This window comes from Ahrensia marina (genome assembly GCF_042140245.1).
In the GTDB taxonomy this organism is placed as follows: domain Bacteria; phylum Pseudomonadota; class Alphaproteobacteria; order Rhizobiales; family MH13; genus MH13.
Genome location: NZ_CP159483.1, coordinates 2081488 through 2139158, shown reverse-complemented (window position 1 = coordinate 2139158; position 57671 = coordinate 2081488). Strand labels below are relative to the sequence as shown.

The 57671-nt window shown below is 57.0% G+C and carries 49 protein-coding genes and 1 riboswitch (2 of these 50 only partly in view); of the genes, 16 read left to right on the top strand and 33 right to left on the bottom strand.

Going from position 1 to position 57671, the window contains the following annotated elements; all coding sequences use genetic code 11:
- The 7 genes from ABWH92_RS10480 to glpD all read right to left on the bottom strand — a co-directional run.
- A protein-coding gene (locus tag ABWH92_RS10480; RefSeq protein WP_375568108.1) for an ABC transporter substrate-binding protein crosses the window boundary here: on the bottom strand, nucleotides 1-922 show its 5' portion. 803 nt of this gene lie to the left of the window's left edge; only the first 922 of its 1725 coding nucleotides appear in the window; the start codon lies at nucleotides 920-922; the stop codon falls past the left edge of the window.
- Between the two features lie 78 nt (nucleotides 923-1000).
- Nucleotides 1001-1279: a DUF2160 domain-containing protein gene (locus ABWH92_RS10475; protein ID WP_375568107.1), complete on the bottom strand. Its 279-nt coding sequence runs from the start codon at nucleotides 1277-1279 to the stop codon at nucleotides 1001-1003.
- 24 nt (nucleotides 1280-1303) lie between these two features.
- A complete protein-coding gene (locus ABWH92_RS10470) occupies nucleotides 1304-2104 on the bottom strand; it encodes a carbohydrate ABC transporter permease (protein ID WP_375568105.1) in 801 nt (266 codons plus the stop codon).
- Nucleotides 2104-2976: a carbohydrate ABC transporter permease gene (locus ABWH92_RS10465; protein WP_375568103.1), complete on the bottom strand. Its 873-nt coding sequence runs from the start codon at nucleotides 2974-2976 to the stop codon at nucleotides 2104-2106. The genes ABWH92_RS10470 and ABWH92_RS10465 overlap by 1 nt, the downstream gene beginning before the upstream one ends.
- Nucleotides 2976-4073 (bottom strand): ABC transporter ATP-binding protein, encoded by a 1098-nt coding sequence (locus tag ABWH92_RS10460; protein WP_375568102.1) that lies wholly within the window; start codon nucleotides 4071-4073, stop codon nucleotides 2976-2978. Before ABWH92_RS10460 ends, ABWH92_RS10465 begins: the two co-directional genes overlap by 1 nt.
- A gap of 2 nt (nucleotides 4074-4075) precedes the next feature.
- A complete protein-coding gene (locus ABWH92_RS10455) occupies nucleotides 4076-5164 on the bottom strand; it encodes an ABC transporter ATP-binding protein (RefSeq protein ID WP_375568100.1) in 1089 nt (362 codons plus the stop codon).
- Complete coding sequence (gene glpD / locus ABWH92_RS10450; RefSeq protein ID WP_375568099.1) at nucleotides 5164-6798, bottom strand: glycerol-3-phosphate dehydrogenase; 1635 nt, start codon at nucleotides 6796-6798, stop codon at nucleotides 5164-5166. Before glpD ends, ABWH92_RS10455 begins: the two co-directional genes overlap by 1 nt.
- A gap of 258 nt (nucleotides 6799-7056) precedes the next feature.
- On the opposite strand from glpD, the gene ABWH92_RS10445 reads away from it, so the two are divergent.
- Complete coding sequence (locus ABWH92_RS10445) at nucleotides 7057-7896, top strand: DeoR/GlpR family DNA-binding transcription regulator (RefSeq protein ID WP_375568097.1); 840 nt, start codon at nucleotides 7057-7059, stop codon at nucleotides 7894-7896.
- Here the strand turns inward: ABWH92_RS10445 and ABWH92_RS10440 are convergent.
- From ABWH92_RS10440 to ABWH92_RS10400, 9 genes are all read right to left on the bottom strand, one after another.
- On the bottom strand, nucleotides 7893-8732 hold the full coding sequence (locus tag ABWH92_RS10440) for a 3-keto-5-aminohexanoate cleavage protein (RefSeq protein WP_375568095.1): 840 nt from the start codon (nucleotides 8730-8732) through the stop codon (nucleotides 7893-7895). The genes ABWH92_RS10445 and ABWH92_RS10440 overlap by 4 nt on opposite strands.
- Nucleotides 8733-9572, bottom strand: a complete 840-nt coding sequence (locus ABWH92_RS10435; protein ID WP_375568094.1) for an intradiol ring-cleavage dioxygenase — start codon at nucleotides 9570-9572, stop codon at nucleotides 8733-8735.
- Nucleotides 9573-9583: 11 nt separating this feature from the next.
- On the bottom strand, nucleotides 9584-11344 hold the full coding sequence (locus tag ABWH92_RS10430) for an FAD-dependent monooxygenase (protein ID WP_375568092.1): 1761 nt from the start codon (nucleotides 11342-11344) through the stop codon (nucleotides 9584-9586).
- Nucleotides 11337-12440: a branched-chain amino acid ABC transporter permease gene (locus ABWH92_RS10425; RefSeq protein WP_375568090.1), complete on the bottom strand. Its 1104-nt coding sequence runs from the start codon at nucleotides 12438-12440 to the stop codon at nucleotides 11337-11339. The genes ABWH92_RS10430 and ABWH92_RS10425 overlap by 8 nt, the downstream gene beginning before the upstream one ends.
- An 11-nt stretch (nucleotides 12441-12451) precedes the next feature.
- Nucleotides 12452-13315 (bottom strand): branched-chain amino acid ABC transporter permease, encoded by an 864-nt coding sequence (locus tag ABWH92_RS10420; protein ID WP_375568088.1) that lies wholly within the window; start codon nucleotides 13313-13315, stop codon nucleotides 12452-12454.
- Complete coding sequence (locus tag ABWH92_RS10415; protein WP_375568086.1) at nucleotides 13312-14019, bottom strand: ABC transporter ATP-binding protein; 708 nt, start codon at nucleotides 14017-14019, stop codon at nucleotides 13312-13314. The genes ABWH92_RS10420 and ABWH92_RS10415 overlap by 4 nt, the downstream gene beginning before the upstream one ends.
- Nucleotides 14019-14750 (bottom strand): ABC transporter ATP-binding protein, encoded by a 732-nt coding sequence (locus ABWH92_RS10410; protein ID WP_375568084.1) that lies wholly within the window; start codon nucleotides 14748-14750, stop codon nucleotides 14019-14021. The genes ABWH92_RS10415 and ABWH92_RS10410 overlap by 1 nt, the downstream gene beginning before the upstream one ends.
- Nucleotides 14751-14819: 69 nt before the next feature.
- Nucleotides 14820-16094, bottom strand: a complete 1275-nt coding sequence (locus ABWH92_RS10405; protein WP_375568082.1) for an ABC transporter substrate-binding protein — start codon at nucleotides 16092-16094, stop codon at nucleotides 14820-14822.
- Between the two features lie 40 nt (nucleotides 16095-16134).
- Nucleotides 16135-17208, bottom strand: coding sequence for a maleylacetate reductase (locus ABWH92_RS10400; RefSeq protein WP_375568080.1), 1074 nt, complete (start codon nucleotides 17206-17208; stop codon nucleotides 16135-16137).
- A gap of 114 nt (nucleotides 17209-17322) precedes the next feature.
- Here ABWH92_RS10400 and ABWH92_RS10395 point away from each other — a divergent pair, with 114 nt between their 5' ends.
- Nucleotides 17323-18273 carry a LysR family transcriptional regulator gene (locus ABWH92_RS10395; RefSeq protein WP_375568079.1) on the top strand — a complete coding sequence of 317 codons (951 nt, stop codon included), beginning with the start codon at nucleotides 17323-17325 and terminating at the stop codon, nucleotides 18271-18273.
- A 5-nt stretch (nucleotides 18274-18278) separates the two neighbouring features.
- Here the strand turns inward: ABWH92_RS10395 and ABWH92_RS10390 are convergent, their stop codons facing one another.
- The 4 genes from ABWH92_RS10390 to ABWH92_RS10375 form a co-directional block, all read right to left on the bottom strand.
- Nucleotides 18279-19022, bottom strand: a complete 744-nt coding sequence (locus ABWH92_RS10390) for an amino acid ABC transporter ATP-binding protein (RefSeq protein WP_375568077.1) — start codon at nucleotides 19020-19022, stop codon at nucleotides 18279-18281.
- Nucleotides 19019-19876 carry an amino acid ABC transporter permease gene (locus tag ABWH92_RS10385; RefSeq protein ID WP_375568075.1) on the bottom strand — a complete coding sequence of 286 codons (858 nt, stop codon included), beginning with the start codon at nucleotides 19874-19876 and terminating at the stop codon, nucleotides 19019-19021. The genes ABWH92_RS10390 and ABWH92_RS10385 overlap by 4 nt, the downstream gene beginning before the upstream one ends.
- A gap of 15 nt (nucleotides 19877-19891) precedes the next feature.
- The gene (locus tag ABWH92_RS10380) at nucleotides 19892-20746 is read right to left on the bottom strand and encodes an ABC transporter substrate-binding protein (protein WP_375568073.1); all 855 of its coding nucleotides are present in this window, start codon (nucleotides 20744-20746) and stop codon (nucleotides 19892-19894) included.
- Nucleotides 20747-20845: 99 nt separating this feature from the next.
- Entirely contained in the window at nucleotides 20846-21313 is a 468-nt protein-coding gene (locus ABWH92_RS10375; protein WP_375568072.1) for an Lrp/AsnC family transcriptional regulator, read from the bottom strand.
- 127 nt (nucleotides 21314-21440) lie between these two features.
- On the opposite strand from ABWH92_RS10375, the gene putA reads away from it, so the two are divergent.
- Nucleotides 21441-24905: a bifunctional proline dehydrogenase/L-glutamate gamma-semialdehyde dehydrogenase PutA gene (putA, locus tag ABWH92_RS10370; protein ID WP_375568070.1), complete on the top strand. Its 3465-nt coding sequence runs from the start codon at nucleotides 21441-21443 to the stop codon at nucleotides 24903-24905.
- Nucleotides 24906-24932: 27 nt separating this feature from the next.
- Here the strand turns inward: putA and ABWH92_RS10365 are convergent, their stop codons facing one another.
- From ABWH92_RS10365 to ABWH92_RS10345, 5 genes are all read right to left on the bottom strand, one after another.
- Nucleotides 24933-25538 carry a histidine phosphatase family protein gene (locus ABWH92_RS10365; protein ID WP_375568068.1) on the bottom strand — a complete coding sequence of 202 codons (606 nt, stop codon included), beginning with the start codon at nucleotides 25536-25538 and terminating at the stop codon, nucleotides 24933-24935.
- Nucleotides 25538-26602 (bottom strand): ABC transporter ATP-binding protein, encoded by a 1065-nt coding sequence (locus tag ABWH92_RS10360; RefSeq protein WP_375568067.1) that lies wholly within the window; start codon nucleotides 26600-26602, stop codon nucleotides 25538-25540. The genes ABWH92_RS10365 and ABWH92_RS10360 overlap by 1 nt, the downstream gene beginning before the upstream one ends.
- A gap of 10 nt (nucleotides 26603-26612) precedes the next feature.
- Nucleotides 26613-28358: an ABC transporter permease gene (locus tag ABWH92_RS10355; protein ID WP_375568065.1), complete on the bottom strand. Its 1746-nt coding sequence runs from the start codon at nucleotides 28356-28358 to the stop codon at nucleotides 26613-26615.
- Nucleotides 28359-28452: 94 nt separating this feature from the next.
- Nucleotides 28453-29574, bottom strand: a complete 1122-nt coding sequence (locus ABWH92_RS10350; RefSeq protein WP_375568063.1) for an ABC transporter substrate-binding protein — start codon at nucleotides 29572-29574, stop codon at nucleotides 28453-28455.
- A gap of 28 nt (nucleotides 29575-29602) precedes the next feature.
- Nucleotides 29603-30439, bottom strand: coding sequence for a MurR/RpiR family transcriptional regulator (locus ABWH92_RS10345; RefSeq protein ID WP_375568061.1), 837 nt, complete (start codon nucleotides 30437-30439; stop codon nucleotides 29603-29605).
- A 507-nt stretch (nucleotides 30440-30946) separates the two neighbouring features.
- Between ABWH92_RS10345 and ABWH92_RS10340 the strand changes: the two genes are divergently transcribed.
- The 8 genes from ABWH92_RS10340 to ABWH92_RS10305 all read left to right on the top strand — a co-directional run bounded on the left by ABWH92_RS10340 (nucleotide 30947) and on the right by ABWH92_RS10305 (nucleotide 37815).
- Nucleotides 30947-31690, top strand: coding sequence for a glycosyltransferase family 2 protein (locus ABWH92_RS10340; RefSeq protein WP_375568059.1), 744 nt, complete (start codon nucleotides 30947-30949; stop codon nucleotides 31688-31690).
- 6 nt (nucleotides 31691-31696) lie between these two features.
- A complete protein-coding gene (locus tag ABWH92_RS10335; RefSeq protein WP_375568057.1) occupies nucleotides 31697-32290 on the top strand; it encodes a DedA family protein in 594 nt (197 codons plus the stop codon).
- Nucleotides 32291-32403: 113 nt separating this feature from the next.
- Complete coding sequence (locus ABWH92_RS10330) at nucleotides 32404-33738, top strand: ferric reductase-like transmembrane domain-containing protein (protein ID WP_375568055.1); 1335 nt, start codon at nucleotides 32404-32406, stop codon at nucleotides 33736-33738.
- The gene (locus ABWH92_RS10325) at nucleotides 33719-34396 is read left to right on the top strand and encodes a winged helix-turn-helix domain-containing protein (protein WP_375568053.1); all 678 of its coding nucleotides are present in this window, start codon (nucleotides 33719-33721) and stop codon (nucleotides 34394-34396) included. Before ABWH92_RS10330 ends, ABWH92_RS10325 begins: the two co-directional genes overlap by 20 nt.
- A complete protein-coding gene (locus tag ABWH92_RS10320) occupies nucleotides 34377-35669 on the top strand; it encodes a sensor histidine kinase (RefSeq protein WP_375568052.1) in 1293 nt (430 codons plus the stop codon). Before ABWH92_RS10325 ends, ABWH92_RS10320 begins: the two co-directional genes overlap by 20 nt.
- An 88-nt stretch (nucleotides 35670-35757) precedes the next feature.
- A complete protein-coding gene (locus ABWH92_RS10315; RefSeq protein ID WP_375568050.1) occupies nucleotides 35758-36093 on the top strand; it encodes a PepSY domain-containing protein in 336 nt (111 codons plus the stop codon).
- 41 nt (nucleotides 36094-36134) lie between these two features.
- Nucleotides 36135-36320: a hypothetical protein gene (locus ABWH92_RS10310; RefSeq protein WP_375568048.1), complete on the top strand. Its 186-nt coding sequence runs from the start codon at nucleotides 36135-36137 to the stop codon at nucleotides 36318-36320.
- A gap of 25 nt (nucleotides 36321-36345) precedes the next feature.
- The gene (locus ABWH92_RS10305) at nucleotides 36346-37815 is read left to right on the top strand and encodes a multicopper oxidase domain-containing protein (protein ID WP_375568046.1); all 1470 of its coding nucleotides are present in this window, start codon (nucleotides 36346-36348) and stop codon (nucleotides 37813-37815) included.
- Between the two features lie 97 nt (nucleotides 37816-37912).
- Here the strand turns inward: ABWH92_RS10305 and gcvP are convergent, their stop codons facing one another.
- Genes gcvP through gcvT form a run of 3 tightly spaced genes read right to left on the bottom strand, consistent with a single transcriptional unit; the run spans nucleotide 37913 to nucleotide 42215 of the window.
- Nucleotides 37913-40759: an aminomethyl-transferring glycine dehydrogenase gene (gene gcvP / locus ABWH92_RS10300; RefSeq protein WP_375568045.1), complete on the bottom strand. Its 2847-nt coding sequence runs from the start codon at nucleotides 40757-40759 to the stop codon at nucleotides 37913-37915.
- A gap of 15 nt (nucleotides 40760-40774) precedes the next feature.
- Complete coding sequence (gene gcvH, locus ABWH92_RS10295) at nucleotides 40775-41134, bottom strand: glycine cleavage system protein GcvH (RefSeq protein ID WP_375568043.1); 360 nt, start codon at nucleotides 41132-41134, stop codon at nucleotides 40775-40777.
- A gap of 16 nt (nucleotides 41135-41150) precedes the next feature.
- Nucleotides 41151-42215: a glycine cleavage system aminomethyltransferase GcvT gene (gene gcvT, locus ABWH92_RS10290; protein WP_375574233.1), complete on the bottom strand. Its 1065-nt coding sequence runs from the start codon at nucleotides 42213-42215 to the stop codon at nucleotides 41151-41153.
- A gap of 219 nt (nucleotides 42216-42434) precedes the next feature.
- Nucleotides 42435-42521, bottom strand: a riboswitch (glycine riboswitch).
- A gap of 484 nt (nucleotides 42522-43005) precedes the next feature.
- Here gcvT and ABWH92_RS10285 point away from each other — a divergent pair.
- The 5 genes from ABWH92_RS10285 (at nucleotide 43006) to ABWH92_RS10265 (ending at nucleotide 49207) form a co-directional block, all read left to right on the top strand.
- Nucleotides 43006-43485 (top strand): hypothetical protein, encoded by a 480-nt coding sequence (locus ABWH92_RS10285; RefSeq protein ID WP_375568041.1) that lies wholly within the window; start codon nucleotides 43006-43008, stop codon nucleotides 43483-43485.
- Nucleotides 43485-44741, top strand: coding sequence for a relaxase/mobilization nuclease domain-containing protein (locus ABWH92_RS10280; RefSeq protein WP_375568039.1), 1257 nt, complete (start codon nucleotides 43485-43487; stop codon nucleotides 44739-44741). Before ABWH92_RS10285 ends, ABWH92_RS10280 begins: the two co-directional genes overlap by 1 nt.
- An 11-nt stretch (nucleotides 44742-44752) precedes the next feature.
- Complete coding sequence (locus ABWH92_RS10275; protein WP_375568038.1) at nucleotides 44753-47002, top strand: type IV secretory system conjugative DNA transfer family protein; 2250 nt, start codon at nucleotides 44753-44755, stop codon at nucleotides 47000-47002.
- Nucleotides 46999-47478: a hypothetical protein gene (locus ABWH92_RS10270; protein ID WP_375568036.1), complete on the top strand. Its 480-nt coding sequence runs from the start codon at nucleotides 46999-47001 to the stop codon at nucleotides 47476-47478. Before ABWH92_RS10275 ends, ABWH92_RS10270 begins: the two co-directional genes overlap by 4 nt.
- Before the next feature lie 547 nt (nucleotides 47479-48025).
- Complete coding sequence (locus ABWH92_RS10265; protein WP_375568034.1) at nucleotides 48026-49207, top strand: restriction endonuclease; 1182 nt, start codon at nucleotides 48026-48028, stop codon at nucleotides 49205-49207.
- On the opposite strand, the gene ABWH92_RS10260 is transcribed toward ABWH92_RS10265, so the two are convergent.
- The 5 genes in view from ABWH92_RS10260 to ABWH92_RS10240 are tightly spaced (at most 3 nt apart) and all read right to left on the bottom strand, a layout consistent with a single transcriptional unit that may run on beyond the window.
- Nucleotides 49208-51280 carry an AIPR family protein gene (locus tag ABWH92_RS10260; protein ID WP_375568032.1) on the bottom strand — a complete coding sequence of 691 codons (2073 nt, stop codon included), beginning with the start codon at nucleotides 51278-51280 and terminating at the stop codon, nucleotides 49208-49210. It abuts the gene before it with no gap.
- A complete protein-coding gene (locus ABWH92_RS10255; RefSeq protein ID WP_375568030.1) occupies nucleotides 51277-52257 on the bottom strand; it encodes a PD-(D/E)XK motif protein in 981 nt (326 codons plus the stop codon). Before ABWH92_RS10255 ends, ABWH92_RS10260 begins: the two co-directional genes overlap by 4 nt.
- A complete protein-coding gene (locus tag ABWH92_RS10250; RefSeq protein ID WP_375568028.1) occupies nucleotides 52254-55016 on the bottom strand; it encodes a Z1 domain-containing protein in 2763 nt (920 codons plus the stop codon). The genes ABWH92_RS10255 and ABWH92_RS10250 overlap by 4 nt, the downstream gene beginning before the upstream one ends.
- On the bottom strand, nucleotides 55013-56509 hold the full coding sequence (locus ABWH92_RS10245; protein ID WP_375568026.1) for an ATP-binding protein: 1497 nt from the start codon (nucleotides 56507-56509) through the stop codon (nucleotides 55013-55015). Before ABWH92_RS10245 ends, ABWH92_RS10250 begins: the two co-directional genes overlap by 4 nt.
- Before the next feature lie 3 nt (nucleotides 56510-56512).
- Nucleotides 56513-57671: the 3' portion of a DNA cytosine methyltransferase gene (locus ABWH92_RS10240; RefSeq protein WP_375568024.1), read on the bottom strand. It continues 338 nt past the right edge of the window; only the last 1159 of its 1497 coding nucleotides appear in the window; its start codon lies beyond the right edge, outside the window; it ends in the stop codon at nucleotides 56513-56515.

The window sequence follows — 57671 nt, the reverse complement described above, 5'->3', positions numbered from 1 at the left end:
GACCATTGGTGGCACCGCCACGAGCAACGCAGGAACCGACAGGTTGGGAGTCATCGTTCACACGAATGCCCCACTCATCGACCGGTAGACCATTGGGCTCACCAACGTCTCCCATGCCAGCCATCGACATCCACGCATCGGTGAAGCGCCAGCCGAGGGATGGATCACGACGGCCATAGTCCATGTGGCCGTAAACGTCGCCTTCATGGCCCATATGCGAGAGATCACGACCCGTAAAGAACTCGGCAATCTGCTCATAGGCGGTCCAGTTTACCGGCACACCGAGCGGATAACCGTACTCGGCTTCAAAGTCGGCCATGTTCTTTTCATCGGTGAACCAGTCGTAGCGGAACCAATAAAGGTTCGCGAACTGCTGGGTCGGCATCTGATAGAGCTTGCCATCAGGACCCGTGGTGAAGTCCAGACCGATGAAATCATCAAGGTTCAGTGTTGGGCTGGTTACATCAGCGCCTTCACCGGCGATCCAATCGGTCAGGTTGCGTACCTGTTGGTAGCGCCAGTGCGTACCGATCAGATCGGAGTCGTTCACATAGGCATCATAGATGTTTTCGCCGGTCTGCATCTGCGTCTGCAGACGCTCAACCACATCGCCCTCGCCGATGAGATCGTGAGTGACCTGAATGCCGGTGATTGCGGTGAAAGCAGGCGCCAGCACGTTGGCTTCATACTCGTGGGTTGTGATCGTTTCCGACACGACACGAATTTCCATCCCTTGATAGGGCTCAGCGGCATCAATGAACCACTGCATCTCAGCTTCTTGATCAGCACGGCTAAGCACGGAGCGCTCGATCTCCGCATCTAGAAACGCGGTGGCAGCATCCATGTCGGCAAACGCCGGCATGACGGGCAACAGCCCTGCCGTCAGCGCAAGCACTGAGGTTGTTCTAAGGATTGACTTCATTGTTTCCTCCCAAAGGATTGGAACAGTTTGGTTTGAAGCGGCCGGTTTGTTGACACCGGTCCGCCTGGGTTTGGCCCGTCACACCCAGCGAAAAACCGCCGCGGCATAAACAAGGCAGGCAAGCAGCGCATAGGGCTGCGGTCCGACCTCCAAGCCCAGCCAGGCTAGATTGATGAAGGCTGAGCCGAGAAGCGTGATGAACAACCGATCACCACGGGTCGTTTCGATCCGAAGAACACCGACGCGGGGTGTCTCCGGGAACTTGATGGCAAGCACCGTGAAGGTGAGAAGCAAAAGCGCGATAACGCCGAAGAAGATCGCCGTTTGCGACGTCCACGCCATCCAGGAAAGGTCCATGTGTTTCTCCTTTCGAGCCGAGCTTTAAACGCGCCCCAAGGCAAAGCCCTTGGCGATGTAATTGCGCACGAAGTAGATCACCAAAGCGCCCGGCACGATGGTCAGAACACCGGCAGCGGCCAGCACACCCCAATCAATGCCCGAGGCGCCAACGGTGCGAGTCATGATGGCCGCAATTGGCTTGGCTTCGGTGGCTGTCAGCGTGCGTGAGAGCAGCAGTTCCACCCATGAGAACATGAAGCAGAAGAACGCTGCCACCCCGATGCCAGAGGCAATCAACGGCATGAAAATTTTCACGAAGAATTTTGGGAATGAGTAGCCGTCAATGTAGGCGGTCTCATCGATCTCCTTGGGCACGCCGCGCATGAACCCTTCCAGGATCCAAACCGCCAGCGGCACATTGAAAAGCGTATGCGCCAGCGCAACCGCGATATGCGTGTCAAACAAGCCAACCGAGCCATAAAGCTGGAAGAACGGCAGCGCGAACACAGCGGGTGGGGCCATGCGGTTGGTCAGCAACCAAAAGAAAAGGTGTTTATCGCCCAAAAAGTTGTAACGGCTGAACGCATAAGCGGCAGGCAACGCAACCGCCAAACTGATGACCGTATTCAGCGTCACGTAGATAATCGAGTTCACATAACCCATGTACCAGCTGGGGTCGGTGAGGATCGTTACATAGTTCTCGAACGTCAGATTGTTTGGCCAGATTGTCAGCCCGCCAAGAATCTCTGCATTGGTCTTCAGGCTCATATTGATGAGCCAATAGATCGGCAGGAAGAGGAAGATCAGATAGATCGCCATCACGATGGCTTTGCGGTTGATCATCACACGCCATCCTTCTTGTCGATATTGGTCATCACCGTGAAGAACACCCAGGAAATCAAGAGGATAACCAGGAAGTACATGATCGAGTAAGCCGCCGCTGGCCCAAGGTCGAGTTGGCCAAGAGCAATCTTCACAAGGTCGATCGAAAGGAAGTTGGTCGAGCTGCCAGGCCCACCACCGGTGACCACAAAGGGCTCGGTGTAGATCATGAAACTGTCCATGAAGCGCAGCAGGATTGCGATCATCAGCACGCCCATCATCTTGGGCAATTCGATGTACCGAAACACGCTCCAGCGGCTCGCCTGGTCGATTTTTGCAGCTTGGTAGTAGGCATCAGGGATCGACTGCAAACCGGCATAGGCCAGCAGAGCGACCAGCGACGTCCAATGCCAAACATCCATCAGGATCAGCGTGAACCAGGCATCAAACGCGTCCTGTGTGTAATTGTAGTCAATGCCAACAGCATCGAGCGTGTAACCAAGCAAGCCGATATCGACACGGCCAAAGATCTGCCAAATCGTGCCCACCACGTTCCAGGGGATCAGCAACGGCAGCGACATCACCACCAAGCAGAACGAAACCCAGAAACCTTTCTTGGGCATGTTCAGCGCGATGTAGACGCCAAGGGGAATTTGGATCAGCAGGATGATGCCGGAAAACATCAACTGCCGCCCGAAAGAGGCCCACATGCGGTCCGACTGAAGAGTCTCTCGAAACCATTCCAGGCCAGCAGGGAAGAAGACATTGTTCCCGAACGTGTCCTGTACAGAATAATTCACCACCGTCATCAACGGGATGATGGCCGAAAACGCCACCAGCACCAGAACGGGCAGTACTAGGAACCAAGCCTTTTGATTGTCCGTCTTGTTCATCAGGCGGCCTCCCCTTTTTGCTCTTCCAGGGGCGCCACACGCCAGTCATCGGCATAAACATTGATCTTGGCCGGGTCGAAAGTGACTCTTACGTCAGAGGAAGGAACAGCCTGCTCTTCGCTGACGATCGCGCTTATGCTGTCGCCGCCCAAATCAAGGCGAACAATCTTGTGCCGACCAACATCTTCCACCCGCTCAATGCTTGCAGGAAGACCGTCACCACCGCTGGCAACTTTCACAAACTCAGGCCGAACGCCGATCTGAACCTTGCCGCTGGCCGAACCATACCCAACCCCTAAATCCACGGTGCCAGCTGTGATCTTGGCCATGGCACCTTCAAGTGAGGCATCCAGCAAGTTCATCCCTGGAGAGCCGATAAAATAACCCACAAAGGTGTGCTCGGGGCGTTCAAACAACTCTTCAGGCGTGCCGATCTGGACCACGCGACCGTCATACATAACCACCACCTTGTCAGCGAAGGTCAGTGCCTCGGTCTGATCGTGGGTCACGTAAATCATGGTGTGACCGAACTCATGGTGCAGTGACTTCAACTGTGTACGCAGTTCCCACTTCAAATGCGGGTCGATAACCGTCAGCGGCTCGTCGAACAAAAGCGCGTTGACATCCTCACGCACCATGCCGCGACCGAGTGAAATCTTTTGCTTGGCATCGGCGGTCAGACCTCGCGCCTTGCGATTAAGGCCGTCTTCCATTCCGATCATCTTAGCCACCGTCTGCACACGCTGCGCGATGTAAGCCGCATCGGCGCCACGGTTGCGCAGCGGAAACGCAAGATTATCGCGCACGGTCATCGTGTCGTACACGACCGGAAACTGAAAAACCTGAGCGATGTTGCGCTCGGCCGTCGGTGCATGGGTGACATCATCTCCGTTGAAGAAGATCTGCCCTTGGCTCGGCTGTAGCAATCCAGAGATGATATTGAGCAGCGTGGTCTTGCCACAGCCCGATGAACCAAGCAGCGCATAGGCTTCACCATCGGTCCATTCATGGTTCATCTCTTTAAGCGCATAGTCCTCCTCACCCTTAGGATTGGGCAGATAAGAATGCGCGAGATTTTCAAACGTGATCTTGGCCATACCTACGCAGCCTCCGCGTATGGAGCCGGTGCAACCAGTTCGCCATCCTGGGAGAAGATGTAGGCGTGGTCGGTATCCAGATAGACCTTCAGCTCTTTCCCCAGCTCCAACTCGTGAACACCATGGATCAGCCCGACCCATGGCTCCCCATGATGATCCAGATGCACAAAAGTCTCCGAGCCCGTGATTTCAGTGACCGATAGCTTGGTGTTGAATTCCATGGCGCCATCGACGTGGCGGTGCAGCTCAACGTGATTGGGGCGGAAGCCGGCCAGATATTTACCGTCCGACACGCCTGTCAGTTGCTTGACCGCTGGAGCCGTCTGACCATCGCCGAAAGACAGCGTGTCGCCTGTCTTTGTCACGGAGAGAAAGTTCATTGGCGGATCAGAAAAAACACGCGCCGTGGTGGCAGTGTTGGGCTGGCGATAAACATCGGGGGTTGGCCCAAACTGGGTGATTTTGCCTTCCCACATGGCAGCTGTGTTACCGCCCAGCAGTAGCGCCTCCTCCGGCTCGGTCGTGGCGTAGACAAAGATCGCTCCAGACCGCTCAAAAATTTTGGGAATCTCGACGCGCAGCTCTTCGCGCAGCTTGTAATCAAGGTTCGCCAGTGGCTCATCAAGCAGCACCAAACCGGCATTCTTCACCAGTGCCCGCGCCAAAGCACAGCGCTGCTGCTGGCCACCGGAAAGCTCAAGCGGCTTGCGCTGGAGCATTGGCGTTAGCTTCATCAACTCAGCGACGTCTTGAACCGCCTTATCGATCTCACCAGCGCTCATTTTCAAAAGACGCAAAGGTGATGCGATGTTCTCGTAGACCGTCATCGACGGGTAGTTGATAAACTGCTGATAGACCATGGCGACCTTGCGGTCCTGCACCCGCTGACCGGTGACATCTTCGCCGTTCCAAATCACCCGCCCTGTGTTGGGCGCGTCCAAGCCAGCCATCAGCCGCATCAGCGTGGTTTTGCCCGACAGGGTCGGCCCAAGCAGCACGTTCATTGTGCCGCTCTGCAGCTCCAGATCGGTTGGGAAGATGTGCGTCGTTCCAGCAACGGACTTTGAGACACCTTCAAGAACAAGTGACATTACCGCCCTCCCCCGAGTGCGCTTGTTTTGGCGGCCGAAACATCGCTTGACCGCTGAGCGCCATTTGTTGCCATCCAACCGTCAAGCGTTGCGATCTCGTCGGTCGTCAGCTTCAACCCGAGTTTGCTGCGCCGCCAGACCACATCGTCCGCTGTCAGTGCGTACTCATTGTCCATCAACCAGCGCACCTCACGCTCACTCAGCGTGGCACCAAAATCTTCGCCAAGATCAGCAGGGCTTTGAGAACCCGCCATAAGTTCAGCAGCTTCCGTGCCGTAAGCTCGCACCAGACGACGCGCATGAGGCTCATCCAAAAACGCGTGGCTCTGCCGCAAATCACTCACCAAGGCGTCGAAGCCATCAACGGGAAAGTCGCCCCCTGGCATTGGAACACCAGCAGTCCAAGGACCTGGCAGACTGTCGAAATGCTCACCAATCAGATCGAGCGCGCTTTCAGCCAAACGGCGATAGGTGGTGATCTTGCCGCCAAAGCAATTGAGGATCGGCGCACCGCCAGCCGCATCCACTTTCAGCGTGTAGTCGCGCGTGGCAGCCGTCGCAGAACTTGCCCCGTCATCATATAGCGGGCGAACACCGGAATAGGCCCACACCACATCATCAACGGTCACTGGTTGCTTGAAATACTGGCTGGCGAATCGCAGCAGATAATCGCGTTCCTCTGCTGTGCATTCCGGTTCAATTGATACATCCTGATGCTCTGCATCGGTCGTTCCAATCAGCGTGAACTCACCTTCGTAAGGAATGGCGAAAATTATGCGCCCGTCAGTGCCCTGGAAGAAATAGCACTTGTCGTGATCGTAGAGTTTGCGCGTCACAATATGGCTGCCGCGAACCAGCCTTACGCCTTCTGAGGAGTTCAAACGCACTTTCTGGTGAATGATATCGCCAACCCAGGGTCCACCCGCATTAACGATCATCCGGGCTCTGAACTGGTGTTGCTCACCCGTGGTGACATCTTCGGTCTTAACAACCCAATGGTCAGGATGACGTTCAGCACCGACAACCTTGGTGCGTACCATGATCGATGCACCGCGCGCCTCAGCGTCACGCGCGTTGAGCACCACAAGCCGAGAGTCTTCAACCCAGCAATCAGAATACTCGTAGGCGCGTTCAAACCGATCTTTGATAGGCTCGCCCTCCGGCGCCTGCCGCAAATTGATTGTCGTCGTCCCAGGCAAAATCGCCCGCCCACCAAGGGAATCATAAAGAAAAAGGCCAAGGCGAATAAGCCAGGCTGGGCGCCGCCCTTTCATCCAGGGCATGATGGTGTTCAACAGCTTGGATGTTGGCGTTTCACTCTCAAAGCGCATGTCCTTGTGATAGGGCAAGACAAAGCGCATCGGCCAACTGATGTGCGGCATCGCTCGCAACAGAACCTCGCGCTCAATCAGCGCCTCGCGGACCAGCCGAAACTCAAAATATTCCAGATAGCGTAGGCCGCCATGAAAAAGCTTGGTGGAACCAGATGACGTTGCTGAGGCCAAATCGCCCATCTCAGCCAACACCACGGTCAAACCACGGCCGGCTGCGTCGCGCGCGATCCCGCATCCATTGATACCACCGCCGATCACAAAAAGATCTTGGACATCCGATGTGCCTTGTTTAGTCGGCACCTGAGCCTCCCGCCTCAGTTTTTTTTCAAACATGACAGGCTTAGTAAGAAAAAGGAAGATAGCTTTTTTCGTTTTTTTTCGTTTTGATTATCGCACTGTTATATCGACATTTTTTATCCCGAAAAGGCTTCCGAAATCGTCGATTTAATAGAAACTTGTCTCAAGTCGCAGCCTATAAACATCCAACGACGCCTGCGAAACGAATATCGAAAAGAAACGCGCAATTGATGCATAACTTGCGAGCAACAACCGAAGGTGATGATATCGTCACCAGCAGTGGAGACGTCAAAAGTGGCCCAGACATTCAGACAAGTTGAGATCGTGGATGTCATCCGCCGCGAAGGTAAAATCACCGTCGAAAGCCTGGCTGACCGCTTTGACGTAACGCTGCAAACCATCAGGCGCGATCTGTCAGATCTGGCAGAGGCCGGAAAGATTGAGCGTGTTCACGGCGGAGCGATTCTACCATCGGGAACGGCCAACATTGCCTATGAGCAACGCCGGAACCTGAACTATGAAGGCAAGTTGGAGATCGCCCGCGCCTGCGCAGCAGCTCTGCCCCATGACTGTTCAGTTTTCATCAATTTGGGCACAACCACAGAGGCGGTCGCACGCGAGCTCTTGTCTCATCGTGACATGCTGGTCGTCACCAACAATATGAACGTGGCGACAATCCTCATTCCCAACGATGAGTGCCAAGTGATTGTGACCGGCGGCACTTTGCGTCGTTCAGATGGCGGTTTGATCGGAAACTTGACCACCAACACGATCGAGCAGTTTAAGTTCGACTATGCGATCATCGGCTGCTCAGCGCTTGATCATGAGGGCGACATTCTGGACTTCGACATCCAAGAGGTGGGCGTCACCCAGCACATCATCAATCAAGCGCGAGACGTCTTCCTGGTGGCCGATCACATCAAATTCCAGCGCAAGGCGCCGGCGCGCATTGGTTCGTTGGCCGATATTGAATGCTTCTTCACCGACGAACCGATCCCTGCTGATCTCGCCAAGGCGTGTGAAGCTTGGGGCACTGAGGTTTTTGTCGGTGAGGCGGATGTGGACGCCGCGAAATACAGCGCCCAACAAGACGTCGCCTAAGCCGCCTGCCGCAAACCCAGCATCGCACGTGCTTGATCGGGTGTCGCAACCGGTCGCTCGTGGCGCTGGCAGATGTCGACAACACGCTTGATCAAGGATGCATTTGAGGGCGCGAGCGTCTCTTTGTCGAGCCGGACATTGTCTTCCAAACCGGCACGGGCGTGCCCACCAGCGGCCACAGCCCATTCGTTGAGCTTGATCTGTGCTGGGCCAATACCGGCAGCGCACCATTCGCCACCCGGCACCAGGCGCTCGACGGTTTTCACATAATAGTCGAACACATCCTTGTCGGCCGGCATCGCATTCTTCACGCCCATCACGAATTGAATGTACGGTGTCTGGGGGATGCGCCCATCAGCGTGCATCTTGGCCGCCTGGTGAATGTGCGAAAGATCAAAGGCCTCAATCTCCGGCTTCACCTCATAGGTGCGCATCTCTTCGGCCAGCCAGTCGATCAGGTCTGGTGGATTTTCATAAACCCGGTTTGGGAAATTGTTAGAGCCGACCGACAGCGATGCCATGTCGGGCTTTAGCGGCAGCATGCCTCCGCGCTCATGCCCAGCACCAGACCGTCCACCGGTTGAAAATTGGATGATCATGCCGGGGCAATGCTTCTCCACGCCCTCTTTCAGGCGCGCAAACTTCTCCGGGTCGCTCGATGGTGTTTGGTCGTCATTGCGCACATGCGCGTGCAGGATGGCGGCACCAGCCTCAAAGGCCTCATGGGTGGATTCAACCTGCTCATCCACAGTGATCGGAACTGCCGGATTGTTGGCCTTGGTCGGCAACGACCCGGTGATCGCAACGCAGATAATGCAGGGTTTTTGATCGGTCATTTAGTCTTGCTCTACCATGATGAAATCGAAAGAGGATTTCCACATCGTATCACCCTCTTCGCCAGGTTCCATGGTCGAAATGAGTGATGCTTTGACACCAAACACCGCATCGGACGTCAGCCACTCGTCGCCATCAACAAAGGTGTGGGTGATGATCCGCTCATAGCCTGGTGCACTGACGATGAAATGCATGTGCGCCGGCCGGTTGGGATGGCGGCCAAGCGCGGCCAGCATCTGCCCAACCGGGCCGTCATCGGGGATAGGATAGGCGACAGGGCGAATGCCGCGAAAGCTGTAGGTTCCATCAGAGCTGGTCGTAAAGATACCGCGATTATTGAACTTTGGCTGTACGTCAGGCTGTTGCACGTCATAGTAGCCATCGGCGTTGTCGCACCACACATCGATGGTCGCATTTTCGATGGGGCTGCCTTGTCGGTCGATCACCCGGCCTTCAAACAGGCAGCTCTCGCCTTTTCCATCCAGTGAAATGATCTGGCCCATCGGATAGTGTGGTGCATCGGCCACGTGGAACGGGCCAAGCACCGTGTTTTCGGTCGCACCGCTTGGTCTGCGATGGTTGATGGCATCCACCAGCATCGAGACCCCAAGCGTGTCACTGAGCAGAATGAATTCTTGCCGGTTCTCATCGCACATCTGACCTGTGCGGGTCAGAAAATCGATGGCAACGCCCCACTCCTCCTGGGTCAGCTCCACATCTTTGGCGAAAGCATGCAGGTGCTTCACCAGCGATGCCATCACCGTCGCCAAACGCGGATTGACGTCCTCGCCCATACGGCTGTTGACGGCACTTTCTGATGTTTCTTCGGTAAACAAGGCCATGGAAACGGCTCCTAGTTTGCGCGGTGCAACAGGGTGGTCAGCACACGGGTCAGCTCGGCTTGCGGGTTGTCGGCCATGTCTTCAGCGCGCCACGCGACATGTTGATCTGGACGCACGAGCACGCAGCCAGCCTCATTGACCTCGCGTGCGCGGGCCCAATCCCCATGATGATCGATGATGTCCCGGCGTGGTCCGATGACATGGGCACGAATGTCGAGGCCCAAAGCGTCACCGACCTTCGCAGCAGCTTCCACCCAAGCCTCGCCATTGATGCCTGTAAGGATCGTGAACTGCCCCCGCCCCACAAGGTCGAGCGTCGAGCGCTTGCCACCATCATGATCGTAGACCCAGGCATGCGGGATACGCGCGCCCGGCCACGTGGTCGGTTGGTAATGCAGTTCGGCGTCCAACTCGAAAGCCGGCTCCATTTGACCATCGGTGACAATGGCTGAAGACTTGTAGCGCTGGTTCATTTCAACGCCGTGGGCATCAAACTCGTACTTCTTGAAAGCAATGGCCTCGCGGATGGCAGCTCGCTGCTGCTCGGCTTCCATGTTGGCGTCACAGCGCTTGTCCATATTGGCCTGCATGACCTCCGGATCGGTAGACTCCGTCAGGCCCAGCGATTCAAAGATCGGCCCAAACTCACCAATTGACTGATTGGCCCGGGTGACGATCTGTTTGGCGACCGGCGCGCGCTCTTCAGAATAGCTGTCGAGTAAGCTTTCGCCCGCCTGACCTTTCAAAACGGCAGCGAGTTTCCATGCGAGATTGAAGGAATCCTGGATCGAGGTGTTGGACCCCAGACCGTTGGAGGGTGGATGACGGTGGGCCGCATCACCCATGATGAACACACGACCCGCCTGCATATTGGTGGCGTATTTGTTGTTCACCGTCCATGTGGAAACAGAGGTTATGTCCGGCTCGATGGTCTGATCGCCCACCAGGTCGCGCACCACTTTGGTGGCAAACTCATCGGTCACGTCCGGCGCGGGCTGGTTGATGTCATAACCCCAGACGATCAGCCACTCATTCCAAGGCCGCACCATGCGCACCAGACCCATGCCGATGCCCCCCACATCTGCACCGGGCTGGACAACCCAATAGAGAACGGATGGGCGGTGGGCGACGAACTTGGAAAGATCAGCCTTAAAAATGATGTTCATTGAGCCGCCAACGCCCATCTCGCCTTCAAAGGGCAGGTTTTCCAGTTCAGCAACCTTCGAGTTACCGCCATCGGCGCCCACCAAATAGCGCGAGCGGATGGTGATCTCCTTGCCACTCAACCGATCGCGGCATGTCGTCGTAACACCCTCGGCATCCTGCTCATGATGCAGATACTCCGTCGACATGCGCGCCTGCGTGCCGCGGGAGCACGCTGTTTTGAAGAGCAGCGGCTCCATCATTGTCTGCGGCAAGTCGTTCATGAAGGTCGGCGAGGAGAGCAGGTGCTCCGCCTTTGACATCGGGTGATTGCCCCAGCTTTTCATACGGCCAATCTCTTCGCCCGCCAGGCTTTCACAAAAGACGTTCTCGCCCATCAGTTCCTGCTCAGCAGCGAAGAGGTAGGCCTCGTCCTCAACCTCCTGACCGAGATCGCGCAGTACTTCCATGGTCCGCTGATTGGTGATGTGGGCGCGCGGCGTATTGGCGAGCCAGCGGTAACGATTGACCGCCATGTTTTCGATGCCATAGCTGGAAAGAAGCGCCGCAGTAGCAGACCCGGCTGGGCCGGTGCCGATGATGAGAACGTCTGTGGAGATATCAGCCATTGGGTGCTTCCTCGCTCTGTTTTGTCTTTGATTTTTGGATGTCCAGCGCGCCGCCCGTCAGACGCCGACGCACGGGGAAAAGCTCAATGCCGGTGCGCGCTGAGATCAGGCCCCACAGGCCTTTGGGTGCAAAAAGCATGATGATGATGCCGATGATGCCGAGCAGCATCAGGTACCAGGTGCCGTAATCGGCGAGCAGCGATTGCAGGATGAAGAAGACCAGCACGCCAACGATCGGGCCTTCGATGGTGCCGATGCCGCCAATCACCACGATGAAGATGACGTAGGCGGTCCAATCGGTGACCGAAAAAGCTGCGTCAGGTGAGATGCGTGCCTTTTGCAGATAGATCAGCGCGCCGGCAATACCGGTGCCGAAGGCCGCGACCAGAAACACCACCCACTTCATCCGCCCCGCATCAACACCAACGGATTTGGCCGCTTCGATGTTGTCGCGCACGGCGGCCAGAGCCAGCCCGCGCTTGGTGCGCAAGAGCCAGTAGATGCCGCCAATGGTCGCCACTGCGAGAATGACCGCCAACCAGTAGGAAAGAATGTCGCGGGCTGCCGCGCTACGCACGCCGAAGAGACTTTCGATGGCCTCAGCGAACATCAGTTCGCGGGTGGCGGAGCGCGGGAGGGAGGTGCCCGTGCCGCCGCCAACCGCCTGCCATTGCGAGGTCATGAGACGCACAACCTCGGCAATGACCCAAGTGCCGATAGCAAAATAAGCACCCTGCAAACGGAAGGCGAAGAAGGCCGTGGGGATGGCGAGAAGCACCGCCACCACGCCGCCAAGCAGGATAGCCGGGATTGGGTCGAGCCCTGCCAGGATCACGACGCCAAACATGGCGTAGGCGCCGATGCCGACAAACGCCTGCTGGCCGATGGAAACAAGGCCGCCATAGCCGGCCAGCAGATTCCAGAACTGCGCGAGCACCAGCATGGTGAGGATAAAGAACATATCCTGGATGAGGCTGCGTGAAGCAAAGGCCGGCAGCGCGACAAGCACAACGATCAGGATCAGGGCGAGGACGCCTGCGATCTTGGAGGCTTTGGTACCAGTGTGAACGGCATAGGGCGTTGTATGGTCGCTCATCGATCCGTCTCCTAGTCCACGGCCCGCGGGAACAGTCCACGCGGACGGATGAGAAGCACCACCAGGAAGGCTATGTGCCCGGCAAGGATTTGCCATTCGGGATTGATCGCCGCGCCCACCGTCTGTGCAACACCGATGATGATCCCGCCGAGCAGCGTGCCCCAGAGCGAGCCGAGGCCGCCAATGATCACTGCCTCGAATGCGTAGATGAGGCGTGCCGGGCCGATGTTGGGATCAAAGTTGGAGCGCATGCCGAGATAGAGCGCGGCGATCGTGACAATGATCATCGCTATGCCAGTCGCTTTGGCGAAGATGTTGGCAGGCTTGATGCCCATCAGGCTCGCCGTCGTGGCATCATCAGACGTTGCACGAAACGCCCGGCCAAGTTCGGTGCGATAGAACAGCCAGTTGAGCGCAACGATGACAAGGATCGCCGATCCGAAGGTGAGCAGCGGCAGAACACCCAAATTGATACCTGCCACTTCAACCGATGCGGTCGAGAGCGTACCAGTCGGCAGGCGCTGGCTATCGGCGGAAAACCCTTCCAACAGCGCGTTCTGCAACACGACTGACAAGCCGAATGTGACCAGAAGCGGCGGCAGGATGTCCTCACCCAACACACGATTGAGCATGTATTTTTGCAGGCCGTAGCCGAGCGCGAACATAAACGGGATCGCGATGGCGGCCGCAACAAAGGGTGAGAGCCCTGTCATCGTCACAAGCAGCAGGATCAAATAGGCGCCCATCACAATAAGGTCGCCATGGGCAAGGTTCACCAGCCGCATGATGCCGAAGACGAGGGAGAGGCCTGCTGCGAACAGCGCGTAGAGCCCGCCCAACAGCACGCCTTGGATAATGGTGTCGATCCAGATCATGCCGCTGCTCCAAAATAGGCGTCGTGGATGGCATCGCGGGAGAGCGTGGCGGGGGTGCCTGACAGCGTGACGCGGCCTTCCATCATACAGTAAACCCGGTCGGCAACCTGCATCGCCTGGCCGATATCCTGCTCCACCACGATGAGAGAGGCGCCCGCTTCCTTAATCTTGGGCACTGCCTTGTAGATGTCGCGTATCACCACCGGCGCGAGGCCGAGCGAGATTTCATCGCAAAGCAGAACACGTGGGTTGCTCATCAACGCCCGACCGATGGCAACCATCTGTTGTTGGCCACCTGATAGCGCAGTACCAGGGTTGTTGCGGCGCTCTTTGAGGATCGGGAAGAGATCGTAGACGGTGTCGAGGTTCCAGTGACCACCGTTTTTGCGGCCATAGGTGCCGATCAGCAGGTTCTCTTCCACCGACAAAGATGGGAACAGGCGCCTGCCCTCAGGCACCATCGCAACACCCATCGCCATGATCGCATCGGCTGTCGCGTTGCCGATGGCATCACCATTGAACGAAACCGTATCGCGACCATTGATCAGGACCCCAGCGATGGAGCGCATGAGCGTGGTCTTGCCCGCGCCATTGGCGCCGATGATCGCGATGGTCTCGCCATCGTTCAGGTCGATATCGACACCGAAAAGGGCTTGGAAATCGCCATAGTGGGCGGTGAGGTCGTGGGTGCTCAAAAGGGCCATCAGACGTCGATCCCCAAGTAGATTTCCTTGACCTCTTTGGACTCCATGATCGCGTCGGGGTCACCGATACCGATCACCCGTCCGAAGTCGAGCACGAGCAGCCGCTCTACCACCGAGGTGAGCGCGTGCAGCACATGCTCGATCCAAACGATGGTGACGCCTTCGGCATGGATGGCCTTGATGGTCTCCACCAACGCGTGGCACTCGCCTTCGGTCAGGCCACCGGCGATCTCATCGAGCAGCAACAGCTTTGGGTGCGTTGCCATAGCGCGGGCCAATTCCAACCGCTTGCGATCCAGAAGCGACAGTGAACCGGAGGTCTGGTTGGCTTTGCCGATGAGTTCGGTCCGTTCCAGGATCACCGCGCATTGCCGCATCACGTCGCTCTCAGTGCTTTGGCGGCCAAAGGTCGCCGCAACCACCAGATTTTCGTAGACGGTGAGATGCGTGAAAGGCTGCGGGATTTGAAACGAACGTCCAACGCCGGAAATGCAACGCTGCATGGCCGGAACTTTGGTAACGTCCCTACCCTCGAAATGAATGCTCCCCGTATCAGCGGGCAGGTTGCCCGTGATGAGGTTGAAAAGGGTCGATTTGCCCGCACCGTTCGGACCGATGATGCCGAGCGCCTGGCCCTCCGGCACATCGAACGTGACATCATCGGTCACCTTCAAAGCACCAAAGCTCTTCGACACATTCTGCAAGGCAAGCATAGAGGCAGGCGTAACCATGGCTCGCTCCAAGCGGCGGGTTTCAGGGAAAACAGAGCGCGGCGGGACGCCGCGCCCCACAAGGACGAATTACGAGATCGCTTCCATCGTCCCGCCAGTCGGGATCGAGGGCTGATCGGAGTTATCAACGATCACCAGGTCGTAGCCACCGCCCTCGTTCAGCCGCCACTGGCCACCAACCAGCGGTGTCTTGCAGATGTTGGGGGCGGCAAAGGGCGGCAGACCTGCGCCGTCAAAGGCAATCGGCCCAACGACCGTGTTGAGGTTGGAAGCAGCAATCGCTTCGGCCACCGCATCGCCATCGCTGCTGTCGTCCACCCGGCCCATCACATCGACGGCAAGCTCGAACAACGCATGCACAAAGCCAATCGGCTGTGTCCACTGCTTGCCGGTCTCGCTGGTATAGGCGTCAGCCACCTGGCCAGCGGTCAAACCGTTGATGGACGAGGAGAAGGGATGACTTGGCGACCACCAGACTTCAGACGACAGATTGTGACCGCTGTCACCGAGCGCTTCGACAGCCTGCGGGAAGAGGATCGCCTTGCCGATGGAGGCAGCCTTCGGCGTGAAGCCCTGCTGCTTGGCCTGGTTCCAGAAGGTGGTGAAGTCCGGCGGGATTGGCACGCCGGTGACGATCTCAACATCGCCCTGCTTGAAAGCATTGATCTGGGCGGAAAAATCATCCGTTAGGTTCTGGTAGCGACCAGGATCGGTCAGGGTGTAGCCCTGTGCGTCGAGCACCGGCGGGAAGCCAACATTCGGATCGCCCCAGGCGTTGCCGTCGCCATCATTGGGGAAGAGGCCGCCGACCGACTTGTTGGTATCGAGCTGCGCCCACATGGCGGTGAAGACGGAAATCACATCCTCAAGACCCCAAAAGAAATGGTAGGCATAGTCGAACGGTTCCCAGCTGTCCGGATTTCCCGGGTTGCCCTGCTGACCGATGAACCAGGGCTGCCAGGGCGCCACGGTGGAGATGACCGGCACACCTTCGGACTCTGCGGTTGTGGCAACCGGATTGGTGGTCTCCGGTGTCGAGGCCACCAACAGCATGTCCACCTCATCATCGATGATAAGTTCCTGCGCGACGTCCGCCGCGCGGTTGGGGTTGGACTGGCTGTCCTTGACGATCACTTCGAAGTTTTCAGCGACAGCGGAGCTGGCAAAGTTCGAAAGAATGAAATTGTCGGCTTCAGCAAAGGCCGCCAGTGGGCCCGATTGCGGGCTAACATAGCCAAGCTTGATGCGAGCGCCTTGCGCAATGGCGGGCATAGCAAGGCCGCTGGTTGCGGCAGCGGCGCCGGCAAGCGCGGTGTTCTTCAGAAGTGTGCGGCGTGTGATCATGTCATCCTCCCAGATGATCGGGTTTCATTCTTGTTGGGTGTCAAAGGACTGGCGGATCGCCCGCCCAGGCCACTTGCAGCAGCGTGCGGATCGCATCGCGCTCGACCGGTCGAGGGTTGGGGTAAGGTTTGCTGACGGCCAGATCGGCGGTACGATCAAGATCGCCCTCCTCCAAGCCGAGGTCCTTCAGGGCCATCGGCGCGCCGACTGTGTTCGCAAAGGTGTGTAGCGATTGGCCGGCATTCGTGCCGCCAAAGATGTCACAGATTGGCTGCAACAGATCGGCGACGGCACGGGCGTTGTAGGCAATGGCGTGCGGCAGCACGACAGCATGCGTCTCTGCATGCGGCAGATCGAAGGAGCCACCCAGCGTGTGGCAAAGCTTGTGGTGCAGCGCCATGCCGACCTGACCGAGCACAGTGCCGCAGAGCCAAGCGCCGTAAAGCGTCTCGCCACGGGCTTCGATGTCTTGAGGGTTGTCGATCACCTTAGGCAGCGCACGCTTGAAGGCCGACAGACCTTCGATGGCGAGCATGGTCGAAACCGGGTTGCGGTTGACCGCGTAGAGCGCCTCCGCGGCATGCGCCATAGCATTGAGCGCGCTCGTCACCGTCATGGCGACCGGCAAGGTCACCACCAGTTCAGGGTCGTAGAGAATGACTTCCGGTTGGATTTTTGGATCGGTTACGGTTGTTTTCACACCATCTTCAGTCTGGCCGAGAATGGCGGTTGCTTCCGAACCGGCATAAGTGGTGGGGATCACGATCTGTGGCAGGTCGGTGCGATAGGCGACGGCTTTGCCAAGGCCGGTCGTCGAGCCGCCTCCCAGTGCGACCAAGCAATCGGCATCTACGCTCGTCGCATGAGCTACTGCCTCGGCGGTGACGTCGACGGGCGTGTGCATGGCCGCCTTGGTGAAGACGCCCGCAGCTTTTCCATTGAGGCTAGCGGCCATATCCATGGCGCTGTCGGCTTGAGGCGGTGTGGACAACACCAGGGCGCGTATGCAGCCAAGCCGGTCGATTTCTTCTTCGATCCGATGGCGAACGCCAGCGCCAAATCGCACGCGAACAGCAGCACTTTGGGCTTCAAACTGGCTTTGAAAAGGGGCCATCGTTCCTCCAAGACGGCGCCCTGGGCAGGCGCTCTGTAGTCTCATTGGGAAAACGCTAGCACGCGATTTTCGGTGACTTGATCCAATTTGCGCGCGTTAATATAACTTCAAGTTATGAAGTTCGACCCACGCCATCTGGAAATCGTTGCCGCCATCGTTGATGCAGGCGGCCTGACAGAGGGTGCGGAAGCATTGGGTAAATCCCAGCCCAGCGTGTCGAGAACCCTTTCCATGCTCGAAGCCCGCGTCGGCTCGCGTCTGTTTGCGAAAAACAAACGCCCGCTTCAACCAACGGAACTTTGCCTGGCGCTCGCCGCCGAGGGACGAAAAGTTCTGGCAGCCAACAAAGCGGCTTCCGATGTGGTCAAACGCTATCTGGACGGTCGCTCCGGCGTGGTACGGGTCGGCGGCTCGCCGATCTTCATGGATGGCGTGATTTCCGGCATGATCGCCGAGTTCCAGACCGGCCACCCAGATGTGCGCATCGATCAGTCTTACAACTACGCGCCAGAGCTGATGGAAAAACTAGAGGCGGGCACCCTTGATATCGCTATATGCCCGATGAAAGTGGATGCCATTCCGACCGGCTTCACCTTCAAAGACATTCTTCCCGGCCGCAACGTCATCGCCTGCGGAGCAACCCATCCTGTTGCCAATCGCACGTCGGTGACCCTGTCGGATATAGCCCCCTACCCATGGATCGCGCCGCCGACCGACAGCCCACTTTACGAGGATTTGCGCAGCGTGCTTTCCAGCATCGGCATGCGTGATTTCCGCGTGAGCTTTTCAGGCGGCTCGCTGACGTCGATCATCAACATTTTGGAGCGATCCGATGCGCTCACTGTCTTGCCCTACTCGGTGGTGTTCACCTTAAGGCGACAGAAGATGCTGTCGGCGCTTTCGATCAAGATCGGCCACCCCGAACGTAACCTGGGGCTTCTCACGCGCGCAGATGCACCTCTTGGCCCAACAGTCCGTCGGTTCCGCCAATACATCATCCGCGAGTTTACGACACTCGCCGACACGATCCTGAAACATGAGCAAAACGCGCTTTGGCGTAGCTGATGCTTCTACAGCACCCGTGAGAGAAACGCCCTCGTCCGCTCCTCTTGGGGGGCACTGAACAGGTCGTTCGGCGCACCCTCCTCCAAAATACGTCCGGCATCGAGAAAACACACCTTGTCAGCCAGCTCGCGAGCGAACCCCATTTCGTGCGTAGCAAGGATCATGGTCATACCATCGCGATGCAGTTGCCTCAGCACGTCCAGCACTTCACCAACAAGCTCTGGATCAAGTGCGGAGGTGATCTCGTCGAACAGCATGATCTCCGGCTCCATCGCCAGCGCTCGAATGATGGCCACACGTTGCTGCTGGCCACCGGAAAGCTGGTCTGGATAGTGATCCATGTGCTCTGGTAACCCGAAGCTGTCAAACAGATCGGCCACCGGGCCTGCCAAATCATCCTTGCTACGGCCATGCACCCGCATCGGCGCCAGCATCACATTCTGGGCGGCCGTCATATGCGGAAAGAGATTGTAGGACTGGAAGACGATGCCGATCCGCTCACGCACAGGCTGTGGATCAAAACCTGGTTCGGCAATATCGACACCGTCCAGATAGATCACCCCGTCATCAATTGGTTCGAGCAGGTTGATACAGCGCAGAAGCGTGGACTTGCCCGACCCTGATGCCCCAATCAGGCACACCATTTCACCTTCGGCCACATCCAGATCAATGGCTCGGCAAACCTCATTCGAGCCAAAACTCTTGCGCACGCTGCGCAAGGACAGTTTCACACCAGCCTGCGCCGTCACGTGCGGCGCCTCGTCTGCTTGTGCAGCAGATAATCGGCATACCGCGTCGCGGGAATCGTAATGGCCAGGAAGATCAGCGCCGCGCCGACATAGGGTGTAAAGTTAGCAAAGAGCGACTTGTAAACGCCAGCCTGACGGAAGATTTCCACCGGCCCGATGAAGGACAAGAGCGCCACGTCTTTCTGCAGGGCAATGAAGAGGTTCATGTTCGCTGGCATCACGTTCCGGATCGCTTGCGGCAGCACCACAAAGCGCATCGTATCCTGATCAGAGAGGCCGAGCGATGCCGCAGCGGCGCGCTGGCTTTCATGGATTGATTCAATGCCTGAGCGAAACACTTCGGCCACATAGGCCGCATAGACCAGCACCAGGGCAAGCGAGCCCCAAATGTAGGGCGAATTCCATGGGCGCGGCAAACCAAGGCCTGGGACGCCAAAGCCAATCAGATAGATGATCAGTATGACTGGAAGGCCGCGAAACACATCGGTGTAAAGCGCGCCAAACAGGCGCAGCGGAAAGAGGATCGGCGAGCGGACGTCACGGCACAGCGCAATAGCAAGGCCAAGTATGGCGATGATCGGTGCACACCATGCAAAAATCGCCACGTTCTGCACAAACGCCGCCAGGAGCCCCGAAAAAGTCTGCGCAAACACCTCGCCATTGAAGAAGCTGCGCTGGACGGCCTCCCAACCTGGCGCTAGCGGCACAAGCACCAAACATGTCACCAAAACACCCAAGGTCGAGGCCGCGGCGATGATAATAGAGCGCCGCCGCATCCGCGCTTCGTAAAGCTCACGGCGCGTGGGTGCTGTAGTAGATGCAGTGGCGGTGCGCGCGCCTACCGGCGGATTCAATCCCGTGTCCGCCATCTATTCGATGACGGGCACACCAGTGGCCTCTTGCAGCCACTGCGCTTCGATGGCCGCCAAAGCGCCCGATTCCGTCAGCTCAGTGATGGCCGCATCCACACACTCCTTCAGTGGACTGCCTTCTTCCATCAGAAGCCCGAACTGATCGGGATTCTCCGAGCGCTCAGCAGTGAACTGACCAAGGATTACGCCGTCATTGACCACAACGGCAGCCAGATAAAGCGCGGTCGGCAAATCGAACAAGGCCGCATCAATCTGGCCGGCTTGCATGGCTGCTGTCACATCTACATTGTCGCCATAGAGCAAAGGGTCGCGTTCCGGCTGAACAATCTCGTTGAGCATCGGCAAAGCGGTCGTCGTCGAATGGGCTCCCCAAACGGCGCTTTGCAGCGAACTCACATTGGGTTCAAGCCCAGCGTCAACAACAGACTGCGTGGTGAGCACAGCCATCGCCGAGGTGTAATACGGCAGCGAGAAATCAACCATCTGTTCGCGCGCTTCAGTGATGGAATACTGTTGCATGTTGAAGTCAAAGTCTTTCGGGCCGGGCTGAATGGCCTCATCGAAAGATGTGCGCACCCAGGTCACGTGGTCCGCATCAAAGCCCATGGCTTCGGCGATGGCATAGGCAACGGCGGCTTCATACCCTTCGCCGCTTTCCGGGTCGTCATTCAGTACCCACGGGTAAAAGGCGGGGTTTCCGGTGGCGATGGTCAACACGCCCTCCTCCAGAGTCTTGCCCGCAGCGCAGCTTGCGTGATCGTGTACTACGGCCGAACCCGTCGCAAAAGTCGCCATTGCGAGGGCTGGGACCGTCAGCGCCAGAACCGAAAAACCAGAGGTCAACATTTTCATGATGGGGGCTCCATATACGTTTGGTCTTAGGTTTCGCATGCGCTGCAAAATTGTCCAGCCTGCGACGGTCAATTGTTGAGTCTTCTCAACACATTGCGATCAAAACGATGCGTCTTTAACCGCTTCCATCGAAACGTGTGTCGACGTGTTGGCCACGTGAGGAAGCGCGGAGATTTTCTCGCCCAAAACCAGGCGGTAGTCGCGCATATCGCTCGTCCTTACTTTAAGCAGAAAATCGAACGCACCTGCAATCATATGGCATTGCTCGATTTCAGGTGTTGCCATAACTGCCTGATTAAAATCCTTTAGGGCGGCTTCACGCGTATCCGAGAGCTTCACCTCAACAAAAGCAACATGCTCTTGACCAAGCTTACGCGGGTCGAGCGTCGCACGAAAGCCAACGATGTAACCTTCGTTGATGAGCTTTTTCAAACGGTTCTGACATGGCGTCTTGGACAGTCCAACACGCTTGGAAAGCTCAGTGATTGGCAAACGCCCCTCCACCGAAAGCACGTCGAGGATAGCCCAGTCATAGCGGTCTAGTTGACTGTGATTACCAGCATTCATTCTATAATCACCTATTGCAAGGACATTTTAAGGTCGTTTTCTCTAAATAGAGACAACATACAGGCCAATTGCCTATTTCAATCAGGCTATGCTGCCAAGCAAATCTTGACCACCAAGGGCAGCTGTGATGACGCGCTTAGAGGACCATCGACAAACCATTCGGCATCAGACGCTTGAAGAAGAAGCCCTGGTCCTCAACCGGCTGATGAAAGCTGCCGTAATTTCAGATGACACACGTCATAGAGCGGGACAGCGCGCCATCGATCTTGTCCAGGCGATACGGGCGGTCAAAAAGCCCGGCCTCATGGAAGTGTTCCTAGCCGAGTATGGGCTTTCCACCGATGAGGGCGTTGCCCTGATGTGTCTTGCCGAGGCGCTGCTGCGCGTGCCGGATACCGACACCATTGATGCACTGATTGAGGACAAGATCGCACCATCCGCCTGGGGCGAACATCTGGGCAAGTCCAGTTCATCACTGGTCAACGCATCAACATGGGCGCTGATGCTGACGGGCAAAGTTCTGTCCGATGGCAAGGGCACAGCGGCGGTACTCCAATCCGCGCTCAAGCGTCTTGGTGAACCTGTCATCCGTATGGCGGTGACAAGCGCGATGAAGGAACTGGGTGGCCATTTCGTGCTTGGTCAGACGATTGATGAGGCGCTCGAACGTGGGCGGAGCGCAGAGAAGGCTGGCTACACATTTTCCTACGATATGCTTGGCGAAGCAGCGCTCACAGAACGCGACGCACAGGCGTTTTTCGATGCTTATGCTGACGCCATCCAGCGCTTATCGGGCGAGTGTCGATCCAAAGACATCCGACAAAACCCAGGCATCTCGATCAAACTGTCAGCCCTGCATCCACGCTATGAACTCGGCCAGCGTGACCGCGTCATGGACGAGTTGGTGAAACAGGCAAGCCAGCTTGCGCGAATGGCCCGTGAAGCCGGAATGGGCCTGAACGTGGATGCTGAGGAGGCTGACCGCTTGGACCTCAGTCTGGACGTCATCGAGGCTGTTCTTAGCGATCCAGAACTGGCGGGCTGGGATGGCTTCGGCGTTGTCGTCCAAGCCTATGGCAAGCGGGCTCTGCCGGTGATCGACTGGCTTTATACGCTGGCTGAGAAGCATGATCGAAAGATCATGGTGCGGTTGGTGAAGGGCGCTTACTGGGACACCGAGATCAAGCGCGCGCAGGTTGAAGGCTTATCAGGCTACCCGGTCTTTACCCGCAAGCCAGCCACCGATGTTTCCTACATTTGCTGCGCCCACCGTCTGCTGCGGCTCACGGACAGGCTCTACCCCCAATTCGCCACACATAACGCCCATTCGGTGGCCGCCATCCTGGAAATGGCAGAGAACCAAGACGCCTTTGAGTTTCAGCGGCTCCACGGCATGGGCGAAGCCCTTTACGATGTGGTCAGGGAAACGGGAGATGCCCGTTGTCGGATCTATGCGCCCGTTGGTCCACATCGTGATCTTCTGGCCTATCTGGTGCGGCGATTGTTGGAGAACGGAGCCAACAGTTCTTTCGTCAATCAAATCGTGGATGTCGACGTGCCCGCCGATCTGATTGCCAAAGATCCATTCGAAGCGGTAAAAACCGCGCAACCGCCTGTCCTTCTGCCAAAAGACCTTTACGCGCCCGAGCGCACAAACTCTCATGGCTTTGATCTCAAAGACCCGGTGGATGTTGCAACCTACGAACAGCTGCGCGCGCCTTTTCAAGCAACACAGTGGGAGACAGGCCCAATCCTCGCCGAAGCTGCCGGTGGCGAGGCAGCCGAACCCGTTCACAATCCCGCCGATCCAAGTGATGTGGTTGGAACCTTGAGAAGCTGCTCGAAGGCCGATGTCGAAACGGCCTTGCGCTTGGCGAAGCCCTGGGCAGCATCACCCAACCAGCGCGCCGAAACTCTCAAACAAGCGGCCGATCTCTACGAGACATGCGCTGGAGAGATTTTTGCCGTTCTTGCCCGAGAAGCTGGCAAAACACCAACAGATGCCATCGCCGAGTTGCGTGAAGCTGTTGATTTTTTGCGCTACTACGCGGCAGGCACCTCTGAGTTGGACGCGCCGGCGCGCGGTGTCTTTTCTTGCATCTCTCCCTGGAACTTCCCGTTAGCGATCTTCACTGGACAGATCGCAGCGGCACTGGCGGCGGGCAACGGTGTGCTCGCCAAGCCCGCCGAGCCCACCGGCCTCATAGCAGGTCTTGCCGTGCAGCTTCTTCACCGAGCGGGTGTTCCCAAAACCGCGCTACAATTGGTACCGGGCGCGGGATCGGTTGTCGGTGCACGTATTACCGCTTCGCCCGATGTACACGGCATTTGCTTCACCGGCTCCACGGCCACAGCAAAGTCTATTCACCGCACAATGATCGATCATTGTGAGCCAACCGCGCCATTGATCGCAGAAACCGGCGGCCTCAATGCCATGATCGTTGACAGCACAGCGCTGCCAGAACAAGCGATCAAAGACATTGTCGCTTCCGCCTTCCAATCGGCCGGTCAGCGCTGCTCAGCGCTCCGTATTCTCTATCTTCAGGACGATGTTGCCGACACGTTTTTGGACATGCTGTTCGGTGCCATGGATGAACTCGTCATTGGCAACCCTTGGCACCTCTCAACCGACGTGGGTCCCATCATCAACCAGGCAGCGCGCGCAGGCATCCTGAACCATATCGAAAAGGCCGAAGCATCAGGCGCAGTTCTGAAAAGAAACAATGCCCCCTCAACCGGGATCTTCGTCGCACCAACAGTGATCAAGGTTGGAGGCATCGCCGACCTTGAGGAGGAAATCTTCGGTCCCGTCCTTCACGTGGCAACGTTCAAAGCGGCTGATCTTCAAGACGTGATCAAAGACATCAACGCCAGCGGCTACGGCCTGACGTTCGGCATCCATTCACGCATTGATGATCGTGTGCAGCTTCTTTCCAGCGAAATTGAAGCAGGCAACATTTATGTAAATCGCAATCAGATCGGCGCCATTGTTGGCTCGCAGCCTTTTGGTGGCGAGGGCCTGTCGGGCACCGGGCCAAAGGCAGGCGGACCAAACTATGTCGCGCGCTTTACAAGGCCCGAACGAACCATAAGCCAGCTTGGCGCACCAAGAACCGCCGACACAAACACCGTCCAATGCCTGCTTGATGACGCCAAAACCGATCCGCAGTCGCTATCCACCACGTCATTGCCAGGGCCAACGGGCGAGTCCAATCGGCTCTCCGAACATGGTCGCGGTACGGTGCTTTGCCTTGGCCCAACGCCTGAGGATGCTGCATTGCAGGCCAAATTGGTCCGTGAAAATGGTTGCGCAGCCGTCTGCGTCGCCGATGGGCTCGCCAGCAAAGACGGGGCGCACGGTGGCCTTCCACCGGCCGCCCTTGCTGAGCTCGGCGGATTTGAGGCCGTTGTGTGCTTTGCCGAAGACACGCATCTCAGGCAGCTTCGAAAAGTGCTGGCATCGCGCGATGGCCCCATCATACCGCTGCTTGCGGAGCAGGACTTCGCGCGATGGTGCCGATTGGAACGCCATGTCTGTATCGACACAACGGCAGCTGGCGGCAATGCCAGCCTACTCGCTGAAGCAAGCTAGCGCTGATAAGCGAGCCGACACGCCAGCTTAATCTGGCGCTTCAAACTCCAACGTGTCCGGTCGATAGTTGAAAAGCTCCAGCCGCGCTGGTTTGCCCGATCCATTGGCAAGACGCATAGCGGTCAGGCTGGCCGGTCCAACAGGAATGATATTGGCCGGTTGCAGGTTCAAGAAACGCTGCAAGATGGCCCGGATCACCCCTCCATGGCAGACCACGAGAAGGTTCTCGCAAGGGTCTTGCTGTTCGTCCACAATCACGGTGCAAACGCGGTCAGCAAAGGTGTCCCAGGTTTCGCCACCAGGTGGAGTTTGGGTGCCAGCGCGCCAGCCCAGATACCCTTGCGGATCGCTCGCCTGGATATCTTCGATGGAACGACCCGTCCAATCACCCACATCGATTTCACGCAGGCGGGCGGAGAAGCGCGGGTTTTCCGCGCCGATACGCTCGGCCGTCTCGCGGACACGCGCAAGGTCGGAAGAGATCGCCCGACAGGGTTTGGCTCCCTCAATAACCGGGCGCAAAGTATCAGCCTGATGACGTCCATGATCGGAAAGGCTGATATCAGCCTGACCTTGAAGACGGTGCGATGCGTTCCACTCTGACTGTCCGTGGCGGACCAGAAGCAACCGCATCAGATGAGCCTCTCGCCATCTTGGCCAAACCAGCAGGCAGGCTGGGAGGGAAGCTCCATATGCACCGTCTCTCCGATCCGCACTTTGGGCGCATCGTCGACGATAGCGGTCAGCCGCAGCCCATCACGCAAAGCCGTCACCATGGTGCGCCCAGCAATGGCGCTCATTTCCACCAACTCCATCGGCAGGCTTGTGGAGCTTTCCTCGCAGCGCACGTGCAAAGCCTCAGCCCGGAACATGGCGAGCGACTCTGGTGTCTGCTTCGGTGGTTCAAACGGCATGTGCTTGGGACCAACCTTGTAACCAGACCCGTTTTTCACGACCGGGATCATGTTGTTGGGTGGCGTACCGACAAAGGTTGCCACAAACGATGTTGCTGGGCTCTCCAGAAGCTCATTCGGCGTGCCGAACTGTTGCAACCGGCCATGGTTCATCACCGCAACATGGGTCGCCATGGTCATCGCTTCGATCTGGTCATGCGTCACGTAAACCGTGGTCGCCCCGGTCGCCCGGTGCAGACGCATCAGCTCGGTGCGCATTTCGACACGCAATTTGGCATCCAGGTTCGACAATGGTTCATCAAAAAGCAGCACGCCGGGCTTAGGAGCAATCGTGCGGGCAATTGCAACGCGCTGTTGCTGACCGCCCGAAATCTCATTGGGGTAGCGCTCAGCAAGTTGGTGGATGTCGAGCAGCTCCAGCACCTCATCAACGCGAGCGATACGTTCAGCCTTGCTCATCTGACCGACCTTGAGCGGCCATTCCACATTGCCACGCACCGACATATGCGGCCACAGCGCATAAGACTGAAACACCAGGCCGGAGTTGCGCTTGGCAGGGTCCACCGTCCAGTTCTTGTCGCCGTCCGACACCGTCTGACCGGCAAATATCAACTGACCTTCGCTTGGATGTTCCAGCCCCGCCAGCATGCGCAAAAGTGTCGTCTTCCCACAACCGGATGGGCCAAGCAGAACCAGAAAAGAACCATCCGGCACGGTGATTGAAACATTTTTGACGGCTTCAACGTCACCAAAGCGTTTCGTGATGTTTTTGATCTCAAGCATGAGCGGCCCTCTAATTCTTCAGCCAGGGCTGGGATTTGGTTTGCAAGGCGTTGGCGATCAGCGTCGCCGCAATCGAGATCATCAAAATGATGACCGTGATGGCGTTGGCGAACTGCGCAAAGCCTTCTGAGGCATAGCGATAAGCGACAACCGAAAGCACTGGCATTGTCGGGGTGAAGAGAAGCACCACCAGCGAGAGATCGCGGATGATCTTCACGAACACCAGAATGCCGCCCGCTGCCAAGCCGCGCACGGCCAACGGAACAGTGATCGAGGCAAGCCGCCGGAAGAAGCTCGCACCCGTGATGCGCGCGCTTTCTTCCAACTCACCGCCAACCTGCTGAATAACAGCGCGGCCCGTTTGAACCGAGAAAGGCAGCAGATAGGCCGTACCGGCGATCACCAGCAGCGCGAAAGTGCCGTAGAGCGCCGGGAATGGGCCGATGGGCGCACCCAAATAGGCAATGTAGGCGGCGCCAAAGGCGATACCGGGCACCAGCAATGGCAGGAAGCTGATCTGCGTGATCGCTGCCGACATCAGGCCCTCGCGATAGCGCGCCACCGTGTAAGACGTGAGAAGCCCCACACACATGCCGGTCACAGCAACCGCGCAGCCCAGTGCCAACGTAACAAGCAGAGCACGAACAATATCGTTGTTGTGGATGATGCCAGGAATACCCTGCGCGAAGTCCGGACTAAACTCGCCGATCCAGTAGTGCAGCGTCCAGTTGGCAAATAGGTCGGCAGATGACGGCGCAAAGCTGGAGGCGATCAGAACAATCACCGGTACCACGGTAGCCGCCATCAGAATGATGAAGGCGACGATGAAAAGCGGCCAACGACTGGTGCGCAGATCAAATCGCTTCGCGCGCCCACCCTTACCGGTGATCGTCGCATAGGAACGACGGCCGGAAACGATACGGTTGCCAGCCCATAAAAACGCTCCGGAGATCAGCACAAGCAAGATGCCGATCACGTAGCCACGGCTCACCTGCCCCACCTCGATCATGCCGAACAGACGGGTGGAAAGCGTTTGCATACGCACCGGCAAGCCAAGCAGCGCGGGCGTTGCAAAGTTCGACACGGCCCCAGCGAAGCAGAGCGAGCCAGCCGCAACCAAAGCTGGTGTGGTCACGGGCAGAATGATGCCCATCAGGATCTTACCGCCTTTGGCACCTGCGATCTGCGCGGCCTCCACAAGGTCGGAGTTCACGGTCGCGAGCGAGGCCGCAATGATGGTGAAGGCAAGTGAGAAATAGTGCAGCGTCAGCACGATCAGCGTGGGACCCATGCCCCAGGCAAGCCAATCAGGGATATCCAAGCCCATGCCTTGCAACCAGCCAACCTGCCCGCCAACACGGTCATTGCGGAAGAGAGAACCCCAAGCCAGAGCTGCTGCAAAAGAGGGGATCATAAAAGGCAGCGTTGCCATCACGCCAATCGTCTTGCGGAACGGCACATTGGTCATCACGACCAGCCACGCCAAGAATCCACCAATCAGGACGCAGGCACTGGAAACAACAACACCGATGATCAGCGTGTTGGTGAGCGGCTTGTAGAACAGGTTCTCCGACAAACGTCCGGTCAGAACATCCGACCACGCGGTGATTGTTTCAGGCTGGAGCGTGAACAGGACCGTGCGCAACAAGGGCAGCACAATCAGCGCAATCAGGATGGCGAGCACAGCAACTTTGAGCACCGTGCCTTGCCGAAAATAGACGCGTCGTCCCGGTCCGCTCATGGCAGCGGTGGCCATGGCAGGTCTCTTTTTTCTTTGGCGTTCTAGGAAAGGGTATCACAGCGCCGGTCGGAGCATCATCTGCGCCGACCGGCGGTCTTTGCGGTGAAACCTATTGCAGGGTCAGCACCAAATCACCGACATCAGCCCGGATGGTGGCCGTTTCGGCAGGCTGGATGCGCCATGCGTTGAAGTCTTCCAGCGGCACCGCGTCAGGATGCGGAGGGATATCGGTACGGGTCACATAGTCGCCCGCCACATAGAACGGTGCGAGGCCCGGGCCACCCGTTTCGCTCTCATCGCCCATTAGAAAATCGATGACGAGACGCGCAGCCGCCGGATTGTTGGGCTCGGCAGCAAGCGCAACGATGGCCGGAAAGATGATGCCTGGAGACGGTGCGACATCGTTGGCCACCTGAAGGGCCCAGCCTTCTTCTTCATTGTCACGGCGGTCAGAATAGCTGGTGAACCCAACCGGTGGATTGTCTTGGCCGAGGCGACCGACAGCAGCGTTCACATCGTCGGTTGACGAGACCAAGATCAAATCGTTGGCAAAGAGGTCAGCGATGAACTTCTCACCGGCATTGGCCATCCCATCCAAGTCGATGGCCTCGCCAAACAGCTCCTCATAGGTCAATTCCATCGCATCCGATTGCAGGACAATCTCAGTCATCAGATCCAGATAGTCTCCACGTTGCAGTGGGTCGACCATCACCACGCGGCCGGTCCACTCATCCGTTGTCAATTCCCAGAGGTTGGAAACTGGAGCGCCGTCTGGATTGGCTTCTTCATTGTACATCAGCACCTTGGTGGAAAGGCGTTGCGCCAACAAGGGCGATTGGAACTCGTCAGGCACGCGGTCAGCGACGCGCGGCGGCACGTAAGGGCCAATGATGCCGGTTTCCAAAAGCTCGGTCAGAACCACCGGTGTGTCAGAAATGTAAATGACGTCAGCATTGGTGACACCAGCCTGCGCTTCTGCGCGAAGGCGGGCAATCTGCTCCGTTGATGAGATGTCGAAGCCTTGCAGATCGATGTCTGGATAGGCTTCCTCAAAGGCAGCTTCGACCCGGCCAATACGGCTGGTGAAGGAGTAGACTGTTACCGTGCCCTCCTCCTGTGCCAATGGCAGCAAATCCTCTGCCGACATAGTGTCGAGGTGACCATCAGCCACCGCGGCTGAAGACAATAGGGTAGCGATCGCGCCGAAGCACGTTGCTTGAAAAACTCGCATTTTTTCCTCCGATAGGTGTCTTGTTTGGTTATTCAAACCGCTCGATCAGCTGGCCCAGCTTCTCGAGTTTCTGCAGGGATTCCTCTTTCGCAGTTAGACCCGCCGCGATGACAACAGCATTACAAATGGCCATCGGCACGGTGAGTGTTTGGAAGGCGTCGGGATGACCCGAACGTGGCGCCGCCAGGCTCAAGTCAGGTCGGGGGGAGAGCGTGGTTCCTGTGATCCCAGAGATCACAATGTTGGTTGCACCGGCATCGCGCGCCGTTTCAATCAGTGGCACATAGCCTTTGGGAGCGCGGCGAAAAACGAACGTGAGAACGACATCACCTTCGCGCATTCCAACAGCCTGTTCGGCAAGGCTGCGAGAGTCCGGATCAAGCTTGTGAACATCCTTGCCGAAGCGACGAAATCGTTTGAGCATCAACAGCGCCAAGATCTCAGCATTACCAGTGCCGTAAACAAAGATACGGCGCGCAGCCATCAAGCGTGTCGCAACAGCGTTGACTTGATCGGCCGATAGGTAAGATTCCATCCGACCAAGCGCCTGCATCTCTTCCTGGATCAAACTGCCCAGAATCGTGTCAGAGCTGGTCTCAGCAATGGTCTTTTCAAAGCGGGTCGCCGTCTCTCGCGTTGCAATGAACTCATCACGCAGCGCATCGCGAAAGGCTGCATAGCTAGCATAGCCAAGCTTCCGCGCAAGGCGAGATGCGGTGGCCTCATGCACGCCCGTTGCCTTTGCAAGATCACTTGCAGTGCCCAGCGCGGCATCTGCAGGACGATCCATCACCGCTTTCACCAGACGCTTCTCGTTGGGCGTCAGGCTCTGGGTGCTATTGGTGATGGTTTCAATAACGGACATAAAAACTCACAGAAATCGTTTGCGTCACCGTTCCTGCAAGGATACTTGCAGAACTATGTGACAATTGCAAGACAGTTTGCATTTTTGCCAGTATCGGTGCAAAAAAAAAACGCGATTTGAAAGTCAAAACAGGTCGTGAGACGCGAAGGGAAGGTAGCCGATTGAGGTTGGGAATCCCCAAAATGGTTATGGATGCGAGATTTGACAGGAGAGGTTCAGAGCCGAGCGAATGCTCTTCTCAGTAACAACCTTGGGCTTCACCGCTCCCAGCTGCGTTGCAACAAAGGGCCAACACCGACAAGCAACTGACGTTCGGTGCCCTTGCGCATGAATGTCAACGTCGCAAACACAGCTCGCGCGCATTGTTCCAACGGCGAAGCATCCCACGCGTTGTTGTCGGCCCTCACCCCATGCGGACTACAAGACTTACAAAATTGTATAGCCAGCGCGAAACTGGTGCGAGGTCTCGGCGCTACATCATTGCTCCTGGAATAAAAGGAGCCTTGAATGATGCAGTACCCAAAACTTTCAGTTGTGATCATAACGCTCAATGAGCAGACCAGACTGCCGCGTCTTCTCAGCGACCTCTCCCGACAGACGTGGACAGACTTTGAGGTCATACACGTAGACAGCTGTAGTAGCGACGCGACAATCGAGACATCGCGCAAATGGTCTGCCAAGTTTAGCCGCTACCGCATCGTTGAGATGGACCGTCGCGGCGTCAGTCTCGGTCGAAACACGGGCGCTGCCGTTGCGCGCGGAGAGCGCATTGTGTTCCTCGACGCCGACACGCGCTTAGCCCCAGACTTCTTTGAAGAAACCATACAGGAACTCGATACCAAAGAACTTGATGTGGGCATCATTTGTATGCACGGAGATGATCTACCTTGGGCCTACCGTGCTAGCTTTGCTCTGTTCAACATAGGCATTCATTTGACGTCTCGTGTTTTCCCAACGGCGATCGGCGCCTGCTTGTTTTCCACGCCACAGATGCATCGAACAGTTGGTGGCTTCGACGAAACTCTAAGCCTTTGCGAAGACTGCCACTACACACTGAGAGCATTCAAGCATGATCGCCAACGTGTTGGCATCTTACGCGAACGATTTCGGTTCGATCCACGTCGACTGGAGCAAGACGGCCTGTTTGCAACGGGCTTCAAATATCTGCACGCCAACGCCAGACGGATGTTGATCGGTGAGCTGCACAACCAAGAAATCAAATACGAGTTCGGTCACTACGCGCGAAACTAAACAACGGTGTCGGACTACCTTGTTCACCTCGACAGCATTGGCGGCCTGTTCGCTTTGGCTTTCATTGCCTTTGGCGACACGCTGATTGGTGTTGGTTTCTTTGTTTTCGGCGAGATCGCCTTTCTCGCCGCTGGAGCTGCCTTTGCGTCCAACGGCGCGACACATCCAGCGCTTATTGTTCTGATTGCCGCGTGGGCCGGCGACCTCACCAGTTTTTACCTGGGAAGGCGGATGGGCCCGCGCGCATCTCTCCCGCTGCTAAAGACACACAAACGCCGTTTGGCTTGGCGGCGAGCAAAAAAGGCATTGGAACAGCGCGGCGTCATGTTCGTCGTTATATCCCGGTTGCTTGGCCCCGTGGCTTGGATCACGCCTTTTTTGGCGGGCACATTGTCGATGCCCGCGCCAAGGTTTGTGTTCGCCGCTGCTTTTGGTGTCTTGCTCGGCGTTGGTCAGTTTCTGATCATTGGGGCGGTTGGGCAGCAGGCCTTTGTCGTGCTGAAGCCGTTCGCGAACTGGCTCGTGCCGACGCTAGCCGCTGGTTTGGTCGTCGGCGCAGCGGCTCTAATCGCATGGCAGAAAAGAACACGCACGCCTTGAATGACATCGCAGCCCTTCGGTCTGAAAGACCCGTTTACAGAATTGTATAGTTGCGAACAGGCTGGCTTGAAGATCGCCGCCTAGATTGCCTCCAGTCATAGTTGGAGCTCTCAATGTCCATGAAAACCATCTCTGTCGCCATTGCTTTTATCCTGGCCCACGTCACCCTTGTCGCACCGTTCGTTCCAGCCGCGAACATCCTGCCAGCAGGGCTTGGAGCGCTATCCATGTCATCCATGGCGCTCACGCTGATCCTTGCGGCGCGCTGGCGGATCGTGGATCGGTTGATGGGCGGGCCGGACAAGTCTTATGTGGCGCACCGCTGGCTGGGTTTCTTCGCAATTTGTGGCGCTCTTGGGCACTGGGCTTTGGCATCATCTGTTGGCGCTGGAATTCTTCCAGTCCTTGCCGAAAGCGGCGAAGGCGTGGGTACGGTTGCCGCCTTCGGATTGGTCCTTATGACCGCCGCAGCACTCGTGCGTGCGATCCCCTATCACCTGTGGAAGGCAAGCCACATGCTTATGGGTCCAGTCTTTCTTCTCGCGGCTTACCATACCTTTTTTGTCGCCAGCCCTCTGGCCGTCGGCGCAGCTCCTTGGACACTGATGGCTGTCGTATCGGTGATCGGTTTGCTGGCATGGATTCGAACTCTGCTGCGAAAGCGGACACCAACACGGCTGGTCACAGTGGAACGCGCCGAGCCTTTTGAAGGCGGTGTTGACGTGACCTTACGTGCTGACGCTGCTCTCCCGTCGTTCCGACCCGGTCAGTTCGCAACGCTGGCCCACAACCAAGCGCGCGCAGAGGCCCACCCTTTTACCATAGCCGGAGGCGATGAAAGCTCTCGACGTTTCGTCATCCGCGCTGCAGGCGACTGGACCGGTGACTTTGTACGCAACATTTCCGCTGGCGATGAACTCCGCCTGAGCGCCGGCGTGGGACGTTTCTTGCCGCAAATCGGAGCGAAGCGAACGGAGCAGCTTTGGGTCGCTGGCGGCGTTGGCATCACACCGTTCCTGGCGTCGTTGGAACAGATGGAACCTGACAGTGCCGCGCGGGTGACATTGATCTACTGCATTCGATCGCGTGAGAGTGCTGGCGCCATTGACGATGTGGAACGGCACGCGGCGCGATTGCCACAAGTGGATTTGGTTGTTCTGCACGACCGGAGCGGCGACCGGCTAACCGAGGGCCGTTTGGCAGATATCGTTCGAACAATGGCGGCGAACACACAGGTCTATGTGTGTGGCCCCGAAGGCCTCAAAACGCTTGTGAAGAACATCTGGTTGGCTGCCGGTATGAATGGGCGTATCCACACAGAACGCTTTGACTTTCGAGGTGCGTACGGCATCACGGATCTCATCTACATCGGTCAACCCGTGTTAAACGTGGCCCAGCAATGGATAGCCAGCAGGAAAGGCCTTCAGCATGCGGTTGCTGGTTCTTGAGGATGACGCCAAGCTTGGCCCATGGATGGAGAAGGGCCTGACTGAAGCGGGTCACATTGTTGATCTGTTCACCGATGGAAAAGAGGCTTTGCTTGCCGCGATGGGGCATGAGTACGACGTGCTCGTCCTCGATCGGATGGTACCCAGCCTTGATGGCTTGTCAGTTCTTAAGTCATTGCGCCAGGCGAAGGTTGCCGCGCCGGCGATCTTCGTCACAGCACAAGGCGAAGTTGACGACCGCGTCGAAGGGTTGCTGGCAGGCGGTGACGATTATCTGACCAAGCCTTTCGCCTTCAGTGAACTTGTCGCCCGTATTGAGGTGATCACTCGGCGACAGACAGGGAGTGAAGAACAGTCGTCCAGATTAGTCGCGGGTGATGTTGAGATTGATGTGCACAAACGAACCTGCTTGCGACAGGGCCAGCCCCTTGATCTGAATCCAAAGGAGTTCTTGCTGCTTGAAGTTTTCATGCGCTCAAACGGCCGTGTCCAAACCCGAACCATGCTGCTTGAGAAGGTGTGGGACATCAATTTCGATCCCACGACCAGCGTTGTCGAGACCCACATTAGCCGTTTACGCGGCAAGATCGAAAAACCGTTTGGCGACACGCTGATCCGAACCATTCGCGGGGCGGGATATGTTTTTCGACCGCGCTAAGGCTGTGCTCCGTCTATCAGCGGTTCGGCACACGCTCTGGCTACTCACGCTGTTCTCCCTGATCACGCTCATTGCATGGGGTGGGACGTATTGGCTGGTTCAGCGCGAGATGCTGCGCATGGTCGATGAGCGACTGATCATCCGCATGGAAGCAGCCGAAATGGCTCTTGAGCGAGGCGATGCCCTCCCTGCGCCAACCGTTGGGCAAACTGCCGAGATGACCGACGGCACATTCACTGAGGGTTTTAAGACCATCGACAGTGAAGGTCGACGCAGCATCGAGTTTCGGTACTTTGTAAGGACGACTGAACAAGGTCAAGTCCGACTTGGCGAGAACACAGAGCGGCAAGAAGAGTTGCGTGATATTCTTGCTGGCGGGATGCAGCTGACGTTTGTCGGCACACTGCTCGTAACAGCGCTTGCCGGCCTGTGGCTCGCGCGACGTAGCCAGGCCCGACTTGGTGCGATCAACAATGGACTGGCCAAGATCGCTCAAGGCCATCTCGACACGCGGATTGCACTATCCGGTCCTGACGACGATCTTTCGCTTCTTGCAAAACGTATCAATGCAACGGCTGAACGCCTCGAAGACGCAATGACGCAAATGCGCGTGCAATCGTCGAACATTGCACATGATCTGCGCACGCCGTTGGCCCGTCTACGCGCACGACTTGAGACAAGCCTCGTTGCCTTGGCTGAAGATCAGCGCGCGGTAAGTGAAGACGAACTTGGCGAAGCGTTGGAGCAGATCGACCAGATCACGGCCACTTTTGACGCTTTGTTGCGTCTGGCGCGCATCGAGAGCGGTGCGGGACGCGAAGCCTTCAGCGCAGTTGATCTCACGGATATGGTCAGTCGACTTGAAGAGACGTTTGGCCCTGTTATCGAGGCGAGCGGCAAGGTTTTTCAAGTCGACACGACAGATCCAGCGAGGGTCAGCGGCGATGCCGATATGCTGTTCCAACTCTTTGCCAATCTGATCCAGAACGCGCTTCGTCATGGCATCAGCGGAGAAACCATCACTTTGCGGGCCCAAGGCGCTCATGTCTCTGTAAGCGATGAGGGACCAGGCATTCCGTTTGCGGAACGTGAAAAGGTCCTTCAGCCCCTTTATCAGCAGGAGACGACGCGCCAAGGCGAAGGCTTCGGGCTGGGCCTATCGCTTGTGCGCGCCATTGCCGATCTGCATGCGGCAACACTCTCGCTTTCTGATGGTCCAAACGGGCGCGGGCTAACGGTTTCGCTGCGATTTCCAGAGCTTACAAAACTGTAAAGCTGGCGCGAAGTACCAGCAAACTTGAGTGACTATCTTCAAGCTGTCAGCAGGGCAAACGTTCTGCATCTGAACACTTGGAGTTACCATGATCACCACCTCAAAGCCGCTCAGTGTTGCCCTTGCGTTGAGCTTGCTGGTCGCCCCTATCACCGCGCAGGCACTTGCACAGACTGCACCTGAAGCGCCTGCCATCTCAGTTGAAGAGGCCGTTGCCATCGCATTGCAGGCGCAGGCGGGAACGATTGGTGAAGCAGAGCTTGACCAGTTCGAAGGTCGGCCCGCGTACGACATCGAAGTCGTCAACGCAGCGGGCGAAGAGATCGAATTCAAAGTTGATGCCGAAACAGGTGAGATCCTGAACCAGTGGACCGATGACGATCCAACCGATGATCCTGTCGCCGGTTCTGACACCGACGGCTGAACAGCCTGTCTACAATATCTCTTAACCTGAAAGGAAATCCCATGACCCGTCTTAAAAATGCAGCTTTCACTGTTGTTGGCCTTTTCATCGCCTTGGCCGCTTTCGCCCTGTTCGCAAGCTTCGGGCTCGCGGTTGTAGGGGCCTTCGCCTTCGTCGCTCTTGTTGGTGGTCTGGCGGCCGCAATCGCGACACTGACTGCGCCCCAGCGCACCACAATCGACGTTTAAGCCAGACATTTGAGGAGTGCGCGCGATGAACCGTCGTCAGTTTTTGGTTGGCAGTACTGCTCTTAGTTTCGGACTGGCCGGTTTCAGCCACGCGCAGTCTGCCGCTCGCGCCCTTCCATTGCCACCGCTCATGGACTTGACAGGCGGAATTGACGGTCGCGTCCCGCTGATGCTGGCGCCATCTAACCATGACTTTGGGAACGGCGCGATCAGTCAGACTTTTGGGATCAACAGCACCTATCTAGGTCCAGTCATCCGTGCCAGGCAGGGCCAAACGCTACCGTTCGATGTGTCCAACACCATCGGTGAGGGCGTGGCTTTGCACTGGCATGGTCTTCACATCCCCGGAAGCGTCGATGGCGGGCCGCACCAGGAAATTGAAGACGGCGCAACATGGTCGCCAGACGTGCCCATCGTTCAGCATGCGTCGATGAACTGGTTCCACTCCCACACGCACGGCAAGACAGCCCGCCAAACCTACAATGGACTGGCTGGTATCTTGCTCGTCGAAGACGACGCCAGTCTCTCCGCTGATTTGCCGAAAACCTATGGCGTGGATGATTTCACACTTATTCTTCAGGACAAAGCCTTCAACGGCGCTGGCGAAATGATCTACCAGCTCACCGGAGAAGTGTTTGAAGATGGTTTTCAAGGCGAAACACTTGTCGTAAACGGGGCAATCGCGCCTCTTACGCAGGCCGTTCCGAGCGGTCTTGTCCGTTTGCGCATCCTCAACGCCTGCAATGCGCGTTTCTTGACGCTCTCCCTGGCAACGGGCCCACTCTCAGTTATCGCCTCCGATGGCGGGTTCCTCGCATCCACCGTTGATGTGGAAAGCGTTCTCATGTCTCCCGGCGAACGCTACGAAGTACTGGTGGACATGAGCTCCATTCAGAGCAATGGGCTTCAGGTGGATCTCGATGGAGGCGACAATGAGGGAGGATTTCTCGCAAGTTTGTTCGGCGGTGGGACCACGCTCACTGCTCTCACACTGACCCAAAACGGCGATCCGGGATTCCAGGGCTCCATGCCAAACAGGCTAGCCAACCTCAGTCCACCGAACCGTTCGGAAGCAACAGTGACCCGCTCGTTTGAGCTTCAAATGGATACCGGTGCCGACCTCGCCGCGTTGGCATTTGCCTGGGGGAACATCTGTGGTGATGGGGCCATGGCGATCAATGGCCAACCAATGAATATGGACCGGATCGATGAGGAGGTTCGCAAGGGCGACAAGGAAATCTGGCGCATTTCTGTCGACGACCAGCTCCACCCATTCCACATCCATGGCTGTTCGTTTCGTATTCTAAGCCAGCAGGGCGCCGCACCCCCTGCCTACGCGCAGGGTTGGAAGGATATGGTGCATGTTGAGGAAGGTTGGTCGGAGGTCCTGGTGAGGTTTGACCATCAGGCGACTGCCGAAACCCCCTACATGTACCACTGCCACATCCTAGAACACGAGGACTGCGGCATGATGGGGCAATTCACGGTGACCTGACTGTCCCATCCAACCAACGCTCGAGGTCGTTGTCCAAGGCAATCCTTTGATAGCTTTGCCACTTTGTCTCGGACAACACGTTGCCGGACCGACCTTTCTACTCGGCTGCTTCCGCGTAGTCGGTCATAGGTGGACACGTACAGGTTAGATTTCTGTCGCCCCATACATTGTCGACGCGGTTCACTGGCGGCCAGTATTTGTCCTCTCGGAAGGCGCCAACTGGGAAGCATCCGGTTTCGCGGGAGTATGGCCGATCCCACTCCTTGACCAAGTCTTCCATCGTATGCGGAGCATTCTTCAATGGATTGTTCAGGGCATCGATCCGCCCATTCTCGATATCCGCAATCTCCTCGCGGATCGCGAGCATTGCATCGCAAAAACGATCCAGTTCGGCTTTGGTTTCCAACTCTGTGGGTTCGATCATCAAGGTGCCCGCAACCGGCCAGCTCATCGTGGGGGCATGGAAACCACAGTCCATCAACCGCTTAGCGATGTCCTCGACGGTTACGTCAGCAGAATCCGCAAACGGACGCGTATCGATGATGCACTCATGAGCGACACGTCCTTTGGGGCCTTTGTAGAGCACGTCATAGGCGCCCTCGAGACGCTTTGCGATATAGTTGGCGTTGAGAATGGCAACGCGGGTTGCTTGCGTCAGCCCTTCGCCGCCCATCATCAAACAGTAAGCCAGTGAGATAGGCAGCAGAGACGGCGAGCCATAAGCTGCCGCTGACACAGCACCTTCACCCGTGTTTGGGTCACCAGGTAGGTGCGGGATCAGATGGCTTTTGACCCCGATCGGCCCCATGCCCGGGCCGCCACCACCGTGCGGTATGCAGAACGTTTTGTGCAAGTTCAGATGGCTGACATCGCCACCAAGATCACCGGGGCGTGACAGTCCAACCATCGCGTTCATGTTCGCACCGTCGATGTAAACCTGACCGCCATGCTGATGAACGATGTCGCACACTTCGGTGACGGTTTCTTCAAAGACGCCATGTGTTGATGGGTAGGTGATCATACACCCAGCAAGACTGTCCGCATGCTGTTCGGCCTTGGCACGAAAATCGTCCAGATCGATATTGCCAGCTTCATCTGATTGCACCGGCACCACGGTCCAGCCGACCATTTGAGCTGAAGCTGGATTGGTGCCATGAGCCGACATCGGAATGAGGCAGATCGTGCGGTTTGTGTCACCATTGGCGCGGTGGTAGCCAGCAATGCTCAGCAGCCCGGCATACTCGCCTTGCGCTCCCGAGTTGGGCTGCATGGAGATGGCGTCATAGCCAGTGATCTCGCAGAGCTTGGCTGACAAATCATCGATGATTTCAGTGTAGCCATCGGCCTGATCTTGCGGGGCGAAAGGGTGAAGCAGCGAGAACTCTTCCCATGACACCGGCATCATCTCGGCAGCAGAGTTCAGCTTCATCGTGCACGATCCAAGTGGGATCATAGCGCGATCGAGCGCCAAGTCCCGATCCGCGAGACGCCGCATGTAGCGCATCATCTCGGTTTCAGCACGGTTCATGTGAAAGATTGGATGGGTTAGATAGGCCGATGTCCTGATCAGGTTGTCCGGCAAAATGTAAGATGGGGTGTAATCCTCATCTTTGCCGTCGATCCCAAAGGCGCGCCAGACAGCCTCAATCGTTTCAGGGCGGGTTCGCTCGTCCAACGTGATGCCGATCTGCGTTTTGCCGACCCGTCGTAGGTTGATGCCTTCATCGACAGCTGACTTAAGAACCGCCTGTTGCAGCGGGCCGACATCGACGGTGATCGTGTCAAAAAACGTTTCCGGCTCGACGACAAACCCACCGCGCCTCAATCCGTCAGCCAACCGCACTGTTTTGCGATGGATCCGTTGCGCAATCGCTTTCAGGCCATCAGGCCCATGAAAGACGGCGTAGAAACCAGCCATAACCGCCAGCAAAGCTTGGGCGGTACAAACATTGGACGTCGCCTTTTCACGCCTGATGTGCTGCTCGCGCGTCTGGAGCGCCAGACGGTAGACTTGGTTGCCGTGGCGATCGATAGAGACGCCGACGATACGGCCTGGCATGGACCGCGCATACTGCTTTTTGGTTGCCATATAGGCTGCGTGTGGGCCGCCGTAGCCTACCGGAACCCCAAAGCGCTGAGTTGATCCCACAGCAATGTCCGCGCCCATCGCGCCAGGTTCTTTAAGCAGAGTGAGAGACAGAGGGTCGGCCGATATGACACCGATTGCCTTGGCCGCGTGCAGTTTCTCGATGAGAGCGGTGAAGTCTCGCAGGTGCCCATATGTTCCTGGGTACTGGAAGATGGCGCCAAAGACGGTTTCAGCGTCCAGATCGTCAGGGTTCCCGACAACCACATCAATGCCCAGCGGTTCAGCGCGTGTCTTGATCACCGCAATGTTCTGAGGGTGGCAGTTCTCGTCGACAAAGAACCGGTCCTTTGCCTTTGTCTTGGCAATCCGCTGCGCCATTGTCATCGCTTCGGCGCAAGCTGTTGCCTCGTCCAACAAAGATGCGTTGGCAATCTCCAGACCCGTCAGGTCCGACACCATTGTTTGGAAGTTGAGGAGCGCTTCCAAACGACCTTGTGAAATCTCTGGCTGATAAGGCGTGTAGGCTGTGTACCAAGCCGGGTTTTCAAAGATGTTCCGCTGGATCGCAGGCGGCGTTACGGTGCCATGATAGCCTTGGCCGATAAGCGAGGTGAGAACGCAGTTCTTGGCGGCAAGGTCGGCCATATGGTGCAGAAGCTTGCGTTCTGACATTGGCCTCCCAAAGTCCAGCGGCTCCTTCTGCCGGATCGCGTCCGGAATGGTCTCATCGATCAACGTAGCAAGGTCAGCCACGCCGACCACTGACAGCATCTGCGACATCTCCGCTGGAGAGGGACCAATATGCCGCCGGTTGGCAAAATCGTAGGGCAGGTAGTCAGTGGGTACAAACGTCATGGCTGGATCCCGTGTTTAGGCAATCATGGCTTTGTAGGCAGCTTCATCCATATAGGCCTCAAGCTGCGTTGGGTCTGACGGCTTGACCTTGAAGAACCAACCTTTGCCTGTTGCATCCTCATTGGGAATTTCTGGATTTTCGGCCAAGGCGTCGTTCACTTCAACCACCTCACCATCCAGTGGCGCGGCGATTTCTGAAGCGGCTTTGACGCTCTCAATCACCGCCATCTCATCACCCTTTGAGACGGCGCGTCCAACGTCTGGCAACTCGATAAAAACAATATCGCCAAGTTGAACAGCGGCGTGCTCGGTAATCCCGATAACAACCAGGTCATTCTCGGTCTTCAGCCACTCATGGTCTTCGGTGTATTTCATCTGGATGTCCTCAATGTCAGCGCTTGAAGTTTGCAGGTGTGAAGGGCAATGGCGTCACGGTGAGTGGAAGGCGCTTACCCCGAAGTTCCCCAAAAACCTGAGTGCCAGCTTGATCAAAGGGCTTAGCAACATAGCCCATGGCAACTGGCCCACCGACCGTTGGCCCAAAGCCACCTGAGGTGATCCGGCCAATTGGTGATTGGCCCTCTGGGCGATCGAAAAGCTCCACGCCCTCGCGCATGGGCGCGCGTCCTTCCGGTCGCAAGCCCACCCGGTGTCGCGCCGCGCCTTCGGTCAACTCGTTCAGGATAACATCAGCGCCAGGAAAGCCGCCTTCGCGTGCTCCGCCCTTGCGCCTTACTTTTTGGATCGCCCAATCCAAGCCAGCCTCAACGGGGGTCGTATCGGTGCTGATATCGTGACCATAGAGACACAATCCGGCTTCCAGCCTTAGACTGTCACGCGCTCCCAAACCTATGGGTTCCACGTCCGGGTGGTCGAGCAGCCGCCGTGCTAAGTCCGTTGCGGCCCCCGCAGGAACGGAGATCTCAAAACCATCTTCGCCTGTGTATCCGGCACGGGCGACATCACAGTCCACACCATTTAACGTCAGCGTTGCGACATCCATAAAGCGCATGTCACGCACATCAGCGTTCAAGTCTGCCAGCACAAACTCCGAAGCTGGACCTTGAAGAGCCAAAAGAGCTCTGTCCGTGAATTCGCTCACACAATCATTGCCAATCGAGCCTTTCATCAAGGCTATGTCCTGCGCTTTGCAGGCCGCATTGACCACCACAAACAGATGATCTCCTCTATTGGCGATCATCAGGTCATCAAGGATGCCACCGGCATCATGTGTCAGCATGCCATAGCGCTGACGGCCCTCACCCAAGCCGAGAATGTTGACCGGCACAAGCGCTTCCAGCGCCACAGCTGCAGCGGCATAGTCTTCGCATTTGATAATCACCTGCCCCATATGGCTGACGTCAAACAGACCAGCTTTCTGGCGCGTGTGGAGGTGCTCCTTCATGACGCCCAGCGAGAACTGCACAGGCATCGCATAACCAGCAAACGGCACCATCTTTGCGCCAAGCTCGATGTGAAGGTCGTAAAGTGGTGTCTTCAGTAACTCGGTCAAATTCGCAACCCCAGCCGCGCATGTCGGTTTGACCTAAAACCAAACACGAGCATTTCTATGCGTGGAGCAAAAGTCTCCACTCGAAATGCCCCCTCTGTCTTGGTGCCTGAGATCGTTATCCCTTCGGCGGGCGCGCTTTATGCGCCACTCTCCAGAGCTTAGATGTCGACGATGGTCCGTTTGCCTGAGAGTTTCCGGGGCGGTTGCTCCTTCGGCACTGGCTTAACCAGTTCTCCCAAACGTCGATCAGTTTTCTCAATTAACGTGGCCATCTTGAGAAAGACAAGACACTCACTTGTGGGTAAACGGCAATAAGTGGGGCCTATTTGAACCTTCCGCCCTGTTCAGGTCTTGCTGGTAGACATTATGTGAAGGCTACCTCGCCGCTCAAGACGGCTTCATCAGCGCCCATGTAAGAGCGCGGCTTGATGGAATCTGGCCTTAAATCGATGCATCAATCAATCAGATACCTTGTCAAACCGGACCAATAGGCTGGCCAAAGATGCTCAGCTTCGAGGATCGTCGAACCCGACATCTAATTGTCTGAAAAGCGTTTTAGACAAGACTGCGAGGTATGAGCGAGGCAAGCTCGATTAGGCGGGAGCAGCAACTCTAAACGACAAAGCGAGATGGTGGAGCTAGAGGGAGAAACGTACGATGCCCTCTACGACACGCTCGCCGACTGGAATGCCGTCCTCAAAGAAATTGAACCCGACCTGAAACAGCTAGACCGATGACCCGGTCGCCCTCGCTGTTCGACCCTGCCCAGACGGACGGGGAGCGCCCCCGTGCGTTTGCGGGCGCGGCTGCGCCTGAACCTAAGCGGAAGCGTAGACGCCGTCGCAAATCCGCAGGGCCGCGCATCCCTCCCCTCTCCATCCGCCTCTCAGTGGAAGAGCGTGCCGATCTGGAGGCTCGTGCCGGGGATGTCCCTGTATCAACCTATGCGAAAAGCTTGCTCTTTGCCGTGACGGCGAAGCCCGCACGGTTGTCTCCACGCAACCCGACGCTGGATCATCAAGTCATTGGCCAGCTGCTGGGCACTCTGGGGCGGGCAGAGATCGCGCCTCATCTGCGCGAGTTGGCCGAAGCGGCACGGTCCGGCTCCCTGCCCCTTGATGAGATCACCACTGCGCAGCTGCATAAGGCCTGCCACGATGTAGCGCTGATGCGCGCGGAACTCATGCGCGCGCTTGGTGTCGGGGATCGCTGATGATCCTTCACGGCAATCAGCGCGGCGGTGCGAAGGCCATGGGTCTTCACCTGCTCAACACCCAGGACAACGAGCATGTCTCTGTCCATGAGGTGAAGGGCTTCATGGCACCGGACTTGATGGGGGCGCTGCGAGAGACTGAAGCGCTCTCCAAGGGCACCAAGTGCCGCCAATACCTCTATTCGTGCAGCTTCAACCCGCCCCAGGGTGTAGATGCCTCCATTGCCGATTTTGAGGATGCGTTTGACCGGGCGGAGGAAGTGCTCGGCCTAACGAGTCAGCCGCGCGTTGTCGTCTTTCATGAGAAGCACGGGCGCAGACATGCCCATGTCGTCTGGTCGCGGATTGATAGCGAGAAGATGAAGGCGATCAACCTGCCGCACACCAAGCGGAAGTTGATGGCGCTTGGGCGTGAACTGTTCCTCGAACATGGCTGGGAGCTACCACGCGGGCTTCAGCATATGGGTGGAGCATCGCCCGAGAACTTCACCATGGCGCAGTGGCAACAGGCGCAGCGCTATGGTCTGCATCCCACCGAGATCAAGAAGGCCCTCCAGACCGCATGGTCGCAAAGTGATGATTTGAAGAGCTTTGCCGCCGCGATCCGGGAACAGGGCTATCGCCTCGCCAAAGGGGACAAGCGCGGTTTCGTCTTCGTTGATCTCTATGGAGAGGTTTACTCGGTCGCTAAATGGCTGGGGGTCAAAACCAAAGAGGTCAAACTCAAGCTCGGCGCACCAGAAGGCCTTCCCAGTGTCGACGCCGCCACCGCAGAGCTGAAGGGTAAAGTCAGTCAAAGGCTTCTGGATTTACTGGCACAGGCCGAAGCGCGTCAGACGGCGGAGCTTGCAGCCCCCACAGCAAGCAAGCGAGCCCTGACGCGCGACCAACGGGCCGAAAGAAAAACCCTCACAGCTAAACAGGCCGAGCGATGGCAATTTGAGAGCCTCGCCCGGCTGGAACGCTTCAATAAAGGCTGGCGCGGCATCTGGGACCGGCTGACGGGCCGCTACAAGGCCATCCGGCTGGAGAACGAGCTGGACACCAAGCTTTGCCGCGAGCGTGATGTGGAGGAGCGTGAAGCGCTGATAGCCCGCCAGCTCGCGGAGCGGCGCTCCCTCCAGAAAGACATCGACCAGCTCCGCACGCGGCATGTCGCCGAACGTAGGCGGCTGAGTGCTGCTACAGCGGATTACCTCAACACTTCCCCAAAACCCCAACACAAACCGCGCCAGCAAATCTCGCTGGGCATCTGAGGAGTCATGCCATGACCAAAGAGGATTTCGAGATTTTCAGAGCCCCAGATCATTATCCTTCTTGGCTAAAGGATCAGCATGTCGTTGGCGTTTCTCCACACTCGAAGGAGAAAACCATTGCCGACGCAAAACGAAAAAACAACGCCAAATACCTAGCCGCTCGGCGCGAAAGAGAATTGCGGGCAATGACGCCGCTGGCCACTGCTGAGTGGGGACAGAAAACACGGCTTTGGGACTCACAAAAAGCAAAGGGCCTCTTCTATCTGGGCAGTGAGGACCCCAACTCTGATGATTGTCTGGGTCTTTGTAACGAACAGCACGTGATGGTTGTGGGTGGTACGCGTGGCGGAAAGGGCACATCCGTTATCATCCCAAATCTGTTGATTTGGGAGGGTTCAGCAGTCGTGATCGACCCAAAAGGTGAGAACGCGACGGTCACGGCCAGACGGCGTGGGACCGGTTCTGTCTTCTGCCAAGGCATGGGCCAGAACGTCTACATCCTCGACCCGTTCCATGTTGCTGGGCGGGATGATGATCCGATGGTTGACCTTCAGGCCCAGTTCAATCCGCTGAGAGGTCTGTCTAAAGAAGACCCTCGCGTGATTGATCTCGTGAATGAGATCGCATCCTCAATGATTGTCGTGCCCAAAGAAGGCGATTCCCAATACTGGATGCAGGCTGCCCGTTCGCTGCTGAAGGCGGTGATCCTGCATGTCATCTCCAGCCATGAATACCCCGAAGGCAAACAGAATTTGGTCACCGTGTATGAGCTGCTCTGCCACGGGGACAGGGAGAAGAAGGAGTTCCTCACCGAGATCGGCGCGGATGAGGTCCCCGCTTCTCATGGTTTGCTGTTCAAGGCGATGGAGGAGAATACGGCCTTTGGCGGGCTGATCGCCTCCGCCGGGGAGACCTACTCAAAGCTGATCAGCACTGCGGAGAAGCAGTATCACGGGGTGATTGAGACCCTGAAATCCAATCTAGAGTTCATGGACTCCCCCGGTGTGCAGGAATGCCTTCTGGGTTCCAGTTTCACGCTTGATGATCTGAAGAATGACCCGAATGGCACGACGGTTTATCTCTGCCTGCCATTGAGCCAGCTTGAGAACCAGTTTCGGTGGTTACGCATCATCATCATGCAAGCGCTCAATACCTTTGAGCGGCAGCGATATCGCCCTGTAAGTGGCTGGCCCGTGTTGATGGTTCTGGATGAGTTTGCAGCTCTCAAACGGATGCCGATCATGCAAAATGCCATCGCCCAGATGGCGGGGCATGGCGTCAAGTTCCTGATCGCCATTCAGGACCTCAATCAGATTGCCTCTGAATACGATAGGGCTTGGGAGACGTTTATGGCCAATTGCGGCGTGAAGCTCTTCCTGGGGAACGACGATGATTTCACCCGGAACTATGTCTCCAGATTGGTTGGCGAAACAGTAGTTGAAGTCAGAAACCGAAGCCTTGCAGATGGAACATCGAGCAGCACTGCTTCGGGGAGAAGCTGGAGCGACGCCAGCAGCAAGTCAGAGGGACATGGAAAAACTGCTACATTTGCAGAGGGTGGCGGATCGACGAACGGTCCGGGCCTAACTGCCTTCAGCACCAACAAGAACTGGTCTCGTTCCGTCAGCTACACAGACCAGTATGGAAGCAGCCGAACAGAAACCTTTGGTGGCTCTAGCACACGCACGACGGGGCAAAGCCACACCTACACCATGCAGGTGAACATCCAGACCCGGCCACTGGTCCGACCAGACGAGATTGGGCGGTTCTTTGCTCACAAAGCTGACCCGGACGGCTTGCCCTATGCTGGGGAGACACTGGTTTTGATTTCCGGCGAACAACCAATTGCAGTTAAGCGCACTCTGTATTTTCGGCATCTAAAGTTTGAAGGAATGTTTGATGCTCATCGGGACTTTCCCGTTGAGGCGGCTTATCGCAGCCCACCAAAGCCAACGAGCCCATTGCCACTACCGCCCGACTATGCCGCTCTTCCTGCGCCAGATGAGGTTTGTTTGGTGCCGCGCAGGAAACCTACACCAACGCCATGGGATAATTTCTTCAGGTTTATTTGTGATCTGGGGCTCTTTCTCAGCTGGGTTTTCATCAACTGGTATGCGTTCTGCGCCTTCTGGTTACCGCTAGCGATCATCGCGCTGATCTTCGTGTTTTTCTGGGCCATCGGCATGGCGGCGGAGTTCATCATTCTCATCATCGCTGGCGTTGCATCAGTCTTCCCGTTCATTCTGGGGGGCTGGGTATGAAGATGTATGACAAGCAAAAGTTTGAGGTCGATAGGGTGCAATGGGCCTTCCGACAGGGGCAGATGCCGCAAGGCACGCTCCACAGCCTCACACGTGCTGGAAAACCTATTGCGATCATTAAGCCGAAGAGCTGGTCTCGCCCTATCTGGGACAAAGGGAACGCAGTTCTGATGACCCGGTCAGGCCCGGGCGAGGAGTGGAAGGAACATGGGGCGAATGACCTAAAACAGGCTGTTCGCGGCGGCACCGATCACGCGCTCGGCTACAAACGAGACCGTCAGATTGCGGCGATGGAAAGCGCCCTCAAATCTCCTTCAAAAGGGATCAAAGTCAGCAACGACAAAGGGCAGAAACCCATCAAATTCCGCAAGCTGAAAGACCTGATGGAATGGCAACAGAAGCAGAAGGCTCAAGGCAAGGACATCAACCCCAATACCGCGCTTGGCAACGGCAGAGATCAAGACATGGGGATGTAAATGATCAAGTCGCCAGTGATGACGGCTTGATCAGGCAACCTCATGATGCGGCCAGCTCGGCTGGGAGCGGCTTCCGCAGGACCATACGGCCATCAAGGGGCATGACATCCAGCTGGATGGTCAGACACTGCAGGTTGGATTCGACCCTATCCTCGCAGATGTCTTCTCTCATTGTTGTTCTCATCGGTTCACTCCTTTGGAAAACAGTTTGCGTCATGCAAACCGGCTACCCAGAGCCGCAATGAGCGGGGTGGGTCGTCGCAGGCCGGAAACCGGCAGTATGGCACGGGCCAGAGCCCGCGAGGGCGACTACACGGTCTGGCGGTTTACGCCCGGAGCGAAAGCGAAGGGTTGAGCCTTGACGGCAAGGGGGACGCGGGACCGACGGCCCCCGGCGCGGTGCACCTAACACCCGATGGGTTGTCTCAAGGCCCTAGTGGTCCGAGTTTATTGCGAGACTTGACGAAATCTAGATGAGTATTCAGTGTTTCTTGTGAAATGAGTAATTTCAATTGGCAGCGCAATAATAAATGCTTGGATGTATTGAATGAGAATAATTCCTGTAGAAGACCTAGAAATTACTGAACTGTATGTTGACGCTTGTTACGAGGGCAAGCGTAATGGCAATGCTGGTGATGACCCTCTTCCGCGGCTTCTTAAGGTAGACAGCCAGGGAGGTTTTAGAAAGCGTGGTCGCGTCGCTGGCAAACTTCATATGCTCGTCCTCACATCCAGCATGAATGATCCGGACTGGCCGGATTCGCTTGATCGAGAGACGGGGGTATTCACCTATTACGGTGACAACAAGAAGCCTGGCCGGGAGCTGCATGAGACCGGGCGCCATGGCAATCTTATCCTGAAGCGCATATTTGAGGATTCAAGGGCAGGTTCGGCAGGCCGGCTTGAAGTGCCCCCAATCTTCCTGTTTGCGAGCTCAGGGAACTGGCGTGACGCTATTTTCCTGGGACTGGCAGTACCGGGTGCATCCGATCTGGATGCATCGGAAGAACTTGTGGCCATATGGAGAACAGCGGAAGGCAGTAGATTCCAAAATTATCGCGCACGCTTCACTGTGCTGGATGCCGCCGTGATTTCGCGCGCATGGCTTGATAGCATCATCTCAGGTCGGCGCGATGATAGTCTGGCTCCGGATGCTTGGCGCACGTGGGTCAGCACCGGCAAAAGACGGCCACTGATTGCAACCCGCTCTCTCGAATACAGGAGCCGATCAGAGCAGCTTCCTCGGGACAGCGACGGCGAGGCGATGATCGCTGCGATAAGGCAACATTTTGTAGGTCGATACACCGCCTTCGAGCATTGTGCGGCTGCGATCGCGCGAATGATGATTCCAGACACGGCAACCCTGGATGTTACTAGGCCATCGCGGGACGGTGGACGCGATGGCATCGGGCAAATGCGGATTGGATATGGGCCAAGCGGGATACTCGTTGATTTTGCTCTCGAAGCAAAATGTTACTCGTTACCCAACGTCGTCGGTGTGAAGGATATGTCCCGGCTGATATCTCGCCTGCGGCATCGGCAATTTGGGGTCCTCGTCACGACAACTTGCGTCGATTTGCAGGCGTACAGGGAGATCAAGGAGGATCAGCACCCGATTGTCGTCATTTCAGCTGCTGACATCGTTGAACTGCTTCGAAGGAACGGTATTGGCACTAAAATCGCCGTGGTGGAGTGGCTTGAACGGGAATTCCCGCACAAAGCTGACTGATCAGCTCGCTTCCGTCGACTGTTCGAGTTCGAGCGTAACAATACCCGCTTCTGCGACGGCTTTTATCGCTTCGAGCGCTGGCTTGGCCTGTTTAGCACTTGGTTTCCTTCGCCAGCCACCCGCCGCATAGCCAGCCAGAGTTCGGCATATACCGGCTACCCTGAAATGAACCAAGCCAGCCTGTTGGCCCTTTTCGGCCACCTCAAGCAGTGTTGCACCATCAAGTTTCATGACCTGCTCGATGCGGTCATAATCAGCGGCTGAGTGGGTGCCCACGGGTGCAAGCGATTGAGCGCCTCCCTCACCTGCATATGACAACTCAGGAGGTAGAGGTTCTGTCAGGGCCGGAAGTTGCTGCTTGATATCTTTCCAGCAATCTTCCTTCTTGTACCATTCGCTGGGATTGCGCTGTCCTGCGGATGTCCGCATGGCCGCATCCATAACGGGCGTCCACTGCTCTATGAGCTGCTCGAGCTGAGGGCTGATGGCCTGCTGTGACCAAATTCGCTTGAAGTCGATCCTGCCACCTGTGCGATGCCCAAGGCCAGCTATAAGATAGGAAGCAATCTGTGAGCGATAAGCCGGCAGCTTCATGCTGCGAATCTTTTTTTCAACGGCGCGATACAAGACGGCTAGGGCAATCAGCCGTTTGAACCATTCTGCGTCGATGGCTGGCGGAGGATTGTCCTTCATGGCCTGCATGAAGTGCTGAAAGTTCTTCTGGCCGCCCAGACATACTCGATGCGGCAGGCCGTCCCAGGCCGTGAGATACCGTGCAACGTCTAGCTTGTTGAGACGCCGCTGTTTTGGTGTCTGGGTCCGGAAGATCTTCTGATCGGTTTTCCGGTAAGATGCCTTCTGTTCGGCGGCGAGATAGGAGCCACGGGCCCGCTCGTAGAACCAGCGCCCTCTTCCGTCCTCAAGCCAGGTATTGTTGGCGAGGGTTTCGAGTTCCTGATGGAACGGATCGTTGGCAGAGAAGTCGGCCAGCTGGATATTGTTCTGGCGGTTTGCCGCTCTCGAAATGGACGAGACCATTTCACTGAGGTCGGCGCCCCCGACTTTGATGATCTTTATCGGCACAGCCACGCCGTCAAGCAGGATGCTTTCTTTGCGACGGGCCCTATGGAGCGAAGCTGTGGTTTGGCCGCCATTTACGATCTGCAGTCCGTTGAGCTTCCTGATAGCTACTGCCCCGGATGCTTCATCGGAGACAAGCTCAAGATCGTCCACGGTCGCGACAATGCCGTTGTTGAACGCAAGGAACATTGCGGGTTGCTCAACGATGGTTCGCCGTAACTCTGCATTCACGCTTTTTCTGCCCCTGAGTCCCAGAAATGCACGAACATTCAACTCGAGCAGACGCGATCCATAACGTTCGTAGACCGTTGACAACACATCGCCTGGGACGACTGCCAGATAGGCCTCGTACTCACCCTTCCCACCCTCGACGTGAAGGCATGGTAGAGGATTGCCTGTCAGGTTCTCGAGATCGACAGATATGTCAGCGCGTGTTTCCCCTTCGCCCAAGATGCGTTGCAGGCGGACAATATCGTAGACTTCATAATCTACTGTGTGGCCGCGCCACTCGGTAGAAGGCTTTATGTTTCCGATGACGCCGTTGGTAAGCAGAACAATACGGATTGCTGTAAGATCGGATGCCTGCGTCTCGATCAGCCGCGCGAGATCACTCGCATCCGTGTTCGAAGGCTCCAGCTGGGATGCGAGTCCGTCAACACAGGCACTTGCGAATCTGAGTGCTCGCTCGAATGTCTTCACTACATCTGGCGTTGGGAGCCGGGCTGGTGGCAACTCAGCGGAGTAGATCGTGGTGAACAGGTCTAGCCGTGATCGCTCTTCGTCAAAGGCATAGCCATCGATGCGATAGGTAGCGTTTCTGATACGGCCTTCCTGATACAGATCGAAGGTGTTTTCGCAGTGGCCGGCGTCTTCCAGGCGTTCGAGAAGGTAGTGCGTGAAAACTTCCTCGGAAAACGGCGCTTCGTCGGTGATGGCCGCTTCGATTTCGTGCTGCACCTCTTCAGCGAATCGCAAAACTGCTTCATCTGTCATGCGGCGGCCCTCCCGCAGAAGGATTCCAGCACCTCATCAAAATCACAAGCTCGCGGGACAATAGCCTGCAGATCAACTACGTAGGTAGCATCGAGCACACCGGCTGGCAGATCGGACCTGACTATCCGGGGAAACTCGTCATCGACATGATAACAATCCAGAGAGCGCAGCTGCACGCGAGGTCGCGTCCGGGCTGTGTTGTCATCGGGCATAAGCCCGCGGCGCAGCAAAGCATTATCCAGAGCGCGCCGAGAACTGTCGTTGGGCAGTTGAGGCAGAATGTCTGCCAGCAGCATTTCAATCGATCGACCGTCCGCCGACTCAATCAAGCGGACATGAAGAAGGTCAAGTTGATCGAGGCCTTCTGTGGCCAACTGATCCACCGATGAAATGCGAATTCGCGATGAGGGTCCGAGGCTCGTCTTCACTTCAAGTGAATGCCCGCGACTGTGGAAGTCATGAAGCCCGTCGTCAGGTGATGCCCAGGTGGTAAAGGTGTCAGAAGCGCGCGCCACCAGACCTTCGAGAACAAAAAGCTCGCCAAGCAGGCCAATTGTCTCTTCCCGTGAAAGGCCGGAATGGCGCTCACGCAGGAAACGACGCCACGCATCCAGACGTGCGAGAAACGCAGGAAGTTCTTCCCCTTGCGCCATGTCAGTGGATGCAGAAATGGCATCGGCACAGAGGGTCGCGAAAAGGTCCATCCTTCTGCTGTCTTCCAATGAGAGGACGAGAAGCGGATCGGGATCACCCGCTGCAACGCTCAGACGCATCCCCCCTACCTCGAACAGCGTTTCGGGGGAAACCTCGGCATCAATGACCAAGCAGGGAGCGTTGTCCGCAGACCTCACGGCAGCAAATGCGTCGAGACCGAGCTCATGCGAGAGCCGCCGCGTACGATATTGTCGTGCTTCCGTAGGTCGGCGCGTGAGCTCCAACCAGGCGTCTTCGAGTGCTTCCTGCCAGTCCGCACTCATGACTGCTCTTCTCGCTGGCGAACCGTGTTTTCCAGGTATGTGCGGCGACGTGCTGTTTGGCTGTCGGGAAAACTGATCACAACGCCGATCACCGGCCTCTCTGTCGCGATACCTGCAATCACCGGATCGAGGGGGTAAACAATCAAAAGACCGTTCTGAGGGCGCTTCCCTCTGACTGACCGGACACTTGGACCCGCGGGTCGATCTGTCGGATCCTTGCCTACAGCTTTGCGTTGTCTGTTGGTTTCTTCGAGCGCAATGTCAAAATCCTCATCACTCAGATCAATGGCTTCATCAAAAGGACTGAGTATCGAACGAACGATGTAGCGATCTGGCGTTGTATCTCGATCCTTGCGAGGTGTTCGTTCCACGCTTCCAAGTCTGTGGCCGCCGATGCTAATTTCCGTCCCATCTGCTCCTGGGACAAATACCGTCCAGTCGGTCAGTTCGTTTTCGCCAATCTGAGCTTGAACATATTTCGCGAGCCGATCGCCTTCGATGTGAAGGTTCTCCGGTGGAAAAGAGAGATGAGACAGAAATTCGGCCACGTCCTTGCCGGGCACGCTTGACCACAGGATGCCCTTGGCTGTTCCGCGCTTTGGCCCTGGTCTCACGGGCGAGTGCTTGCCAGAACCCAGACCCTCAATGAATGAATCAGCGACATCAGCATTTCGCTCTACAATCTTCGTGTCGCGAAACAAGACGGTCTGAATCTTCCCTTCACCCGCGTAGCTAACCTGACGTTGCGCGGCGTGTCGCTGCTTGGTTGGCGCCGTTACGTTGAGAATGCTGTGATCTTCGACACGCAGACCGTATTGTTTGGGGGTCGCGCCCGTCATTCGCATGTGAATGAACTCGGACTTGAGGTCCTTGTTCGCGGTTGCAATGTGACGGAACCAGTCTTCCATGTCGGGGGTGGTGTAGAGTCTGCAAAGATCAGAATATCCGCGCCTGTACCCGAACCATCGCCCCATTTGCAGGAGGCTGTCGTACTGTCTGGCAATTCGAAGGAAGTAGCTGGTAGTCAGACCTTCGAGCGTCAGACCTCGTGAAAGCTTGTCGCCCCCGATGGCAATCAGCGACCGGCCCGTTTCCATGTACGAATCGTAATCGATATCGGTCTTTGATTTCCCGTTGGCCGTGAGAACTTCGATTTTGTCTGCGCTGTCAGCCAGGCAATCGCGAACTTCGTCCCAGCTTGTCTGAATCGTCTGGCGGCCGAAGACGGTGCCTTTTATCAGCTCTGATGTCGGTTCAAAGTCTTCTGTCCAGATACGGTGCAGGCGATCGAGTGTGTCGGAATCGCCGCCGGAGATCAGAGCGCGGACAGCCAAAAGATAAAGTTCGACTTGCCGGTGAACGGCCTCGTGAACGTCTACATACCGTGAGACATGCACCAGCATCGAGTTGTGAACGCGAGCCTGACCCCGCGCTGCGCGGGCGGCACAGGCTATGATGAAGGTGTCGATGGCGCGTTCCAGGCTGGGCGGAATGACATCCCGATCCTGGTAGCTTGGACGCAGATACTTGTCATGCCGGTCCGGTATCCAGCCCTCGTCTGTCTGATCAACCAGACGGATTAGAGGTAGCCCGCTGTCATTGCCATCGTCGTTCGTGCCAAAGACGGCTTCAGGCCCGAAATAGTCATCAGGTGGGGTTAGAGAGACAATGAACGTAGAGGGAAAGAGGTCGGCACCATATTCCTCCGCACTGCGCTCATCATGAACGAGGATGTTGGCAAACGGCGTTGCAGTGTAAGCAACGTATGCCGATCTACCGAAGGCGCTCAACAGTTTGCGAATCTCGCCGTTGATGCGCTTCGGATCATAGTCTTCATCAAAGGTGCCATCCTCAAGCAGTGGCTGATCACCGGTATCCACGGACGCTTGGTCCGCTTCATCATCAATCACGAGAAGCGGTGCAGCGCGCGATTGGTCCGGAAGACGCCTGATCCAGCGATTGAGGTTTTTCAGGACGCTGCCATTCTTCTTCACAACGAGCAGAAAGGGCTGGCTCATGGGCGCAAAATGGGTCTGGTCAGCGATTTTCTGATTAAAGTCGCCCTTCATGGATGCATTGGTGAGGCTATCCACGATCAGGCTCGGGTCTATCTGCCCAACGCCGACCGGAATGCGTCTGCCGCTCTCGGTGATATGAGCCGGATCGGTATCAAACCCGAGAAAATCGGATTCCAGCCGCTTTTGTGTCTGCAATCTGAGAATGTTGTGCATACCGGCAAGCACGATGATTACGCGATAACCGGCATCGACAGCACGGTTGATCACACCTGCATAGTGTGCGGTCTTGCCGGATTGAACGTCGCCGACGACGAGGCCTCGCCAGTCCCACGGTCCATCGCGGCTGGGATCATCAATCAGTTCAAGGACCTGGGCTGTGCTGTTGCGCAGCGCCTCGATCGATTCAATGGGCCAGCTGCTTTCCTCCAATTTCTGGAGATAGCGCGTCATAAAGGGTCCGGGGACACGAAGGTCCCCCACATACCAGTTGGGAGGACGAAGCATATCCTTGTTTGTCAGAGCGATCGATGGCCCCTGCTCCACGACAAACAGCGTTTCAAGAATCCGTATTGCTTGTGCCACTTCCTTCGCTGGCAGCTCGCTCCCGGTCATGCTGGCGAGTACCGGAACGTAGGCAGTCACGACCTTCTCTATTGCTGGACGATCAACAGATTCGCCCGGCTGCGCCTGGAGGAGCTGCCGAGCCTGATTCACCAGTATGGAAATACGGTCTGTGCTCATGCTGCGGCCTCCAGTCTTCTGGTAAGCCGTTCACGCAATTCGGGTTGCTGTTCCGGCAGATTGCAAAGAAGGAGCTCAACCCGCTCGGGGATAGGCATGGTAACCGGCAACAGAGTTGAGAGGCTCGCAAGCTGAGAGACGAGCTCCTCCAGCTGTTCGGAGCCCAGCTCTGGCGGGACCGAACCCTCTGATTCCGAAGTGTCCAGCCAGATACGTTCAATCGGCACAGATCGCTCAATGACCGTCAAAAGCGCATCGAGCAATTTCGGGTCGTTGTTCGCACGTGACTTGAAGCCGACGACGGCGGGGTGTTCACGATTGATCCTGTATCGTGTGCCGGTCGCGTCCTGATATCCCAGCCAGACCGGGACAGGTTCAGTCGTTTGCCGCGTCCTTTTTGGGCCACGCCCCCGCCAGGCAAAGACTTCACGCGCCTGTTCGCGGGCGCGGGCAGCGATTGCAGTAAGCCTCGCACGAACAACCCCGGGCGGCCTAGCCTGTGATTTTCGAACATCTATGCGCCAGTCCGTATCCATATCGATCGGCAGATCAATCCGGATGCGAGCCAGCCTACTTGATTGCTCCCGCGTCCAGGCGCGTATGCCGCCGAGGCCAAGCCAGCTGCCGGGCACGAGAAGGCGCTTGCCACGATAGACGTAGAAACCCTGGCGCGCGCCCCACCCTCCGGGTCCACCTGCTGCTTCATATTCTGAGTCGTTAGAAAACCTGTCTCGGTGAGGCAGGACGTACGGCTTTATTCTAAATGCAGAGCCGCCGAACCGTATCGTTTCTTCGCGCATCTCGGTCGTGGCCGGATTGACGGTCAGAAACGGGTCCCAAGGCTTAACCGCACGTCCGTTGATATTGATATACAGGCGGCGGGCGTCGCCCCCGAGAAATCGGTGAAACACCATGCCGATATGCGCTCTGATGTCCTGGACCTTGATATAGAAAGACTCCTTGTCCAGGCCCATCAGTCCGCCAAGAGCATCCATGCGGTCCCAGATGACGATCGTTCCCTGCATCTGTGCCAGCAGCCGCGCCACGTATGGATGCTCGGGGAGAGGGTCCGGAACAGGGGCAACCCACCCCTGTTCGGTAATGACATCCACATCAAGGACCAGAGCGCTGGTCTCTCCCGAGTGCCGGGTGACCACAGTTACTCGCCGGCACTGGGAGAGCGATGCAGACTTCAGCCCCATGCCAAACCGACCGAGATCAGAGTCGTCCCGAACTGCTTCCGGGCCAACGCCTCCCAACCGCAAGGCGTCGGAAAGCTCGCGGTCTGTCAGACCACGACCATTGTCCAGGATGGCAACGCAGGGGTTGCCTTCGTTCCATTGGATGTCGAGCTCAATGGCTTCGGCGCCGGCAGCAATACTGTTGTCGATGAGATCGGAAAGTGCGGTTTCAGGAGAATACCCAAGTCCGCGGACAGACTTGATCAGCGCAGGAGCGGAGGGTGTGATTTCTACGGCCCGTGCGAAAGCCATGAGCTAGGCCGCCCGCCGTTTGCTTACCCCTTTTGCAGCCGAACTCGCTTCGTCAATCTGACTTTTGAGAATGCGCGCTACGGCAAGGCCAAGCAGAGGAGGAACGGCATTGCCTATCTGCCGAAAGGCCGCATTCATGGCCCCCGCAAAGTAGAATCCGTCCGGGAATGATTGAAGACGGGCAGCTTCGCGCACGGATACCGTACGGGCCTGCCGACTATCGTAATGGATATGAGAGTAGGTATCTTTGCCCATATGAGCCGTCAGTGTGCGAGACGGTTTGGATGGGATCAGTTTCCACCACTTGTTCGGAAACTTTTCGGGATCATATGGTGGTACAGTCTCCGCCCAGAGTTGCCGGTAAGCGGCCGAATTTCGTGACCTAGTAGACATCCCCCGCGATGCAAGCGCTTCATCGAACAAGTCTTCAGCGAGGCGGCGGGCATCGGGATAGTCGTCACCGTGTTTCATCTTCGCGAAAATCTGAAAGTCGCGGGGGGTCAACCTTACCAAGTGACCGTTCGTGGCATTCTCGGTCGAGAAGCCGGGCCAGTCCCGCATCTTCTGCGCGTACTCGGATATCCCTCGTTTAAGATCGCGATATGGCAGTGCGTCGCCAAGTCTACGTTTGCGAATGACGCCAGGATTCGTCAGGTGTTCGACAATCCTGGGCAGGTCATCGAGTGCTTCCTTGACGCCAACGGCTCCGGGCAGAGTTATGGACGGTGAATTGATTTCATGGAACCGGCCACTCTCACGATCGACGTGTTTTAGGGCCACTCTCCGCGAACCTTCATAACCTCGCGGCAGATCAAGATAGCGCACGGGATCCGGAAAGCGGGGCTGCTCACCAAGTTCACTTGCGAGCGCAACCACAAACAGGCGTTCCCGGACCTGCGGGACACCAAAATAGGCGGCGTTCAGCAGCGTGTAGCCTGTGACATACCCTGCCTGTTCGAGGGTATCGCAGATTTCCTCCGGGACGTTGTGCCCTCCGAAATTTAGAATATCGGGAACATTTTCGAGCAGTATGATCAGGGGCTGCGTGTCGTTCACATACTCAAGGAATCGCCTGTAGAGCGAAGCCCGCGGGTCTTTTTGAAATGCGTCGTGGGCACCGCCGGATACCGAGCGAAGTTTGGAGCGCCCAATTCTTGCGAAC

Excerpts from the sequence above, each read along its gene's own strand:
- ABWH92_RS10475 (WP_375568107.1), bottom strand. The coding sequence starts at position 1,279 with ATGGACCTTTCCTGGATGGCGTGGACGTCGCAAACGGCGATCTTCTTC.
- ABWH92_RS10470 (WP_375568105.1), bottom strand. The coding sequence starts at position 2,104 with ATGATCAACCGCAAAGCCATCGTGATGGCGATCTATCTGATCTTCCTC.
- ABWH92_RS10465 (WP_375568103.1), bottom strand. The coding sequence starts at position 2,976 with ATGAACAAGACGGACAATCAAAAGGCTTGGTTCCTAGTACTGCCCGTT.
- ABWH92_RS10460 (WP_375568102.1), bottom strand. The coding sequence starts at position 4,073 with ATGGCCAAGATCACGTTTGAAAATCTCGCGCATTCTTATCTGCCCAAT.
- ABWH92_RS10455 (WP_375568100.1), bottom strand. The coding sequence starts at position 5,164 with ATGTCACTTGTTCTTGAAGGTGTCTCAAAGTCCGTTGCTGGAACGACG.
- ABWH92_RS10445 (WP_375568097.1), top strand. The coding sequence starts at position 7,057 with ATGATATCGTCACCAGCAGTGGAGACGTCAAAAGTGGCCCAGACATTC.
- ABWH92_RS10440 (WP_375568095.1), bottom strand. The coding sequence starts at position 8,732 with ATGACCGATCAAAAACCCTGCATTATCTGCGTTGCGATCACCGGGTCG.
- ABWH92_RS10435 (WP_375568094.1), bottom strand. The coding sequence starts at position 9,572 with ATGGCCTTGTTTACCGAAGAAACATCAGAAAGTGCCGTCAACAGCCGT.
- ABWH92_RS10430 (WP_375568092.1), bottom strand. The coding sequence starts at position 11,344 with ATGGCTGATATCTCCACAGACGTTCTCATCATCGGCACCGGCCCAGCC.
- ABWH92_RS10425 (WP_375568090.1), bottom strand. The coding sequence starts at position 12,440 with ATGAGCGACCATACAACGCCCTATGCCGTTCACACTGGTACCAAAGCC.
- ABWH92_RS10420 (WP_375568088.1), bottom strand. The coding sequence starts at position 13,315 with ATGATCTGGATCGACACCATTATCCAAGGCGTGCTGTTGGGCGGGCTC.
- ABWH92_RS10415 (WP_375568086.1), bottom strand. The coding sequence starts at position 14,019 with ATGGCCCTTTTGAGCACCCACGACCTCACCGCCCACTATGGCGATTTC.
- ABWH92_RS10410 (WP_375568084.1), bottom strand. The coding sequence starts at position 14,750 with ATGGTTACGCCTGCCTCTATGCTTGCCTTGCAGAATGTGTCGAAGAGC.
- ABWH92_RS10405 (WP_375568082.1), bottom strand. The coding sequence starts at position 16,094 with ATGATCACACGCCGCACACTTCTGAAGAACACCGCGCTTGCCGGCGCC.
- ABWH92_RS10400 (WP_375568080.1), bottom strand. The coding sequence starts at position 17,208 with ATGGCCCCTTTTCAAAGCCAGTTTGAAGCCCAAAGTGCTGCTGTTCGC.
- ABWH92_RS10395 (WP_375568079.1), top strand. The coding sequence starts at position 17,323 with ATGAAGTTCGACCCACGCCATCTGGAAATCGTTGCCGCCATCGTTGAT.
- ABWH92_RS10380 (WP_375568073.1), bottom strand. The coding sequence starts at position 20,746 with ATGAAAATGTTGACCTCTGGTTTTTCGGTTCTGGCGCTGACGGTCCCA.
- ABWH92_RS10375 (WP_375568072.1), bottom strand. The coding sequence starts at position 21,313 with ATGAATGCTGGTAATCACAGTCAACTAGACCGCTATGACTGGGCTATC.
- putA (WP_375568070.1), top strand. The coding sequence starts at position 21,441 with ATGACGCGCTTAGAGGACCATCGACAAACCATTCGGCATCAGACGCTT.
- ABWH92_RS10365 (WP_375568068.1), bottom strand. The coding sequence starts at position 25,538 with ATGCGGTTGCTTCTGGTCCGCCACGGACAGTCAGAGTGGAACGCATCG.
- ABWH92_RS10360 (WP_375568067.1), bottom strand. The coding sequence starts at position 26,602 with ATGCTTGAGATCAAAAACATCACGAAACGCTTTGGTGACGTTGAAGCC.
- ABWH92_RS10355 (WP_375568065.1), bottom strand. The coding sequence starts at position 28,358 with ATGGCCACCGCTGCCATGAGCGGACCGGGACGACGCGTCTATTTTCGG.
- ABWH92_RS10350 (WP_375568063.1), bottom strand. The coding sequence starts at position 29,574 with ATGCGAGTTTTTCAAGCAACGTGCTTCGGCGCGATCGCTACCCTATTG.
- ABWH92_RS10345 (WP_375568061.1), bottom strand. The coding sequence starts at position 30,439 with ATGTCCGTTATTGAAACCATCACCAATAGCACCCAGAGCCTGACGCCC.
- ABWH92_RS10340 (WP_375568059.1), top strand. The coding sequence starts at position 30,947 with ATGATGCAGTACCCAAAACTTTCAGTTGTGATCATAACGCTCAATGAG.
- ABWH92_RS10330 (WP_375568055.1), top strand. The coding sequence starts at position 32,404 with ATGTCCATGAAAACCATCTCTGTCGCCATTGCTTTTATCCTGGCCCAC.
- ABWH92_RS10325 (WP_375568053.1), top strand. The coding sequence starts at position 33,719 with ATGCGGTTGCTGGTTCTTGAGGATGACGCCAAGCTTGGCCCATGGATG.
- ABWH92_RS10320 (WP_375568052.1), top strand. The coding sequence starts at position 34,377 with ATGTTTTTCGACCGCGCTAAGGCTGTGCTCCGTCTATCAGCGGTTCGG.
- ABWH92_RS10315 (WP_375568050.1), top strand. The coding sequence starts at position 35,758 with ATGATCACCACCTCAAAGCCGCTCAGTGTTGCCCTTGCGTTGAGCTTG.
- ABWH92_RS10310 (WP_375568048.1), top strand. The coding sequence starts at position 36,135 with ATGACCCGTCTTAAAAATGCAGCTTTCACTGTTGTTGGCCTTTTCATC.
- ABWH92_RS10305 (WP_375568046.1), top strand. The coding sequence starts at position 36,346 with ATGAACCGTCGTCAGTTTTTGGTTGGCAGTACTGCTCTTAGTTTCGGA.
- gcvP (WP_375568045.1), bottom strand. The coding sequence starts at position 40,759 with ATGACGTTTGTACCCACTGACTACCTGCCCTACGATTTTGCCAACCGG.
- gcvH (WP_375568043.1), bottom strand. The coding sequence starts at position 41,134 with ATGAAATACACCGAAGACCATGAGTGGCTGAAGACCGAGAATGACCTG.
- gcvT (WP_375574233.1), bottom strand. The coding sequence starts at position 42,215 with ATGGTGCCGTTTGCTGGTTATGCGATGCCTGTGCAGTTCTCGCTGGGC.
- ABWH92_RS10285 (WP_375568041.1), top strand. The coding sequence starts at position 43,006 with ATGACCCGGTCGCCCTCGCTGTTCGACCCTGCCCAGACGGACGGGGAG.
- ABWH92_RS10280 (WP_375568039.1), top strand. The coding sequence starts at position 43,485 with ATGATCCTTCACGGCAATCAGCGCGGCGGTGCGAAGGCCATGGGTCTT.
- ABWH92_RS10275 (WP_375568038.1), top strand. The coding sequence starts at position 44,753 with ATGACCAAAGAGGATTTCGAGATTTTCAGAGCCCCAGATCATTATCCT.
- ABWH92_RS10270 (WP_375568036.1), top strand. The coding sequence starts at position 46,999 with ATGAAGATGTATGACAAGCAAAAGTTTGAGGTCGATAGGGTGCAATGG.
- ABWH92_RS10265 (WP_375568034.1), top strand. The coding sequence starts at position 48,026 with ATGAGAATAATTCCTGTAGAAGACCTAGAAATTACTGAACTGTATGTT.
- ABWH92_RS10260 (WP_375568032.1), bottom strand. The coding sequence starts at position 51,280 with ATGACAGATGAAGCAGTTTTGCGATTCGCTGAAGAGGTGCAGCACGAA.
- ABWH92_RS10255 (WP_375568030.1), bottom strand. The coding sequence starts at position 52,257 with ATGAGTGCGGACTGGCAGGAAGCACTCGAAGACGCCTGGTTGGAGCTC.
- ABWH92_RS10250 (WP_375568028.1), bottom strand. The coding sequence starts at position 55,016 with ATGAGCACAGACCGTATTTCCATACTGGTGAATCAGGCTCGGCAGCTC.
- ABWH92_RS10245 (WP_375568026.1), bottom strand. The coding sequence starts at position 56,509 with ATGGCTTTCGCACGGGCCGTAGAAATCACACCCTCCGCTCCTGCGCTG.